Annotated in this window: 39 protein-coding genes, 1 tRNA gene and 1 pseudogene; 20 read left to right on the forward strand and 21 right to left on the reverse strand. The window is 66.8% G+C overall.

Translation table 11 applies throughout. From position 1 onward, the window contains the following. Window positions 1-1,209, reverse strand: a 1,209-nt coding sequence (locus tag FHS55_RS18015) for a UbiH/UbiF family hydroxylase (RefSeq protein WP_183191164.1), incomplete at its 3' end; no start/stop codon positions are given. Window positions 1,210-1,404: 195 nt separating this feature from the next. Between FHS55_RS18015 and FHS55_RS18020 the strand changes: the two genes are divergently transcribed. The 9 genes from FHS55_RS18020 (at window position 1,405) to FHS55_RS18060 (ending at window position 11,666) form a co-directional block, all read left to right on the forward strand. Further along, window positions 1,405-2,148, forward strand: coding sequence for a CDP-alcohol phosphatidyltransferase family protein (locus FHS55_RS18020; protein ID WP_183191165.1), 744 nt, complete (start codon window positions 1,405-1,407; stop codon window positions 2,146-2,148). Window positions 2,149-2,259: 111 nt separating this feature from the next. Then, window positions 2,260-3,237 carry a quinone oxidoreductase family protein gene (locus FHS55_RS18025; RefSeq protein ID WP_183191166.1) on the forward strand — a complete coding sequence of 326 codons (978 nt, stop codon included), beginning with the start codon at window positions 2,260-2,262 and terminating at the stop codon, window positions 3,235-3,237. Between the two features lie 204 nt (window positions 3,238-3,441). Then, window positions 3,442-4,998 carry an ABC transporter ATP-binding protein gene (locus FHS55_RS18030; protein ID WP_183191167.1) on the forward strand — a complete coding sequence of 519 codons (1,557 nt, stop codon included), beginning with the start codon at window positions 3,442-3,444 and terminating at the stop codon, window positions 4,996-4,998. Then, window positions 4,988-6,064 (forward strand): ABC transporter permease, encoded by a 1,077-nt coding sequence (locus tag FHS55_RS18035; protein ID WP_183191168.1) that lies wholly within the window; start codon window positions 4,988-4,990, stop codon window positions 6,062-6,064. Before FHS55_RS18030 ends, FHS55_RS18035 begins: the two co-directional genes overlap by 11 nt. Continuing rightward, a complete protein-coding gene (locus FHS55_RS18040; protein WP_183191169.1) occupies window positions 6,057-6,980 on the forward strand; it encodes an ABC transporter permease in 924 nt (307 codons plus the stop codon). Before FHS55_RS18035 ends, FHS55_RS18040 begins: the two co-directional genes overlap by 8 nt. Before the next feature lie 105 nt (window positions 6,981-7,085). Continuing rightward, window positions 7,086-8,171, forward strand: coding sequence for a BMP family ABC transporter substrate-binding protein (locus tag FHS55_RS18045; protein ID WP_183191170.1), 1,086 nt, complete (start codon window positions 7,086-7,088; stop codon window positions 8,169-8,171). 218 nt (window positions 8,172-8,389) lie between these two features. Beyond that, a complete protein-coding gene (locus FHS55_RS18050; RefSeq protein WP_183191171.1) occupies window positions 8,390-9,670 on the forward strand; it encodes an allantoate amidohydrolase in 1,281 nt (426 codons plus the stop codon). Continuing rightward, window positions 9,667-10,884 carry an ArgE/DapE family deacylase gene (locus FHS55_RS18055; RefSeq protein ID WP_183191172.1) on the forward strand — a complete coding sequence of 406 codons (1,218 nt, stop codon included), beginning with the start codon at window positions 9,667-9,669 and terminating at the stop codon, window positions 10,882-10,884. The genes FHS55_RS18050 and FHS55_RS18055 overlap by 4 nt, the downstream gene beginning before the upstream one ends. Window positions 10,885-10,901: 17 nt before the next feature. Next, complete coding sequence (locus tag FHS55_RS18060) at window positions 10,902-11,666, forward strand: bestrophin-like domain (RefSeq protein WP_183191173.1); 765 nt, start codon at window positions 10,902-10,904, stop codon at window positions 11,664-11,666. A 51-nt stretch (window positions 11,667-11,717) separates the two neighbouring features. Here the strand turns inward: FHS55_RS18060 and rimO are convergent, their stop codons facing one another. The 3 genes from rimO to FHS55_RS18075 all read right to left on the reverse strand — a co-directional run bounded on the left by rimO (window position 11,718) and on the right by FHS55_RS18075 (window position 14,335). Beyond that, window positions 11,718-13,076 carry a 30S ribosomal protein S12 methylthiotransferase RimO gene (rimO, locus tag FHS55_RS18065; RefSeq protein WP_183191174.1) on the reverse strand — a complete coding sequence of 453 codons (1,359 nt, stop codon included), beginning with the start codon at window positions 13,074-13,076 and terminating at the stop codon, window positions 11,718-11,720. 134 nt (window positions 13,077-13,210) lie between these two features. Next, the gene (gene hmuQ, locus FHS55_RS18070; RefSeq protein ID WP_183191175.1) at window positions 13,211-13,540 is read right to left on the reverse strand and encodes a heme-degrading protein HmuQ; all 330 of its coding nucleotides are present in this window, start codon (window positions 13,538-13,540) and stop codon (window positions 13,211-13,213) included. A 225-nt stretch (window positions 13,541-13,765) separates the two neighbouring features. After that, window positions 13,766-14,335, reverse strand: coding sequence for a hypothetical protein (locus tag FHS55_RS18075; protein WP_183191176.1), 570 nt, complete (start codon window positions 14,333-14,335; stop codon window positions 13,766-13,768). Between the two features lie 565 nt (window positions 14,336-14,900). Here FHS55_RS18075 and FHS55_RS18080 point away from each other — a divergent pair. The 3 genes from FHS55_RS18080 (at window position 14,901) to FHS55_RS18090 (ending at window position 16,241) form a co-directional block, all read left to right on the forward strand. After that, a complete protein-coding gene (locus FHS55_RS18080; protein ID WP_183191177.1) occupies window positions 14,901-15,170 on the forward strand; it encodes a hypothetical protein in 270 nt (89 codons plus the stop codon). A 198-nt stretch (window positions 15,171-15,368) separates the two neighbouring features. Then, complete coding sequence (locus FHS55_RS18085) at window positions 15,369-16,067, forward strand: hypothetical protein (protein WP_246340245.1); 699 nt, start codon at window positions 15,369-15,371, stop codon at window positions 16,065-16,067. 84 nt (window positions 16,068-16,151) lie between these two features. Then, a tRNA-Ser gene (locus tag FHS55_RS18090) sits at window positions 16,152-16,241 on the forward strand. Between the two features lie 582 nt (window positions 16,242-16,823). Here the strand turns inward: FHS55_RS18090 and FHS55_RS18095 are convergent. The 5 genes from FHS55_RS18095 to FHS55_RS18115 all read right to left on the reverse strand — a co-directional run bounded on the left by FHS55_RS18095 (window position 16,824) and on the right by FHS55_RS18115 (window position 22,190). Continuing rightward, a complete protein-coding gene (locus FHS55_RS18095; protein WP_210287046.1) occupies window positions 16,824-17,642 on the reverse strand; it encodes a porin family protein in 819 nt (272 codons plus the stop codon). Continuing rightward, complete coding sequence (locus tag FHS55_RS18100; RefSeq protein ID WP_183191179.1) at window positions 17,642-19,117, reverse strand: arylsulfatase B; 1,476 nt, start codon at window positions 19,115-19,117, stop codon at window positions 17,642-17,644. The genes FHS55_RS18095 and FHS55_RS18100 overlap by 1 nt, the downstream gene beginning before the upstream one ends. Then, window positions 19,114-20,040, reverse strand: a complete 927-nt coding sequence (locus tag FHS55_RS18105; RefSeq protein ID WP_183191180.1) for a formylglycine-generating enzyme family protein — start codon at window positions 20,038-20,040, stop codon at window positions 19,114-19,116. The genes FHS55_RS18100 and FHS55_RS18105 overlap by 4 nt, the downstream gene beginning before the upstream one ends. A 159-nt stretch (window positions 20,041-20,199) precedes the next feature. After that, window positions 20,200-21,222 carry a helix-turn-helix transcriptional regulator gene (locus FHS55_RS18110; protein WP_183191181.1) on the reverse strand — a complete coding sequence of 341 codons (1,023 nt, stop codon included), beginning with the start codon at window positions 21,220-21,222 and terminating at the stop codon, window positions 20,200-20,202. Between the two features lie 335 nt (window positions 21,223-21,557). After that, complete coding sequence (locus FHS55_RS18115; RefSeq protein WP_183191182.1) at window positions 21,558-22,190, reverse strand: tyrosine-type recombinase/integrase; 633 nt, start codon at window positions 22,188-22,190, stop codon at window positions 21,558-21,560. Window positions 22,191-22,397: 207 nt separating this feature from the next. On the opposite strand from FHS55_RS18115, the pseudogene FHS55_RS23565 reads away from it, so the two are divergent. After that, window positions 22,398-22,595: pseudogene (locus FHS55_RS23565) on the forward strand (LysR family transcriptional regulator); the annotation flags it as partial. Window positions 22,596-22,701: 106 nt separating this feature from the next. On the opposite strand, the gene FHS55_RS18120 reads toward FHS55_RS23565, so the two are convergent. The 11 genes from FHS55_RS18120 to FHS55_RS18170 all read right to left on the reverse strand — a co-directional run bounded on the left by FHS55_RS18120 (window position 22,702) and on the right by FHS55_RS18170 (window position 34,745). Further along, window positions 22,702-24,306 carry a gamma-glutamyltransferase gene (locus FHS55_RS18120; protein ID WP_183191183.1) on the reverse strand — a complete coding sequence of 535 codons (1,605 nt, stop codon included), beginning with the start codon at window positions 24,304-24,306 and terminating at the stop codon, window positions 22,702-22,704. Further along, window positions 24,303-25,184, reverse strand: a complete 882-nt coding sequence (locus tag FHS55_RS18125; RefSeq protein WP_183191184.1) for an amidohydrolase family protein — start codon at window positions 25,182-25,184, stop codon at window positions 24,303-24,305. Before FHS55_RS18125 ends, FHS55_RS18120 begins: the two co-directional genes overlap by 4 nt. Next, entirely contained in the window at window positions 25,181-26,176 is a 996-nt protein-coding gene (locus FHS55_RS18130) for an NAD(P)-dependent oxidoreductase (RefSeq protein WP_210287048.1), read from the reverse strand. The genes FHS55_RS18125 and FHS55_RS18130 overlap by 4 nt, the downstream gene beginning before the upstream one ends. Continuing rightward, complete coding sequence (locus FHS55_RS18135; RefSeq protein ID WP_183191186.1) at window positions 26,176-27,333, reverse strand: aromatic ring-hydroxylating oxygenase subunit alpha; 1,158 nt, start codon at window positions 27,331-27,333, stop codon at window positions 26,176-26,178. Before FHS55_RS18135 ends, FHS55_RS18130 begins: the two co-directional genes overlap by 1 nt. A gap of 13 nt (window positions 27,334-27,346) precedes the next feature. Beyond that, complete coding sequence (locus FHS55_RS18140; RefSeq protein WP_246340246.1) at window positions 27,347-28,294, reverse strand: arginase family protein; 948 nt, start codon at window positions 28,292-28,294, stop codon at window positions 27,347-27,349. Then, complete coding sequence (locus tag FHS55_RS18145) at window positions 28,291-28,950, reverse strand: ABC transporter ATP-binding protein (protein WP_343056263.1); 660 nt, start codon at window positions 28,948-28,950, stop codon at window positions 28,291-28,293. The genes FHS55_RS18140 and FHS55_RS18145 overlap by 4 nt, the downstream gene beginning before the upstream one ends. A gap of 122 nt (window positions 28,951-29,072) precedes the next feature. Then, the gene (locus FHS55_RS18150) at window positions 29,073-29,855 is read right to left on the reverse strand and encodes an ABC transporter ATP-binding protein (protein ID WP_183191188.1); all 783 of its coding nucleotides are present in this window, start codon (window positions 29,853-29,855) and stop codon (window positions 29,073-29,075) included. Beyond that, a complete protein-coding gene (locus FHS55_RS18155) occupies window positions 29,852-31,879 on the reverse strand; it encodes an ABC transporter permease (protein ID WP_246340248.1) in 2,028 nt (675 codons plus the stop codon). The genes FHS55_RS18150 and FHS55_RS18155 overlap by 4 nt, the downstream gene beginning before the upstream one ends. Before the next feature lie 67 nt (window positions 31,880-31,946). Next, the gene (locus FHS55_RS18160; protein WP_183191189.1) at window positions 31,947-33,068 is read right to left on the reverse strand and encodes an ABC transporter substrate-binding protein; all 1,122 of its coding nucleotides are present in this window, start codon (window positions 33,066-33,068) and stop codon (window positions 31,947-31,949) included. 78 nt (window positions 33,069-33,146) lie between these two features. After that, entirely contained in the window at window positions 33,147-33,641 is a 495-nt protein-coding gene (locus FHS55_RS18165; protein ID WP_183191190.1) for a RidA family protein, read from the reverse strand. Window positions 33,642-33,848: 207 nt separating this feature from the next. Next, complete coding sequence (locus FHS55_RS18170; RefSeq protein WP_183191191.1) at window positions 33,849-34,745, reverse strand: LysR family transcriptional regulator; 897 nt, start codon at window positions 34,743-34,745, stop codon at window positions 33,849-33,851. 376 nt (window positions 34,746-35,121) lie between these two features. On the opposite strand from FHS55_RS18170, the gene FHS55_RS18175 reads away from it, so the two are divergent. The 7 genes from FHS55_RS18175 to FHS55_RS18205 all read left to right on the forward strand — a co-directional run bounded on the left by FHS55_RS18175 (window position 35,122) and on the right by FHS55_RS18205 (window position 42,347). Further along, on the forward strand, window positions 35,122-36,060 hold the full coding sequence (locus tag FHS55_RS18175; RefSeq protein ID WP_183191192.1) for a LysR family transcriptional regulator: 939 nt from the start codon (window positions 35,122-35,124) through the stop codon (window positions 36,058-36,060). Between the two features lie 204 nt (window positions 36,061-36,264). After that, entirely contained in the window at window positions 36,265-37,248 is a 984-nt protein-coding gene (locus tag FHS55_RS18180) for a TRAP transporter substrate-binding protein (protein ID WP_183191193.1), read from the forward strand. Further along, complete coding sequence (locus FHS55_RS18185) at window positions 37,245-37,754, forward strand: TRAP transporter small permease (protein WP_343056258.1); 510 nt, start codon at window positions 37,245-37,247, stop codon at window positions 37,752-37,754. The genes FHS55_RS18180 and FHS55_RS18185 overlap by 4 nt, the downstream gene beginning before the upstream one ends. A gap of 6 nt (window positions 37,755-37,760) precedes the next feature. Next, entirely contained in the window at window positions 37,761-39,047 is a 1,287-nt protein-coding gene (locus tag FHS55_RS18190) for a TRAP transporter large permease (protein ID WP_183191194.1), read from the forward strand. Between the two features lie 33 nt (window positions 39,048-39,080). Next, on the forward strand, window positions 39,081-40,340 hold the full coding sequence (locus FHS55_RS18195) for an aspartate aminotransferase family protein (RefSeq protein WP_183191195.1): 1,260 nt from the start codon (window positions 39,081-39,083) through the stop codon (window positions 40,338-40,340). Further along, window positions 40,337-41,137, forward strand: coding sequence for a glucose 1-dehydrogenase (locus FHS55_RS18200; RefSeq protein ID WP_183191196.1), 801 nt, complete (start codon window positions 40,337-40,339; stop codon window positions 41,135-41,137). Before FHS55_RS18195 ends, FHS55_RS18200 begins: the two co-directional genes overlap by 4 nt. A gap of 28 nt (window positions 41,138-41,165) precedes the next feature. Beyond that, window positions 41,166-42,347 (forward strand): MFS transporter, encoded by a 1,182-nt coding sequence (locus FHS55_RS18205; protein ID WP_183191197.1) that lies wholly within the window; start codon window positions 41,166-41,168, stop codon window positions 42,345-42,347. 235 nt (window positions 42,348-42,582) lie between these two features. Here the strand turns inward: FHS55_RS18205 and FHS55_RS18210 are convergent. Further along, the coding region (locus FHS55_RS18210; protein WP_183191198.1) for a terminase small subunit at window positions 42,583-43,236 on the reverse strand (654 nt) is incomplete at its 5' end.

Here is a 43,236-nt window from a genome sequence, read left to right on the forward strand (position 1 = left end):
CGGCAGGTCGCGGGTCGGGCCCACGCCCTGGCGCATCACGGCGCGGCGCAGCAGCGGCGAGCGGCCGAGCAGCCACAGGCCGAGCCCACGCATGCCGGCAACCGGGAGAAAGCCGGTAAGCAGCGAGCGGTTGAACAGGTCGACCGCGAAGCTGCGGCTCTCCACATCCGCACGGCGCCGTCGCTCATAGGCTTCGCTCACCTCCGGCCCGCCAATATCCGCGCCCGCCTTCGCCGCCGCACCCGCCAGTTCGGCCAGCGTCGCCGCGTCGCGTATGCCAAGATTAAGCCCCTGCGCGCCAATCGGCGGGATGATGTGCGCGGCCTCGCCGATGAGCGCTATGCGGCCCTTGGCAAAGCGCGTCGCGGTGCGCGCGCCGAGCGGAAAGGCGCCGCGCGGCGAATCAAGCCGCATGGCGCCGAGCACCGAGCGCGCCTTGCGCTCCATGACCCGCGCGAAGCCCGCTTCGTCGAGCGCCATCAGCTCCTGCGCCTCGCGCGGCGACACCACGCAGACGATGCTGGAGCGGTTGCCCGGCAGCGGAACCAGCGTGAACGGGCCGGTTTCCGTGTGGAACTCGGTCGACACCTCGCCATGGGGGCGCGTATGGGCGAGCGTGGCGGTGACCGCCACTTGCGGGTAATCATGCGCGCGCAGCTCGATGCCCGCCGCCTGCCGGCAAGGCGAATGACGCCCGTCCGCGGCCGCCACCAGCGCCACCGCCAAGGCGCGCCCGTCGTCGAGTTCGAGCCGGACGGAATCGCCCGCATCGGTGACGCGCAGGAGGCTCGCCTGCACCCGCTCGATGGCGGGTACGTCGGCCACCGCCGCGTCGAGCGCGGCGAGAAGTGTCTCATTCTCCAGATTCCAGGCGAAGGCTTCCAGGCCCAGCTCGCCGGCGCGGAAATCGACCTCGGGCGCCCGCAACAGGCGCTGCGTCCCGTCGATCAGCCGCATCACCCGTAGCGGAGCGGCGTCCGGGCGCAGCCGGTCCCACACGCCAAGGGTGCGCAGCGCCGTCACCGAGCCGTCCATCAGCGCGGTCGCCCGCGGGTCCGGCGCGCGGCGCGGCGCCACCAGCACGACCTTCAGGCCGGCGGCCGCGAAGGCGAGGGCGGCAACGAGTCCGCTCGCCCCCGCGCCGATGACGGCGACGGTAGCGATGCCGGTATCGAGGCTGGTATCCCCGGCAGGGTTTGCTGATGTCATTGCGCCGCTCCGCATGATCGTTACGCGCTCCGCCTTCGCCGCGGACCAAAACTGGTTATAAGCATAGGCTGAAGTGTGGGATAAGCAGGGCCGCATGGTCTGGCAATGCGGATCAATGCGGGCACGTGCTATATGCAGGACGATGAACCAAGCAATGACGACCGGAGCAAGCGACCGGCCGCGGGAGGAGACGCCATGGCGGTAACGACCAAATCGCTGGTGGACAAGGCGCTGGCCGAGCGTCCGACCCGTCGGCAGACGGTCGCTTTTGCCGTGCATCTGTTCACCGCCTCGGGCGCGGTGTGCGGGCTGCTGGCGCTGATCGCGGCGGTCGAAGGCAACTGGGCGTTGATGTTCGCCTGGCTCGGCGCGGCCCTCTTCGTGGATGGCATCGACGGCAGCATGGCCCGCAAGGCGCGGGTGGGCGAAGTACTGCCGCGCTGGTCCGGCGAGACGCTCGACCTCGTCGTCGACTATCTCACCTACGTGCTGGTGCCGGCCTTCGCCGTCGCCATGGGCGGGCTGATGCCGGCCTGGATGGCGGTGCCCGCCAGCGCGGCGATCCTTCTCACCAGCGCGCTCTATTTCGCCGATACCGAGATGAAGACCGACGACCTGTATTTCCAGGGCTTTCCGGCCGTGTGGAACCTCGTCGTGTTCTATTTCTTCCTGATTCCGATGAACTCCTGGGTCATCGCCCTCATCATCGCCGGGCTGTCGGTGGCCACCTTCCTGCCGATCAAGTTCGTGCATCCCTTCCGCGTGGTGCGGCTGCGCTTCGTGACCATCGCGCTGCTGGCGCTGTGGGCGGTGCTCGGCGTCACCGCCGTGGTGGAAGGGCTGAAGCCGCCGGTCTGGGTGACGGTGGGTCTGGGCTTGTGCGCCCTCTATTTCCTGCTGTTCGGCCTCATTCCCTTCCGTCGCAAGGCGTCGACCTGACAGAGCGTGCGGCCATGCGCTCGCCTTGTCGGTGGGCGGCCGCCGTACGAGTGCCGGCTGCCGGATCCGCCGCCTTATCCCATCCCCGACCGGACCATCCGGAGAGTGACGATGCCTGCAGCCATACGTGTCCACCAGCTCGGCGGCCCCGAGGTTCTGCGCTTCGAGGACATCACCGTGGGCACGCCGGGGCCCGGCGAGGTGAAGCTGCGCCACACCGCCATCGGGCTCAATTTCGTCGATACCTATTTCCGCAGCGGCCTCTACAAGGCGCCGTACGGGCTGCCCTTCATTCCCGGCAGCGAGGCGGCGGGCGTCGTGCTGGAGGTCGGCGAGGGCGTGAGCGAGTTCGCACCGGGCGACCGCGTCGCCTATGGCACCGCCTTCGGCGCCTACAGCACCGAGCGCCTTGTCTCCGCCGCGCAGATCCTCAAGCTGCCGAAGACCATTTCCGACGAGACCGCGGCGGCAATGATGCTCAAGGGCATGACCGCCCGCTACCTGCTGCGCCAGACCCATCCGGTGAAGGCCGGCGACACCCTTCTCGTGCATGCGGCGGCCGGCGGCGTCGGGCTCATCCTCTGCCAGTGGGCGGCGCATCTGGGCGCCACGGTCATCGGCACGGTCGGATCCGCCGAGAAGGGCGAACTCGCCCGTGCCAACGGCGCCACTTACGTGATCAACTACCGCGAAGAGGATTTCGCCGCCCGCGTGAAGGAGATCACCGAGGGCGGCCTGTGCGACGTGGTCTATGACGGCGTGGGGCAGGCGACCTATCCCGCCTCGCTGGATTGCCTGCGCCCGCGCGGCCTGTTCGCCAGCTTCGGCAATGCCTCGGGAGCGATCGAGAATTTCAGCCTGCTGTCGCTGTCGCAGAAGGGCTCGCTCTATGCGACGCGGCCGACCCTCGCCACCCATGTGGCGACGCGGCAGGCGCTGCTCGCCAATGCCAACGACCTGTTCGACGCGGTGGGCTCGGGCGTGGTGAAGATCACCATCGAGCAGCGCTACAAGCTCGCCGACGCCGCGCAGGCGCATCGCGACCTCGAAGGGCGGCGCACCACCGGCTCGACGGTTCTGCTGCCCTGAGCCGGATGTGGCTTCTGGCGAAAAACGCGTCAGAAATCGGACCGGATGGACCAGACTTTAGGCTTGCTCCGGCAACGGAGCATGCCATGCTTTGCGCCTGTCCCTCCGTACCCTGAGACCGCATGAGCAGCGCGCCGCACGCCATTTCAGGCAAGTCGCCCCGGCTGAGCCCTTTGTCCTGCCGCGCTGTCCGGGGTGCTCCCCATGGCTGAGAACGTCCCGGCGAACGCGCTGCCGGCCTCGCTTCTGGAAGCGGTCGGCCTCACCAAGCGGTTCGGTGCCCTCCTTGCCAATGATCACGTCAGCCTCGCCATCCGCGCGGGGGAGACGCACGCGCTGCTCGGGGAGAACGGCGCCGGCAAGTCGACGCTGGTGAAGATGATGTGCGGGCTGCTGCAGCCCGATTCGGGCGAGCTGCTCTATGACGGTGCCCCGATCGTCTTCCCGGACCCCGCCACGTCCCGCGCCCGGGGCGTGGGCGTGGTGTTCCAGCATTTCGCGCTGTTCGACGCGCTCACCGTGGTCGAGAATGTGGCACTCGGGCTGGCCGGTCACGAACCTCTCGCGACGCTCGCGGCGCGGATCGAGGATTGCGTGCACCGCTACGGCCTGTCCGTCGAGCCCTACCGGCGGGTCGGCGAACTCTCGGTGGGCGAGCGCCAGCGGGTCGAGATCGTGCGCTGCCTGCTCGGCAACCCGCGCGTGCTGATTCTGGACGAACCGACCTCGGTGCTCACGCCCGACGAATCGGAAAGCCTGTTCCGCACCGTCGACCTTCTGACCGGCGAGGGCCGGGCGGTGCTGTTCATCAGCCACAAGCTCGACGAGGTGCGCCGCCTCTGCCACCGGGCCACGGTGCTGCGCGGCGGCAAGTTCATCGCCGAGGTGGATCCCAAGACCGAGACAGCCTCCAGCCTCGCCCGACTGATGGTTGGCGCCGAAGTGCCGCGCACGCCGCGCTCCGTGACGCACGCCCTCGGCGAGCCGCGGCTGCTGGTCAACAAGCTCAACGTGGCCGGCGACGGCTCGCGCGGCTCGGCGCTGCATGACATCCATCTGGAAATCCGCGCCGGCGAGATCGTCGGCATTGCCGGTGTCGCCGGCAACGGGCAGACCACGCTGTTCGAGGCGCTGTCCGGCGAGAAGCCGGTGGTGGACCAGGAAGCCATCATCATCGACAAGGTCGCGGCGGGCGGACTCGGGCCGACCGAACGGCGCGCGCTCAAGGCCGGCTTCGTGCCGGAGGAGCGGCTCGGCCACGCGGCCGCGCCGGACATGCGCCTGTCCGACAACGTGCTGCTGACCACCCATGGCGACGGCGAGATCGTGCGCCTGGGCATCATCCGCCGCTCGGCTCTGCTGGCCCGTTTCCAGGAAATCGTGAAGCGCTTCGACGTGCGTTTCGGCGGCAAGGACCCGAAGGCGCGGCGGCTGTCCGGCGGCAACCTGCAGAAATTCGTCATCGGCCGCGAGGTGCTGCGCGAGCCGGTGCTGATCGTCGTGGATCAACCGACCTGGGGCGTCGACGCCGCCGCGGCGGCCTTCATCCGCACCACGCTGCGGCAGAAGGCGGCGGAGGGCTGCGCGGTGCTGGTGATCAGCCAGGATCTCGATGAGCTGCTCGAATTCACCGACCGCATCGCCGTGATGAGCGAGGGCCGCCTCACCGCGCCGGTGCCGGTGGCGGAAACCTCGCGCGAGGCGATCGGCCTCGCCATGGGTGGGGCGCAGGCTGCCGGGGAGGGCACCCATGCCGCTTAGGCTCGAACGGCAGGAGAACGTCTCCGGCCTCAGGCTGGCGCTGGCGCCGCTGCTGGCGCTGGTGTTCACCCTCATCGTCGGCGCGATCATGTTCGTGGTGCTCGGCCACGACCCCATCCGCGCCTTCGGCATCTATTTCGTCGGCCCGCTGCTCGATCCCTACACGCTGCAGGAACTGGTGGTGAAGGCCGGCCCGCTGCTGATGATCGGCACCGGCCTCGCCTTCTGCTACCGCGCCAATCGCTGGAACATCGGCGCGGAGGGGCAATATGTGGCCGGCGCGGTGGTCGGCTCCTGGCTGGCGCTCGTCACCCACGGAACCGATGCCGGCCCCTGGGTGCTGCCGGCCATGCTGGTGATGGGGGCGCTGGGCGGGGCATTGTGGGGGCTCATCCCGGCTTTCCTGCGCGTACGCTTCGGCTCCAGCGAAATCCTCACCTCGCTGATGCTGGTCTATGTCGCCCAGCTCGGCCTCGACTATCTCGTGCGCGGCCCGTGGAAGGACCCGGACGGCTTCAATTTCCCCCAGAGCGTGACCTTCGACGCCAATGCCGTGATGCCGCTGCTGATGGACGAGGGGCGCCTGCATGGCGGCATCATTCTCGCGCTCGTCGCCGTTGTCGTGGCGACCTTCGTGCTCGGGCGCACGCTCGTGGGCTATTCGATCGAGATCGGCGGCTCCGCCCCGCGCGCGGCCGCCTTTGCCGGCTTCGACGAGCGGCGCGTGACCTATGGCGTGTTCGCGGTGTCCGGCGCGCTGGCGGGCCTTGCCGGCATCATCGAAGTTGCGGGGCCGATCGGCAATCTCCAGCCCTCCATCTCGCCGGGCTACGGCTTCACCGCCATCATCGCCGCCATGCTCGGCCGGCTGCACCCGGTCGGCATCGTGGTGGCGAGCCTCGTGCTGGCGCTGACCTATATTGGCGGCGAGGCGGCGCAGATTTCCATGCGCCTGCCGTTCGACGTGACCCGCGTGTTCCAGGGCACGCTGCTGATCGCCATTCTCGCCGCCGACGTGATGGTGCGCTATCGCGTGCGCCGGGTTGAGGGAACGAGCCATGCTTGATGCCGCCATCCTCGGCGCCGTGCTCGCCAGCATCGTCGCGGCGGCGACGACGCTGCTCCTCGCCTCGCTGGGCGAACTGGTGGCGGAGCGCGCCGGCACGCTCAATCTGGGCGTCGAGGGCATGATGATCGTCGGCGCGGCGGTCGGCTACGCCACCGCCTACGGCACGGGAAGCCTGCTGCTGGGCACGCTCGCCGCCATCCTGGCCGGCATGGCGCTCTCGCTGGTCTTCGCCGGCCTCGCCATCTGGCTCGCCACCAACCAGGTCGCCTCGGGCCTCGCCACCACCATACTCGGGCTCGGCGTCGCCGGCCTCATCGGCGCGCCCTTCGTCGGCACCCGGCTGGACGGCGCGCCGGCGCTGAAGGTGCCCGGCCTCACCGACCTGCCGGTGATCGGGCAGATGCTCTTCGGGCAGGATGCCTTCGTCTACGCCTCGCTGGTGCTGCTCGCCGCCGTCACCTACGGCCTCGCCCGCACGCGGGTCGGCCTCGTGCTGCGCGCGGTGGGCGAGAGCCATGCCGCGGCGCATGCGCTCGGCCACCCCGTGCGCCGAATCCGCACGCTGGCGGTGATGTTCGGCGGCGCCTGCGCCGGGCTGGCGGGTGCGCATCTCTCGCTCGCCTACACCCCGTTCTGGGCCAGCGACATGACCGCGGGGCGCGGCTGGATCGCGCTGGCGCTGGTGGTGTTCTCCGCCTGGAAGCCGCTCTGGCTGCTCGCCGGCGCCTATCTGTTCGGCGCGGTATCGATCTTGCAGCTTCATGTGCAGGGCTTCGGCCTCGGCATTCCCTCGCAACTGCTCTCGGCACTGCCCTATCTCGCGACGATCGTGGCGCTGGTCGCGATATCGGCGCTGAAGCGCGGGCAGGGGGCTCCGGCCTCGCTGGGCGTGCCCTTCGTGCCCGATCGCTGAGCGGGCTGCCATATCGGCCGCGCTGGCGGCCGCCCGGTGCGTGGTGCGGCCGCGCGCTGCCGGTGAGAAGATTTCGGCCGCGGAATGATGGGAGCGGAGACGTTCATGCGCAAGATTATCTCAATGGCGGTCGCCATCGCCGCGGGCCTCGGCCTTGCCGGTGCCGCGGCCACCGGGGCGCTGGCCGCCGAGAAGCTCAAGGTGGCGTGGGTCTATATCGGCCCGGTCGGTGATTTCGGCTGGACCTACCAGCACGACCAGGGCCGCAAGGCGGTGGAGAAGGAATTCGGCGACAAGGTCGAGACGACCTATGTCGAGAACGTGCCGGAGGGCCCGGACGCCGAGCGCGTGATCGAGCAGCTCGCCCGCGCCGGCAACAAGCTGATCTTCACCACCTCCTTCGGCTATATGGAGCCGACGCTGAAGGTGGCCAAGCGCAACCCGAAAGTGTTCTTCGAGCACGCCACCGGCTACAAGCGCGACAAGAACGTCTCGACCTATAATTCCAAGTTCCACGAGGGCCGCTACATCCTCGGCCAGATCGCGGCGAAGACGTCGAAGACCGGCACGATCGGCTACATCGCCTCCTTCCCGATCCCGGAAGTGATTTCCGGCATCAACGCGCTGATGCTCGGCGCGCAGTCGGTCAACCCGGATATCAAGGTGAAGATCGTGTGGGCGAATTCCTGGTTCGACCCGGCCAAGGAGGCGGACGCCGCCAAGGCGCTGATCGACCAGGGCGCCGACGTGATCTCCCAGCATACCGACAGCCCCGCCGCCATGCAGGCCGCCGAGCAGCGCGGCGTCAAGGCGTTCGGCCAGGCCTCGGACATGATCAATTTCGGCCCGCATGCGCAGCTGACCTCGATCGTCGACAACTGGGCGCCCTACTATATCGAGCGCGTCAAGGAGGTCATGGACGGCACCTGGAAGTCGACCGATACCTGGAGCGGCATGAAGGACGGCGAGGTCGTCATGGCGCCGTACACCAACATGCCCGACGACGTGAAGGCCTTCGCGCAGGCGACCGAAGCCAAGATCAAGTCCGGCGAGTTGAATCCGTTCAAGGGCCCGATCTACGACCAGAGCGGCAAGCTGGTGGTGAAGGAGGGCGACGTGCTGCCGGACAAGGACATCCTCTCCATGAACTGGTACGTGAAGGGCATCGACGACAAGGTCCCGGGCAAGTAGGTCAGGCAGCAGGCAGCAGGCAGCAGGCAGGGCAGGCGCGCCGGATCGCGAGGGCCTTGCCCGTATCGCCGCCCCGCGGCGCGCCCGACGGCGCGCGGCGGGGTGGTCCAGCCGGGCGATCGTTGCCAAAGCGGCGCTCATGTGCCATTGCGCAGCAAAGGTGGCGCGGGGCGACGGATGGACCGGCTTCGCAGGGCCGGAGGCGTCGACACGAAACCATGAGCGTTCCGCTGGACATCGCCGCGCTGGGAGCCCGCGCGGCGGCGATGATCGAGGAACTCGGCGCCATCTCCGAGAGCCCGGATCACCTCACCCGCTTCTTCCTCACGCCGCAGCACCGCCGCGCCGCCGACTTGGTGGCCACCTGGATGCGCGAGGCCGGCCTTGATGTCAGCGAGGATGCGCTCGGCACCGTGCGCGGCCACTGGCATCCCGCCGGGCCCGGCGCGCCGCGTCTGCTGATCGGCTCGCATATCGACACCGTGGCCGAGGCCGGAAAATATGACGGCGCCATGGGCGTCGTGCTGGGCATCCTCGCGCTCGGGATCATCAAAAAGGCCGGCCTGTCTCGGCCCTATGGCATCGACGTGCTGGCCTTCGGCGACGAGGAGGGCACGCGCTTTCCCACCACGCTTTCGGCTTCCGCCGCCGTCGCCGGCATCTTCGCGCCGGCCAGCCTCGCCATGCGCGACGCCGATGGCGTGAGCTATCGCGACGCCTTGATCGCCTATGGCAAGAACCCCGACGACATTCCCGCCGCCGCCTATGACCCGAACAAGGTCATCGCCTATGTCGAGGCGCATATCGAGCAGGGGCCGGTGCTGGAGGCCGATGGCGAGCCGCTCGGCGTCGTCACCGCCATCGCCGGGGCTTCGCGCCTGTCGATCACGGTGACGGGCGAGGCCGGCCATGCCGGCACGGTGCCGATGCGCATGCGCCACGATGCGCTGCTCGGGGCCGCCGAAATGGCGCTCGCGGCGGAGAAGATCGCCAAGGCGGACCGCCACGGCATGGTGGCGACCGTCGGGCGCATGCATATCGACCCCGGCTCGATCAACGTCATTCCCTCGCGCGTGGTGTTCACGCTCGACCTGCGCTCGGGCTCGGATGTATCCCGCCGCGAGGCGCTGGAGCGCTTCGAGCGCGAGGCGCACCGCATCGCTGACCTGCGCGGGCTCGGCGTGGTGATCTCCGCCTTTCACGAGGTGGCGACCGTGCCATGCTACCGCGACCTGCAACTGCGCCTGCGCAATGCCGTCGCCGATCTCGGCCATCCTGCGCCTTCCATGCCGTCCGGCGCCGGCCATGACGGGCAGGCCATGTCGAAGCTCTGCCCCGTCGGCATGCTGTTCGTTCGCTGTCGGGGCGGCATCAGCCATAATCCGGCGGAATATGCCTCCCCCGACGATATGGGACTTGCCGCCGCCGCGCTGGTGCGCTTCATCGAACGCTTCCAGCTTCCGCAACTCACCGACGCCACGGGCGGAGTACTGACGTGACCCTTGCTGCTGACGACAACGTGCGGCTCGCCCGCGAGGTCGAGTTCCTCAAGGCGCTGGTGCGCGTGCCGAGCGACAATCCGCCGGGCGATTGCGCCCCGCATGCCGAGGTCGCCGGTCAGCTGCTCGAGGAGCTCGGCTTCACCGTCGAGCGCCACCCGGTGCCCGAGCCCTTCGTGAAGACCTACGGCATGAAGTCGGTCGTCAATCTTGTGGTGCGCGAGCATTTCGGCACGGGCGGCCCTGTCATCGCGCTCAACGCCCATGGCGATGTCGTGCCGCCGGGCGCGGGATGGACGTTCGATCCCTATGGCGCGGAGGAGAAGGGCGGGGCGATCTATGGCCGTGGCGCCGCCGTGTCGAAATCCGACTTCGCGACCTATGCCTTCGCCCTGCTGGCCCTGAAGGAAAAGCCGGAGGGGCTCAACGGCACGGTGGAACTGCACTTCACCTATGACGAGGAGGCCGGCGGCTTTGTCGGCCCGAAATGGCTGATCGAGCAGGACCTGACCAAGCCGGATCTCGCCATCTCGGCCGGCTTCTCCTATGCCGTCGTGATCGCCCATAACGGCGCGCTGCACCTCGAAATCGTGGTGCGTGGCAAGCAGGCGCACGCGGCCATGCCGGAAACCGGCGCCGACGCGCTGGAGGCGGCCAATGCCATCCTCACCGCGATCTATGCGGAGCGCGCGCGCCTCTACGGCATCACCAGCGCGACCCCGGGAATCGGTTCGCCGAAAATCACGGTCGGCCTCATCTCCGGCGGCATCAACACCAATGTCGTGCCGGACCGCATCGTCATGCGCGTCGATCGTCGTCTCACGCCCGAAGAGGACGGCGTCCATGTCGAGGCGGAGCTGACCGCGCGGATCGAGCAGGCGGTGGCCGGCCTTCCCGGCATCGAGATCGAGTGCCGGCGCATCATTCTCGCCGAGCCGCTGCGTACCCTGCCGGGCACGGAAAAGCTGGTCGAGACCATCCAGAAGCATGCCGCCGAGGTGCTCGGCGAAGTGCCGCCGGCAACCGCCGTGCCGCTCTATACCGATGCGCGCCACTATACGGCCGCCGGCATTCCCACGGTGCTGTACGGCGCCGGGCCGCGCTCGATCCTCGAAGCCAATGCCCACGCCGCCGACGAGCATGTGCGCATCAGCGACCTCGCCGCCGCCACCCGAGTGATCGAGGCGACATTGCGCGACCTTCTCAAAGCCTGAGGGCAGGGGGCGGAGCTGTGAACTGGTCGCGCATCATCACAGGCGATTTCTTCACGGCCTTCGTCCTTTGCATCGGTATCATTCCGCTGCTGGCGGGATGGCTCTGCTACTGGGTGGCGATGCGTCCGCGTTTCGTCGCGAGCTTTCACCCGAAGGACCTGCAGACCTCCTATCTCGGGGCGCTGACGCTGCCCTTCGCGCTATTCCTCGCGTTCATGGTGACGGATATCTGGGGCCGCGAGACCCGCTATGCGCAGACGGTGTTGCAGGAAGTGCAGCGGCTGGACGCCATGCTCGACATCGCGCGCGTGTGCGGGCCGTCCTGCGCGCCGGTGGACGAGGCGGTGAACGTCTATGCGCGAGCGCTCTCGAAATATGAGTGGGATGAAGGCTGGGTCTATCCCGAACCGCAGGTATCGCGGGCGTTCGATGCCCTGATCGCTACCATTGCCGCCGCTGAAGCCGATACGACCGTCGCCAGCCACCTCCGCAGCGCGCTGCTCAGCGGGCAGATCGAGCTGCGGCGGCTGCGGACCGACCGCTACTTCATTCTCCACGCCGATCTGGCGCCGCATCGCTGGATCATCGTGCTGATCCTCGGCGTGCTGTCGCAGGTCGGCCTGGCGGCGCTGCATGTCGGCAAGCGGCCGCAACTGGTGCTGGGCATGGTGACGTTCTCGCTCGCCTTCGCGGTGACGCTCGCCTACACCGTGGCGCTTGCCTGGCCGACGGTCGACGAGAGCATCATACCCTCCGAGGAACTGCGCCGAATCCTCGAATGAGCAACGGCGTGGTCGACGCCGGTCCGTTCGCCCGCGTCGAAGCCGGCCCCCTCAGAAGCCGACCGCGGTGCCATGCAGGTCGTAGGCGTCGGCGCGCTCGATCTTGACGGTGGCGATCTCCCCGACGCGCAGCGGGCGGCGCGAGGCGACGTGCACCACGCCGTCAATCTCCGGGGCATCGGCCTTGGAGCGGCCGATCGCGACGGTCGGACCGACCGAATCGATGATCACCTGCTGGCGCGTGCCGACCTTGCGCTTGAGGCGCCGGGCGCTGATGCGCTGCTGCACTTCCATGAAGCGCTCCCACCGCGCCTGCTTCACCTCGTCTGGGATCGCCACGCCAAGGTCATTGGCCGGGGCACCGGCGACGGGCTCGTATTTGAAGCAGCCCACGCGGTCCAGTTCGGCCTCGTCGAGGAAGGAAATCAGTTCCTCGAATTCCGCATCGGTCTCACCGGGGAAGCCGACGATGAAGGTGGAACGAAGCGTCAGCTCCGGGCAGTCCTGGCGCCATTTCAGGATGCGGGCGAGGGTCTTCTCATTCGAGGCCGGGCGCTTCATGCGCTTGAGCACGGTCGGCGAGGAATGCTGGAACGGGATATCGAGATAGGGAAGGATCACCCCGTCCGACATCAGCTGGATCACCTCGTCGACATGGGGGTAGGGGTAGACATAGTGCATGCGCACCCAGGCGCCGAGCGTGCCAAGCTCGCGGGCGAGATCGAGGAAGCGCGCGCGCACTTCGCGGTCCTTCCACTGGCTGGCGGCGTATTTCACGTCGACGCCATAGGCCGAGGTGTCCTGCGAGATCACCAGCAGTTCCTTCACGCCCGCCGCCACCAGCCGTTCGGCCTCGCGCAGCACGTCGCCGGCGGGACGGCTGACGAGGTCGCCGCGCAGCTTGGGGATGATGCAGAAGGTGCAGCGATTGTTGCAGCCCTCGGAAATCTTGAGATAGGCGTAGTGGCGCGGCGTGAGCTTGATGCCCTGCGGCGGCACGAGATCGACAAACGGATCATGCGTCGGCGGCACCGCCTGGTGCACGGCGGCCAGCACGCTCTCATATTGCTGCGGCCCGGTAACGGCGAGCACGCTCGGGTAGGCCGCGCGAATCTGCTCCGGCTCGGCGCCCATGCAGCCGGTGACGATGACCTTGCCATTCTCCTTCAGCGCATCGCCGATGGCGGCGAGGCTCTCGGCCTTCGCGCTGTCGAGAAAGCCGCAGGTATTGACGATGACGACGTCGGCGCCCTCATGACGGCGCGACAGCTCATAGCCTTCCGAGCGCAGGCTGGTGATGATGCGTTCCGAATCCACCAGCGCCTTGGGGCAGCCGAGCGAGACGAACGAGATCCGCGGTGCATCGCTGCGCGCGGAAGAGAAGGCGTCGGACGCCGCAATGTCGGCCATGAGCGATCGGGACCCGGAATGTCAGGATCGCGAGCGGTTACGGCACGCGACCTCTCCCGTCAACTGCGGCGCGCGCCCGGCAGCCCTGCGTGACCTCCATGTGATCGGGCAGGGCTGCCGTATCGGCGCTCATCTCAGGCGGCCGCGTCGTCCACTGACAGGGCGATGACGCTCTCGAAAAGCTCGACCTCGGGGTGCCCGACATAGAGCGGCTTGTTGCCGCCCGCGCTGCGATGGGCGAGGCGGAACGCCTCCGAGCGCGTCCACGCTTCGAAATCCTCGCGCGCGCCCCACACGGAATGCGAGGCATAGAGCGTGTAGTCCTCCTTCGAGGGGCCGCGCAGCAGGTTGAACGCCTTGAAGCCCGGCACGGTCTTCAGATGGCTGTCGCGCTCGCGCCAGACGGTTTCGAACTCCGCCTCCGATCCCAGCTTTACCTTGAAGCGGTTCATGGCGAGAAACATATGGCTATCTCCTGTTGGCTTCCGGCCCGCGACACTTACTCCAAGCGGCCGTTCAGCCCAAGCCCAGCCCGAAAGTCCCAACCCAAACGTCCAAGCCCAGACGTCCAAGCCCAAACGTCCAAGCCCTGCGTGGCTTGCCCGCGCCCGGGCCGGTCGGCGCGCGGCAAAAAAGAAGGGCGGCTTGCGCCGCCCACCAGGATCCGGGAGAGACGACCGGAACCCGGACTATTTCAGCTTGCTCACATCGATGCCGAAAGTGGCGGCGCCGATGGCTCCATCCTTGTCGGAAACGGTAACGCTGACCTGTGCGATCTTCTTGCCGTCCTCTTCCTCGACCTTGTCGACGAAAATGGTGCCGGGACCGGCGGCATAGGTCTTCTGCCACTTGGCCTCATCCGCCTGCCACAGATCCGACGTGCCGTCGGTCTGGCCGACATTGAGCCCGCGATTGTCCATGACGAACACTTCCGTGATCACCCCGCCCGAGGCGTCCTTCTTCTTGATAAGGAATTCGGAAAGCTTGTTCTTGCGGATGGAATCGATCAGCGCGGGGTCCTTGGCAACCCAGGCCTTGTCGAGCTTGTCGATGTCCTCCTGCATCAGGCGGGCATGCTTCTTGTTCGATTCGATCACGGCGGTGACGATCACGGGATCGCCGAGCCAGGCCTCGATGTTCTGCTTCACATAGGCGGTCGCCGGCTTTACGTGCGCCGCTTCTTCCTGCGCGAAAGCCGGCGCCGCGACGGCCAGGCTCACCACCGCGGCAAGCGCCGCGGCCTTCAAACGGATAATCATGGCGTTTCCTCCACGGGCGGTCTTGGCGCCGCCCATCCGTAGCGTAACATAATGTATCTATGAATCCGCAATATGTATTCGTCGCTGCATGGCAGCATGATAAATCGTATCAACTCGCAATGGCGATAAATATGATATCGTAAATGTAGATATAAAATAATAGAACTATATAACAAGCAATTGAGTCCGCATTTTTCGATATCTCGAGCGGGGTCCGTCCGAAAATAAATGACACGAGTTCGCAACGGATGATGAATATATAACAAATACACGAGATTGCGGATTGTTCGTCATATCGTCACCTCTGAAAGCTACCAACGGTTCGCTGGCATTACAAATTACATGTACGATGCGCCATATTTTTCATGCGCCACATCATGCTTTGCAGAGAATGCCGTGGACCATCGGCACGTCCCGCTTTCATCCCGGGTCGATTCAACGTATTTATTTGACAGTGTCATTTTGGCGCCATGACATGCGCCCATGATGATCGTCATCGCCGAGCCGAACGGCGCGGTCGCGCGAGACACCCAAAACAAGCCGACACAGCAGGGAGGCTGCACGCATGCTGAACGAAAGCGTGAATTTCCAACCCGTGCCCTTGATCGTCAGGATCGGCAGCGAGGAGATCGAGGTCGCCTCGCTCGATTGCGCGATCAACCTCATACGGTCGCTGCGGCATGACCGCCTCGGCCGTTTCGCGGAAATGCTCCTCACCCAGATGGAGGCGGCCAAGGCGCCGCAGCAGAGGCGCGATGCCTGGATCGCCTTTGAAACCTGGTCGCTCGCCTGCGGACTTCAGCCGCACCACGGCGATCTGGAGCACGCGGCCTGAGCCGCGCCGCCGCCTGGCGGCACCCCTCTCCACCCTGTCAAGGGCGGGTTGCCATGCAGGTGACCCGCCCTTTGCCTTGAAAATGCCTCCCGTTTCGTTCGTGGTGGGGACGCGATCACGCGCGGTCGTGTGCAGACAGGAGGCGTCGATTTTCACGTGACGGTGGCGAGACTGGCAGTGGCCGCAATGGCGGCAACCTTGGCAATATCCACGGCGAGCGCGGCGCGCGCCCAGACATCCGTCGAGGCTCAGACCTCGGCCGCGCCACCTCTGGTGCTGCTGCTGGACGGGCTGGGAGTCTATGTCGAGAACAACTATATCGGCGTTTCTTCGCTGGCACGGCCGCTTCAGTCGCAGGGGTTCCGCACTCTCACCGATTCGCATCTGATGACGCGCACCGGCGGCGTGGTGCCGGACATCATCATCGGTCACTCCATGGGCGGGGAGACGGCGCTGCGCTATGCGCGCAAGCTCACGCGCGAGGGCAAGCCGGCCCCGATGGTCATCACCATCGACGCGGCGCCAACTCCGCCGGCCTGCAGTGTGCCGCGCTGCACGAATATTCATGGCCCGGGCTTCGCCAACGTGCGCGGCGCCGTGAACATCGACGCCTGGGCGTCCGGTGCCCGATTCTCCACCCACGCCCAGCTGCCGACCACGCCGGCCGTGCGCGGCATCATTCTTGAGCAGACCCAGGCCTTCATGAACCAGCGCCGCAAGACGGCATCGCTCACCCCGGCCGCGACGACGGCGGAAGCGGACCGGATGCGCGCGCTCAGCCCGCAATCGCCCGCCTCCGCAGCCTCGACATCGCGCTCCACCCCGCAGATGTGGAGCGTTCCCGGCTGGACCATGCCGAATTGGGGATCCGCCAATGCGTCGCCGAACGGCGGCTGAGCGATTGGTATAGCGACAGGATCAAGAGCCGCTTGCCAAACCGGCCCATTTTGGGAAACAAGAACCCGCGTCGCGACGCAGCGCGGAAGGGTGGCCGAGTGGTTTAAGGCAGCGGTCTTGAAAACCGCCGTGGGTGCAAGCCCACCGTGGGTTCGAATCCCACCTCTTCCGCCAAATGTCCATGTAATCCATTGTAAATACTCGCATTTGTCTTTGGTGCCGATTGAGGCCCCACTTTGGGCCCCATTTTGATCGTGGCATTGAGGGGGTACGCCGGAACAGGCAAGATCGCTTCGGTGAGCGCCATGTTCCAGCGAAGGAGGCGCTGCGGACACACCGAACGCCGGTGAGGAACACGCAGCGTACAAAGCTGTTGCCGCCGTTGCCGGAGATCTTTGGCGCCACAAGCAGAAGTTTGCTGCTGCGACAACGAATAGCCGGTTTGGGGCCGTATCCGGACGGTCCGCTATTGTGGGCTTCAAATGAGAAACGGACATATCGCCTATGAATATCCGGGCCGCTCTAACTCTAGACTGATTATATAATGATCGAACAGCACCACGTTATCTGCGCGGTCGGAAGGTAGCGAATGTCCGAATCTTGTAGGCAAGCCCAAATTCGCTCTTGGCAGACCACTCCTGTAAGCATTTCTTTCGTTTCGGCATTCCGGCCTACGGGGTGAGCGGCTGTCTTTCGGGCGGCCGCCATGAAAAGCCGGGCCGGCCTTGCGGGTCGGCTCCGGTGGCCTATCGCGGCCTAAAAGCGGTAGGTCGCGCCGAGCACGGGCCCCTGCATCCGCACGTCGTAAAGGAAGTTGCCGTCCTCATAGTCGACCGAGAGCGCCCGATAGCCCGCGCGCAAGGCGAGGTTCTCGTTCCACTGGTAGTTCACCGTGCCGATGGCCTGCCACGTAAATTGCGAGCCAACATCGAAGCCGCCAATGTCGCCGACCAGCGTGACGCTCCACGGTCCCCCGAGCTGTGCCGACAGGCGACCGACCAGCACCGGGTCGACCCAGCTCGTGTTCTGGCTGTACTCGATGCCCGAGGGCAGCAGGCCGGGGCCGATGGTGAGCTTGTTGTCGAGATACCAGAAGCGCAGGCCCGCGCCGGCATCGACGGAGAGCTGCGGCGTGTCATAGAGGCGGTACAGCACATTGCCCTGCAGGGTCAGGCTGCGCGAGCGCACCTCGACATCGGCCGCATAGGGGCCGGGCATGGTGCCGCCGGGCGATACCTGGGTGAACATCACGTCCGCCAGGAAGCTCCAGCGGCCGACCCGCATCTCCCCCGCGCCCATCAGCCCGCCGTCGAGATCCTTCAGCACGTCGTTGAAGCTCAGGTCGATGTCGGTCGGCGGCAGGGGCGGCAGGGTCGAGGTCGTGCCCTTGAGCGCGCTGGCCCAGAGATAGAACGAGCCGAGGAAGACCGGCGTATCGGCGGTGCCCACCGGCGCCGGCTTTGCTGGCGGCAGCGCATCGAGATCGGCGGCGGAGGCCGGGGCGGCAGCGAGCGCGGCGAGCAGGGCGGTGCCGAGGAGGCCGGGTCGGGCGGGGCGCATAGCGGCGTAAGGCATCAATCGTTCTCCAACCCCATTTCGTACAGCGCGGCGCCGGGCGTCGAAAGGGGGGCCGAAAGGGTCGCGTGGAGGGCCGCGGCGTAGAACAGGGGCGGTGCCATGCTGCGGGCGAGGTCCACGACCTTGGCCTGCAACGCGGCCACCTTGTCGGGGTGGCGTGCCGAGAGGTCCGTGGTCTCGGACGGGTCCGCGTCGAGATCGAACAGCTCGGCCTTGGGCGGCAGCACGACGTGCCAGACCAGCTTCCACTTGCCCTCGCGCACGGCGCCCTGAGTGGGCTCGACATTGTAGACCACCGCGTCGCGCCCGGACTGGCCGAGCGCCAGCGCCGGCCAGACATCCCGGCCATCGAGCGGCTTGGTCGTGGCGAGGGTGGCACCGGCGAGCCTCGCCAGTGTCGGCAGCATGTCCACGACATGCATGACGCCGGTCGCCTCGCCCGCTTCGATGTGGTCCGGCCAGTTGGCCAGCGCGACCACCCGCGTGCCGCCCTCATAGAGCGTGCCCTTGCCCTCGCGATAGGGCGTGTTGTTGGGCGGTAGATCGCCAGCGACCGCGCCCTCGCCGGCAAACATCCGGTTCCGGGTGCCGCCATTGTCGGAATGGAAAAGGGTCAACGTGTTCGCGCGCATGCCGCGCGCCTCCAGCGCTGCGATTACCAGGCCGATCTGGTCGTCCATGGCGGTGATCATGGCGGCATAGGCGCGCCGGGCCGGATCCGCGATGGAGGCGTACATGTCGAGATAGCGCGGCGGCGCCTGATAGGGCGTGTGCGGCGCGGTGAAGGCGAGGTAGAGGAAGAGCGGGACCGCCGGGTCATGCCCGCCGATCAGCCGCACCGCTTCAGCGCCGAACAGCTCGGTGTCGTAGCCATCTTCCTTCAGCAGCTCATTGTCGCGGTACCAGTCGGTGACGCCGTGCGCCTCGTGCTTGAAATGGTCGATCTCGCCGACCAGCGGCCCATAGAAGCTGTCGAAGCCGCGCTGGCGGGGCCAGTATTTGCGGTCGGCATGGCCGAGATGCCATTTGCCCACCAGCGCCGTGCGGTAGCCGGCCTGCTTCAGCGCCTGCGGCAGCAGGAATTCGTCGGTTGCCAGCCCGTAATCGGCGCCGGAGGGGATGACACCGGTCTGCAACCCGTAACGCAGCGGGTAGCGCCCCGTCATCAGCGCGGCCCGGGTCGGCGTGCACATGGGCTGAGTGTAGAACTGGCCGAACCGTGCGCCCCCCGTCGCCAGCCGGTCGAGGTTGGGGGTGCGGATGTCCGAGCCGTGAAAGCCGACATCGGCGAAACCGAGATCGTCGGCCATGATGTAGAGAATATGCGGGCGCGGGGCGTCCGCCGCCCGCGCGTCCCGTGCCAGCAGCGACAGGCCGGCGATGGCCGCGAGAAACCCGGCGCCGCCGGCGAGAACGTCGCGCCGGTTGGGCGCGGTCGCGGCCAGGGCGGAGGCATTGGGCGTGTCGGTCATGATGTCCTCATGGCGGGCGCTACCCGGCGGACACAGCGAAAGCCGATATGCACCGAAGCGGTGTCCGGGGTCTGGGGTTGACGGGCCGCCGGGCGGTAGCGGCGGCAATAGCTGGGCGCGCACAGATGCGAGCCGCCTTTCAGCACCTTGCGCGGGGCATCTGGCGCGAGCGGATCTAGGCTCTCCAGCGCACTTCCCCCGCGCGGGTTACGGGGAATGCAGCAGGGCTTGCCGGCCGGTTCGCGGTGACGCGGGCGGTACCAGTCGTCGGTCCACTCCCAGGCATTGCCGATCATGTCGAACAGGCCGAAACCATTCGGCGGGTAGGCGGTGACGGGCGAGGTGCCGGCATGGCCGTCCTCGGCGAGGTTCTCCATCGGAAAACGCCCCTGCCAGGTGTTGGCGCGGTGCACGCCGCCGGGCGCGAGTTCGTCGCCCCAGGCATAGTCGGCGCCATCGAGCCCACCGCGGGCCGCGAACTCCCACTCGGCCTCGCTGGGAAGCGCCTTGCCGCTCCACTGCGCATAGGCGAGCGCGTCGGCATGGGCGACCTGAACAACGGGATGGTCCATCCGTCCCGCAATGGAACTGCCGGGCCCCTGGGGATGGCGCCAGTCGGCGCTGGGGGTGAAGCGCCACCACCGCGTCCAGTCCTGCGCGTCGCCCTCGTCCACGGGCGAGACAAAGACCAGCGCCCCGGGCACCAGCAGGCGGGGATCGCACCCGGGGTAATCCCCCGGCCGTGGCCGGCGCTCGGCCAGGGTGACGTAGCCGGTGGCGGCAACGAAATGGGAGAAGTCCCAATTGGTGACAGGACTGCGGTCGATGAAGAAGCCGTCCACCGTGACCGGATGAGCCGGGCCTTCCTCAGGGTAATGGCGGTCGGACCCCATGAGGAAGCGGCCTCCCGCGATCCACATCATGCCGTCTACGGCGTGGGCGCTGGGATCAGCCTGAGAAGCTTCCGCACCCTTTGCGCCCATCGCTAGTGTCACTTCCACGCCTGGCTAAGCGGCTGACCGTCGGGGCGGCGCACGTCTGTGTCGATCGGGACGAGCCATAGCCAAAGGGCGAAGCGCTACTCAATTGCCATTTCGCGCCAGCATCGCCTCGCGCCATCTCGCGGGCGAGGCGCCCTCCCAGCGACGAAAGGCGCGGACGAAATGGGCCGGGTCGCGATAGCCGAGCATCCGGCCAATCGACATGACCGGGAGCGTCCGGTCGGCGAGGTAGCGCCGGGCCTGCCGATGCCGCCACGCGTCCACCTGCGCCTCGAACGTCGTCCCGAGCCGCGCCAACTGGCGCTGGAGGCTGCGCGGCGACAGGCCAAGGCACCGCGCCGTGTCGAGAAGCGACAAGTGTCCCGCCATCGCCGCGGCGGCGATGATGAGGTCGAGCGTCTCGATCAGCGCGCGGTCGTCGCAGGGATCCCACACGAGAGGTGGTGTTTCGCCCTCTTCCGGCGGCGGCGGCAGGGTGCCGAACAAGGCGTTGGGACGGTCGAGCCAGGCCGCGTCGAAGCTCACCGTAATCCCGACGCCATTGCCGAACGAGACGCTGGCAGCGAGCTTGTCCTCATAATCGCGGACCGGCATGCGCGCCCGGTGCGGCAGCTCAACGTGAAGGTCGCCACCCGCCTCCCCCGCGACCGCCCGCAGCGCGGCAACCACGAAGCCGGCGACGCCCTCATTGAGCACCCCGGCGTGGCCGGCATCGCTGTCCGCGAAGGAGTGCTGCCAGCACGCCCGTCCGTCGGTCTCGCGGACGGCGATATGGACCCCACCCTGCAAGGAGGGCATGTGGCGCGTATGGGCGTGAAGGCATTCGCGCAGCGTCCGCCCTCCGAGCAGGGCTTGCCCGCTGGGGCCAAGGCGCAGCGGGTCCGCGCCGGCCGCGAGGTCAAGCCCGATACCGGGTGCGCCTGCCCGCCGCGAGAAATCTTCCAGCAGGGTGGCGATCTGCGCCCGCGCGACGTAGCGGCCCGGCTCGAGCTCCCCGCCGATGCCCGCCCGGCCGAGCAGCGGCACCAGCGCCACGCCCTGACGATCGGCGACGTCCGGCAACATATGCAGCAGCGAGAGATTGACGGGATGTCGATCCCACATCGGCGATGACGTCCCGCACCGCAAAGACAATGATGGCAAATTCTAACGCCATATGGGCCGCGAGGCTACGTGCTTTGTTTCACTACCAGACCAAGCTTCGCGAGCTGATCGGCTACGGCGCTAGCGTTGTCGCCTCGACCATCAGAGCCCTTGAGAAGGTGCGGCGGGAATATGCTCTTTCGGCCAAGGACAGCCGGGATATGGTCAATTCCATCCGTGCCGAAGGCTTCACGTCACCTCAAGACGGAAGGTCCGATTTGCGGCCACGAGACAAGGTCCGTTTTGGCGGCGCGTTGCTGAACGCGGCCTCGCCATGTTCAGCGAGGCCGCGCGGGTCAGATTTCCGTTGTCTCGGCAAGCGTAAGCGCATCATCGATATCGACACCAAGGTATCGAACGGTGTTTTCGATTTTGGTGTGTCCAAGCAAAATCTGAATAGCTCGGAGATTGCCTGTTGCCTTGTAGATGAGGGCGGCCTTCGTATGGCGGAGCGAATGCGTTCCGTATTCCTCGGGACGCAGTCCAATCGCCGTAACCCATTCATCGACCAATCGCGCGTACTGTCGAGTACTGAGGTGCCCTTCATGGTCGACCCGGCTCGGGAACGCGTAGTCGTCAATACTGCCACCGCGGCGTTCGAGCCACGCGAGCAGACTTGCCCTCGTGTCTGCGGTGATCTCGAATTGGACGGGCCGGCCGGTTTTCTGCTGGACCACCATTGATCGGGCCCGTATTGCCGAGCCGGAAACAAGCGATCCGATCTTCATCTTGACGAGGTCGCAACCGCGAAGCTTGCTGTCGATCGAGAGGTCAAACAATGCCCGGTCCCGCATCCGCTCTTCGCGATCGAGGAAAAACCGGATCAACCAGATTTGCTTCACTTTGAGCGCTCGTTTGGCGCCGACCTGCTTGCCTGCATTCCAGGCTGGCCGACCTTTTGCGGCTGGGTCGTACTTTGAGATACCCACGTCATTTCTCCCTTTGGCCACCATGGCCAATGGAGAAATAGGAAGGGGCCGGGAGCGGACTGGCAGGTTTGACGTCGGAGATTGTCAAAGCGGACACTCGGACCGACACAAGAACGCCTCGCCGTGAACCGCCAATGCTTTGAGCTCAGACACCGGGGCTTATCCTCCGTTGGATGCGACGAATAGGGGCTTGTCGGTCCGAATCGATTCACGAATGCGAAGCCACTGCTACGGTCGAACAATCGGAACGTGCAGGGGCGGATGAGCCTCTAGGGTATCGGCATCGCCGTCCTGCCCCAAGTGGTCGGAAGTCAGATCGTGGGACTTCGCAAGCTCGACCTGCCGGTGGAGCCACCCTCACGGGATATCTGGATGGGCTACCACCGGGACATCCGCCGCCTTTAGCGGCTGCGGGCCTTCATAACCGTCGTAACCGACCACACTGCCAAGCTGTCGCTCCAATAGTGACCTGCGCATTCGTGTCCTGGCATACCGCAGACTTGGCTGCGCCTCAGAACCCGAGCGCGCAGCCATCCTTGCGGGGGTCGGAGCCGGCCATCAGGAAGCCGGTGGCGGGATCGCGGACGATGATCTGTCCGCCGCCAATGCCTTCCACCGCGAGCTTCACCGTGTGGCCGCGCGCGGCGAGGTCGGCGCGGACCTCTTCCGGCACGGTGGGCTCCACCTCGAGCGTGCCGTCAAAGCCGAAGGAGCGCGGCGCGTCGATGGCACTTTGCAGATCGAGCCCCCGGTCGAACAGGCCGGACAGCAGCGCCGCCTGCCCGGCGGACTGGTAGTGACCGCCCATCACCCCGAACACGCCGACCGCCTCGCCATTCCGCCGCAGCAGGCCGGGGATGATGGTGTGGAGCGGGCGCTTGCCCGGCGCGATGGCGTTGGGGTGCCCCTCGATCAGCCGGAACGAGGCGCCGCGCGAATGCAGCAGCACGCCGGTCTGCGGGTCGATCCGCGTCGAGCCATAGGCGTGGAAGATCGAGTTGATGAAGGACACCATATTGCCGTCGTGGTCGACCGCGCAGACATAGACCGTGTCCTTGTGCTCGGGCTCGTCCCACAGCGCCGGCGGGCGGGCGCGGGCGATGTCGATCTGCGCGGCGAGGCGCTTGGCGGTGTCCTTCGACAGCAGCTCCGCCACCGGCACGGTCATGGCGGCGGGGTCGGCCAGCAGCGCGTCGCGGTTGTGATAGGCGATCTTGGTCGCCTCGGCATGGAGATGGATGCGGTCGGCCAGCGAAACCTCGGGGCCGAGATCGAACTCGGCGAGGATGTTCATCAAGAGCAGCGCGAACAGCCCCTGCCCGTTCGGCGGGCACTCCTCGACCGTGTAGCCGCGGAACTCGGTGGAGATCGGCGTTGTGTAGAACGCCGCGTCCTTCATCGCCGCGAAATCGTCGAGCGTGTGCAGCCCGCCGAGACTCTGGAGATAGGCCACCAGCGATTCCGCCACCTTGCCCTCATAGAAGGCGCTCGCGCCATGTGCGGCGATCTCGCGCAGGCGCTGGCCGAGCAGCGGCTGCGCGTGCCGGTCGCCCGCCGCATAGGGCGCGCCATCCTTGAGGAAAGCGGCGCTGGCATTGGGATCCTGCGCCAGCAGCGCGGCTTCATCCGCCCAGTCGAAGGCGACGCGCTGGGTCACCGGGTAGCCGGTCTCGGCATAGGCGATGGCGCGGGCGAAGAGCTGGTCGAGCGGCAGCCGGCCATAATCGGCGTGCAGCTTCATCCAGGCCGAGATGGCGCCGGGCACGGTGACGGCATGGGCGCTGGTGCGGGGAATCTCGGTGGTGAGCCCAGCCGCCTTCAGCGCGGCGACACTCGCCGCCATCGGCGCGCGCCCGCTGCCATTCATCGCGACGGTCGGCTTGCCGGCGGGGGCGTAGAGCACGAAGCAGTCGCCGCCAATGCCGGTCATCGCCGGCTCGACCACGCATTGCGCCGCCACGGCCGCCAGCGCCGCATCCATGGCGGTGCCGCCCGCCTGCAGAATCTCCAGCCCCGCTGCGGTCGCGAGCGGGTGCGAGGTGGCAATCGCGGCATCGCGCGCGAACAAGGTCGGGCGCGCGGGGCCGAAAAATTCCGGGCGGCGGGTCGAGATCACGGGAGATGTCCGGTTAAGGAGACGGGGGGAAAGCCGTAAAGATCGGCGGGATTATCCACCATGATGCGCGTGGCGATCGCTTCGCTGCTGCACCAGTCGCCGAACTGGTCGATCAGTTTCGCATCGTCCGGCGGGTTACCCGGCTTGGACGGGTGCGGCCAGTTGGTCGCGAAGAGACAACGCTCCGGCGCTTGGGCGATGAGGGCACGGGCAAGCACGGCAACATCAGCATAATCCGGTGCGCCGAAGCGGGAGGTCTCATACACACCCGAGGTCTTCACATAGGTACGCCCAGCATCCAGGAGCCGGCGCAGCGCGAGAAAGCCCGGATGATCAAGCCCCACCGGCTCTAGGAACTTGCCGTTGTGATCAATCACAAGCCGACCCGGCAGGCGAGAGAGGCGGTCCACCTCATCGGCGAGCAGGCGGCCATCCATCTGCATCTGCACATGCCACCCAAAGGCGGCAGTCTTCGCCGCCAGCGTGTCGAGATCGTCCCAGCCCAGCGCCCCGCCGCCGATCATGAAGAAGCGGATGCCGCGAATGCCGAGACCGGTGAGCCGCTCCAGCTCCGCATCGTCGACATCGGGGGGCACGACCGCGACGCCGCGCGCGTCATCCCCCAGCATGGCCATGGCATCGAGCGTCGCCCGGTTGTCGAAGCCATAGACCGAGGGCTGCACGACGACCGCGCGGGTCAGGCCGAGTGCGGCGCGAACCTTGAGATAGGTCGCAATATCGCCCCCGGCGACGGGCGGGAAGGGCGAGCTCGGCGCCGGCGGGTAGAGCGCCGCCGGACCATAGATGTGCATGTGGCAATCGCAGGCGCCCGGGGGCGGCCGGAAGGCGGGCGGGCGGGACGGCAGCAGCGCGCTCATCGGTCGAGCCAGCCCGGCACGCGGTGCGGGTTCTTGGCATGGATCGGCAGGCGCCGCTCCAGCACCGCCTTCACCTGCTCCACCGTCTCCATGGCCTGGAAATCCGAGGGCTCGATCATCAGCGCCGCCGAATGCGGGGTGGCGACGACATTCGGCAGGCGCGCCAGCCGCAGCGAGGGCTGCTGGTCTCGCCCGTCGCCGACATCGAGGCCCGCTCCGGCGATGGTGCCATCGAGCAGCGCCGCCTCCAGCGCCGCCTCGTCCACCGATATGCCGCGGGAGATGTTGATAAAAAAGGCGTCGCGGCGCATCTGCGCGAAGGCATCCGCGTTCATCATCCGCTCCGTCTCCGGCGTCGCATAGGCGGCGCAGACGACGAAATCCGGCTGTGACAGCACTGAGGCGAGATCAGTGTGGATGACCGCGCCATTGTCGATCCGCGCATAGGGATCGTAGACGCTGACCTTCATCTTGAAGGCGAGCGCCAGTTCCACGATGCGCCGGCCGATCGAGCCATAACCGATGACGCCGACATGGGCGCCGGCCATCTGCCGGCCGAACACCATCGGGTGGGTGTCGTCTCCGCCATGGTAGCGCTCGGCGTCGCGGGTGATGTTGCGCGCGAGATCGAGCATGAGCGCCAGCGCGTGCTCGGCCACCGCGTCGGCATAGCCGGAGGAGCAGTTGCAGACGAGGATGCCGGCATCGGAGGCCGCGTCCACGTCGATGTTGCGCATGTCGACGGCGCAGCGGGTGAACAGCTTGACGCTGTCGAGCCGCTCCAGCACAGCGCGCGAGCCGGCGGCGAGGCGGTCGGAAATGACGACCTGGCAACCCTGCGCCGCCGCCACCAGCGCGTCGCCGGTCAGCGCCTCGTCGCTATGGTTCATTACCAGCTCGATGGGCAGCGCCTTCAGCGCCGCAACGCCGCGCTCGCCGTAGAAATGCGTGAGCAGGTCGCGGTTATGGGTGAGCAGAACGCGCATCATCATCACCACCCATCCGCCATCATGTCGTCGACCAGTGCCGGGGGCAGGCGCGCCATCACCCAGTGGTTCATGGCGAGCACCATGTCGTCGCGCCAGGAGAGCGGGCCGGGACGCGCGAGGCAGGATGACAGGCCGACCTGCTGCCTTTCGAGGATGCCCACATCCTCCAGGGCGACCGCCTCCCAGCGATTGTAATAGGGCCCGGCGCGCTCGGCGAAATCGGGTAACTCCGTGTAGGCCTTGGGGAAACAGCCGCCGACCGAGAGAACCGTGCGGTCCACCGCGATGGGCCGCACGGCGAGCCACCACATGCAGTCCTGCGCGTAGACGAACTGCACGGTGGGTTCGATCACCGTGAAGAAGGTGCCCTGCTGCGCCTGCTCCGTCAGGCCCTCGATCGCCGGGAAAGGCGGTTCCTGGCCGAGAACGGCAATGGACCGCCGGGCCTGCACCTGGATCACGTGCCAATTGCCACGTGTCGGAAAACTCACGGATCTCTGGGCGCCGACGGTCGCCGCGTGGACGATGCCGGTATGGTAGGTCTCCATGGCGTTTTCCAGCAGGAGCTTCCAGTTACAGCGCGTCTCGATCTCCATGTGCCAGGTCTTGACCATGTCGCCGAGCCGGTGGCTGCCGACCAGTTCCGGCATGTTGCCGAGATGCTCCATCAGGCCGGGGGCGCCGTCGTCATAGTTCAGGAAGATCGAGCCTTCCCACAGCTCCATGCGGATGGGGATGAGCCCGTGCGGCGGCTTCTCGAATTTCGGCACCTCGCGCATGCCGGGCGCGCCAGCGAGCGAGCCGTCGAGCCGGTAGTTCCAGGCGTGGTAGGGGCAGATGATGTTGGGTGTGTTGCCGCAGCCTTCCAGCAGGATGGAGGCCCGGTGCCGGCAGAAATTGGCGAAGGCGCGCAGCACGCCATCCTCGCCGCGCACCAGCATCACTGGGCCGCCGACGCTCTGCAAGGTCTTGTAATCACCGGGATTCGGCACTTCCTCGACGCGCCCGGCGAAGAACCAGTGCTTGAGATGGATGTGCGTCACCTCCGCCTTGAATACGGCCGGATCGGTGTAGAAGCGGGTCGGCGCGCTCTTGGCGTCGCCAAGCGGCGGCTCGGACCAGACATAGGGCTCGGGAACGAGAGTCGTGTCCATGCTCATGACGAGCCTCCCTTCAGCGATGCCCGGCATTGAGGCGGTGTTCCGCCTGGCCGAGCTGAATGAGATGTAGCGCGATCACCGCGACATGGCCGGCCAGCATCGCCGCCATGCCCTGCACGTCATGCGGCGGGCTGAGCGTGTTGATGTCCACGCCGACGAGGTCGAGCCCCTTAAGTCCATGCAATAGATCGAAAACTTCGGCGACGGGCGGCCCGCCCCAAGTGGGCGTGGCGACGCCAGGGGCGGCGGAGGGGTCGAAATAATCCATGTCGAAGGACAGATGGACCGGCCGGTTGCCGACGACGTTGCGCACCTCGGCGGCAATGGCCTCGGCGCCGCGCCGGCGCACCTCGTCGCCGGGGACCAGGCGGTAGCCGAGCGCGCGCGTGTAGTCATAGGCGCCGCCGACCAGCATGGTGCCGCGCGCGCCGATGTGGAAGGAGCGGGTGGTGTCGATCAGCCCTTCCGTGGCGGCGCGGGTGAAGGTGGTGCCGGTGTTGACGTCCTCGCCCGGATAGGCGTCGGTGTGGGCGTCGATATGGATCAGCACCAGCTCGGGATAACGCTTTGCCAAGGCTCGCAAAACCGGCAGCGTCACGGTGCCGTCGCCGCCTACGCAGAGCGGCACCGCGTCAGCCTGCACGACATCCCTGACCGCGGCTTCCATCGCCGCGAGCGAGGGGCCGAGATCGGAGGCGACGACATCCACATCGCCGAGATCGACGACGCGGTTGCCGGAGCGCGGATCGGTATCGGCCAGCGGCGGGTAGAAGGGGCGCACCTCGCTCGACATGGCGCGGAATGAGGCCGGGCCCTGGCGCGAGCCGATGCGGGTGGCGTGGGTGCCGCAATCGAAGGGAAGGCCCATGACGGCGATCTGCCCGGCGCTGGCGGCGCCGGCTTGCGGCACGCCGAGGAAGGTTCCAAGCCGCATTCGCGGCGCGCCTGCGTAATCCGTCATGCCTCGGCTCCCAGATAGAAAGATTTCACGCGCTCGGGGTCAATCGTGCTGCCGCTGCCCTGATGGACGATACGTCCCAGACGCATGATGTAGACGTGATCGGAGAGGCGGATTGCCTCCACGGCATTCTGTTCGACCAGAAGAACGGTGGTGCCTTGCTTGCGGATTTCCAGCACCGTGTCGAGAATGAGGTCGATCATCTGCGGTGCGAGGCCCATGGTCGGCTCGTCCATGACCAGCAGCGCCGGGCGCGACATCAGCCCCCGCGCAATGGCCAGCATCTGCTGCTCGCCGCCCGAGAGTGTGCCAGCGGCCTGACTTAACCTCTTGCCCAATATGGGGAAAAGCGTCGTCATCCGCTCGACGTCTCCGGCGATTTCCACCGCATCTCCGCGCGCATAGGCGCCGAGCACGAGGTTCTCGCGCACGCTCATGCCGGCGAAGACGCGCCGGCGCTCGGGCACATGGGCGATGCCGCGCGACACCCGCAGTTCCGGCGCGAGGCGGGTTATGTCCTCGCCGGCAAAGGAGATTTTGCCCTCGGTGAGCGGCAGCAGACCGGACAGCGCCATCAGCGTCGTGGTCTTGCCCGCGCCATTGGAGCCGACCAGCGAGACGATGCGGCCGGGCTCGACCGTGAGATCGACGCCGTCCACGGCGCGGATGCGGCCATAGGAGACGGCCAGATTTTCAACCTTGAGTAGTGGCGTGGTGGCCTGATCGACGTGACCAGTCAGTGCAGTGGGGTGAACAGTCAGTCCAGTGTGGCTCATGGCGCTCACCTCGCCCGCCCGAGATAGGCCGCCTGCACGGCGGGGTCGGCCAGCACCGCCTCGGGCAGCCCATCGGCGAGGCGCTTCCCATACTCCAGCACGGTCAGATGGTCGCACAGGCTGCGCACGATCTGCATGTCATGCTCGATCAGCAGGACGGCGATGCCCTGCGCCCGCACCTGCCGGACGAGATCGGCGATCTCGCTCTTTTCCACCGCGTTCATCCCGGCGAGCGGCTCGTCGAGCAGCAGCATTTTCGGCGCGGACATCAGCGCGCGGGCGATCTCGACCCGGCGCTGGTGGCCATAGGACAGCGTCGTCGCCACCCGGTCGGCGAAGGAGCTGCCGAGCCCGACGAAATCGAGCAGCTCATGGGCGCGTGCGACCATGGCGCGCTCGGCCCCGCGGCTCCGGCGGGTGCCGAACAGCAGCGCGGGAGCGGAGGCGGAGAAATGCAGGTGCCCGCCGACTAGCACGCTCTCCAGCACGGTCATGACGCCGAACAGGCGGATGTTCTGGAAGGTGCGGGCGAGCCCCCGCCGCGCCACGCCATGCACGCCCAGTCCGCCGATCTCCTCGCCGTCGAAGACGAGCTCGCCGGCGGTCGGGCGAATGAAGCCGGTCAGCACGTTGAGCACCGTCGTCTTGCCGGCGCCGTTCGGCCCGATCAGCCCGTGGATGGCGCCGCGCGCCACCGCCATGTCGAAGCCGCCGACCGCCTCCAGCCCGCCGAAGCGGACGACGATGCGGCGGGCCTCCAGCAGCGGGGCGGGGGTGGGCGCTCTCATGCCGCCCCCTTCGCCCGGCTGCCGGGCATGATGAGCGAGACGCGGGCGCTGGCGGCCAGCCCCTGCGGGCGGAACACCATCAGCACGATCAGCACCACGCCGAGCAGGGCGAAGCGCGTCTCGGGATAGGCCTGCACGAAGGGCAGGTCGAGCGCGAGCTGGAGGAAGACGATCCAGATCAGCGCGCCGATGAACGGCCCGAGGAAGGTGCCGAGCCCGCCGAGCACCACCAGCATCAGCAGCAGGATGTTCTCGAACAGGCTGAAATTCAGCGGGCTGATGTACTGCTGATAATGGGCGTAGAACACGCCGACGAAGCCGCCGACGAAGCCGCTCGCGGCATAGGCATAGAGCTTGTAGCGCGCGGTCGGCACACCCATCGCCTCCGCCGCCTCCTCATCCTCGCGGATGGCGACCCAGGCGCGCCCGACATAGGAGCGCACGATCCGTGCAATGGCGAACACCACCAGCGCCGCCAGCACCAGCGCGAAGAAGAACTGCGCGCGCGGCGAGCCGAGCGGGATGCCGAACAGGTCCGGCGCCGGGATGTCGCGAATGCCCATCGGCCCGTTGGTGAGGCCGATCCAGTTGATCGCCACCACGCGGATGATCTCGCCGAAGCCGAGCGTCATGATGGCGAGGTAGTCGCCGCGCAGCCTGAGCGTCGGCGTGCCCAGCAGCACCGCGAAGCCGGCGGCTAACAGGCCGGCGAGCGGCAGGTTGAGATAGAGCAGCCACCAGATGTCGTCCGGCGCGACGCCGAAGCTGTCCTTCAGCACCAGCACGAAAAGGATGGAGGTGAGATAGGAGCCCACCGCCCAGAAGGCGACGAAGCCGAGATCGAGCAGGCCGGCAAAACCGACGATGACGTTGAGCCCGCTCGCCAGCATTCCGTAGATGACGACCATGGTGAGGATGCGCAGCCAGTAGTCGGACGGCATCAGCGCGCCCAGCACGGCGGCGATGGCGAGGAAGGCGAGCGCGGCGCCCGGTCCGGCGGCGGCGAGGCGCGCCAGCCCCCCGTCGAGCCGGCCGAACAGGGTATGCAGCCAGCCGCCGGCGAATTCCGAGGCGCCGCCCAAGAGGCTGCCGCGCCCGGCGGAGTTCAGCTCCGGCTTACCGAGCAGGCCCTGCGGGCGCAGATAGAGCAGGCCGACCAGCAGCACGAAGCTGATCGCGTCCTTCCAGGCGGTGCCGTTGGGCAGATATCCCGAGCCCAGCGCCTCGACGAGGCCGAGAATGAGTCCGCCCAGCGCCGCACCGGGAATGGAGCCGATGCCCCCGAGCACGGCGGCGGTGAGCGCCTTCAGGCCGGGCAGGAAGCCCATGCTGGAATGGGCGAAACCATAGGTCTGCGCGTAGAGCAACCCGGCCAGCGCGGCAAAGCCCGAGCCGATGGCGAAGGCGGCGGCGACCACGCGGTTGACGGGAATGCCCACCAGCAGCGCCGCCGTCTGGTCCTCCGCGCTCGCCCGCATCGCCCGGCCGAGCGAGGAGCGGGCGATGAACAGCGACAGCCCGGCCATGGCGATGACCGCGCTCGCCATCACCACGAGGTCCATCACCGAGAGATAGATGGAATCGAACAGCACCACCGGCGGCAGCGTGGCGAGATAGAATTCGGGAAAGCGCAGCTCCTCCGCGCCCCACAGGGTCTGCGCGAGGCTCTGCAGCACCACCGAGACGGCGATGGAGGTGATGAGCGGGGCAAGGCGCGGGGCGTTGCGCAGCGGGCGGTAGGCGATGCGGTCGACGAGGACGCCGATCAGCGCGGTGAGGACGATGGCCCCGAGCGCGGCGACCGGCAGCGGGAAGCCCGGCATGGGCACGATGACGCCGGCAAGGCGGACCTCCGGCAGCATGAGCGACGTGGTGAGGAAGGCGCCCAGCATGAACAGCTCGCCAAAGGCGAAGTTCACCAGCCGCACCACGCCATAGACCAGCGTGAAGGCCACGGCGGTGAGGGCGTAGACCGCCCCCAGCACCAGGCCGTTCGCCAGCAACTGTCCGAGATAATCCATCATGCCTCACGCGCGAGAGCCGGGCCCGGCCGCCGCCGGGCCGGGCCTTTCAGATCCTCACGGCTGCGGCTCACGGCTGCTTGGGCGCGAGGCCGAACTTGCCGTCCTTCACCGCCAGGAAGTACAGCGCGCCGGCGCGGTCGCCCGAAGGATCGAAGGTGGTCGGGCCGGTGACGCCCGGCACGCCCTTGAGCTTGCCGAAGGCGGCGTTGAGGCTGTCGCGGGTGACGGGGCCGTCCTTCGCCGCGAGATCGACCGCCGCGCCGAGCGCGAGGCCGGCATCATAGCCGAGCGCGGCCCAGGCGCTCGGATCTTCCTTGTACGCGGCCTTGTAGGCGCCGAGGAAGGTTTCGGTCGCGGGGGTGGCGACCGCCGGGTCGAACATGCCGTAGACGATCATGCCTTCCACCGCGCCGCGGCCGAGCTTCATCAGCTCCACATTGAGCGCGCCGTCGGTCGAGAGCAACTGCGCCTGAATGCCGAGCGCGCGGGCCTGTTCGGCGATCTTGGCCGCCTCGGTGTAGAAACCGCCGATGAAGATGGCGTCGGGCTTGGCCGCGCGCACCTTGGTCAGCAGCGTGCGGAAATCCTTGGTGCCGAGCAGATAGGATTCGGTGCCGAGGATCTTGGCGCCGTCCTTGGCCGCCGCATCGGAGAACGCCTTGGCGACGCCGATGCCGTAATCATCCTGCTGGTTCAGCACATAGATCGACTTCAGCCCCAGCGTCTTGGCGGCATAGGCGCCCATCATCGAGCCCTGCACCGCGTCGGTGAGCACGTTGCGGCGGAAATAGGGGCTGACATTGGAGAGCGCCGGGCTGGTGACGGCCGAGGCGAGCACCGGCAGCTTGCACTGGGTGTAGACCGGCATGGCGGCCAGCGCGATGGAGGAGAAGGAATAGCCCATCACCACATCGACCGTGGCATCGGAGCAGAAGCGCTGGGCGATCAGCACGCCCTCGCGCGCCTCGCCGCGATCATCCACCGCGTCGATCTTGTAGGTAGTGCCGCCCTTCTTGTTCAGCTCCGCCACGGCAAGGTTGAGGCCCTTGCGCATGTTGAGTCCGAAAGCGGCGAAGTCGCCGGAGAGCGCGGCGGTGAAGCCGATGGTGATCTCGTCCGCCCGCGACAGCGTGGGGGAGGCGAGAAGGCCGATGCCGAGCACGGCGGCGGCAAGGCGGTTGATGGTCATGCGAGGTTCCTCTGGAAGGAGATCGCGCGTTTGCCGCGCTCAGGCTTTGCAAGGCACGAACGTGACCGGAGGGGCGGTTCAGTGAAGCTCCACCGTCACCCAGGTCTCGAAGCAATAATCATCCGCCAGCGACATGACGCCGATGGAGGCGCGCCCGCCGACCCCGATCTCCGCGCCGAACACCTGCTCGAACAGGTCCGACAGGCCGCTGGCGACGAGGTGGGGCTGGGTGAAGGCGGGATCGCAGGCGATGAAGTTGAGGGAGCGCACGAGGCCCTTCACCCGGTCGAGATCGCCCACCGCGTCCTTGATGCAGCCGAGGCAGTTGAGGGCGGTCAGCCGCGCCGCCTCATAGCCCTGCTCGATGGTGACGTCGCGCCCGAGCCGGCCAGGATAGAGCACCCGGCCATCGGCACCGACGCCCGCCGTCTGGCCGGACAGGAACAGCAGCTTGTCGCTGAGGTAGTGCGGCTTCATCTTGCCGTAGAGCTTGCCGTAATAGGCATCGCCGCCGCCGGCGCCGGGCAGCACGAGCCCGAGTTCGGCCACCCGCCGCTCCACCGATGATGCCATGTGACGCTCCCCAGGCTCACTGTCTCCGGGGGTGATTTCCCGCCGGTTTTGCCTCAGCGTCAAACCGGAAATCGGTGTGAGTCCATAAAGCAAAGTTATAGGGTGGGGCGCGCCACGCTCGCGCGCTGGGCTTTCCGCGGGTTTGCCGACGCGCGCCGTTGCCCGGATTGCGGGCGGCGGCGGATGGTGCCCGAACTTTGGGCCCCGTCAGCGCGGGCTGACGAGATCGGGCGCCAGCGTAGCGCGGAACCGCTCCATGAAGGTCACCGCGATCCGCGAGGGCGGGCGCGTGCGCGGCCGGAACATGCCGAAGCGATAGGGCACGACTGGGCGGAACGGCACGGCGACGAGGCCCATCGCCGCGAAGAAGCGCGCCGTGGCGGGATCGACCAGCGTCACCGCGCCGAGTTGCTGCACCAGCACGCAGGCCGTGCCGAAGAACTCGACCTCCGCCACCACATTCCAGTGCGCGTGCGCCTCGAAGAACGCCTCGGCGGCGGCAATGTGGGTGATGTGCTCGGGGAACAGCGTGACGAATGGCAACGAATCGAGCTGCTCGGGCCCCACCACAGCTTCGCCCGCCAGCGGATGGTCGGCGCGCATGACGCACATGCAGGCGACCTCGAACAGCTCCAGCGAGGCGACATGGATGTCGATCGGCAGTTCCGCGAAGCCGACATCGAAGGCGCCGATGGTGCCGAGATCGCGCACCGCATAGGAGGAGCGGGTGATGAAGCGCGCAGTGGCGCCGGCATTCTCTTTCAGCACATCGGCGATGATGGGGGGCAGCAAATAGGTGGCGAGCCCCGGCGGGCTGGCGATGAGCAGCGTCGCGGAGGATAAGCCCTTGAGATTGCGCGAGACGGCGAGCGTGCGCTCCATCGCGTCGAGCGTGCGGGTGATGGCGGTGAAGAAGGTTTCCGCCTCGGGCGTCGCCTCCAGCCGGCCATGGGCGCGGTGGAACAGCTTGAGCCCGATCTCGTCTTCGAGCCGCGCGATGAGGTTGCTGACGGCTGGCTGCGACTTGCCCAGCAGCACGGCGGCCGCGCTCATCGACCCGTTCTCATAGACGGCGCGAAAGGCTTCGAGGTGGCGGGTGTCCATCGGGCAACGCACTCGGTGGGGAACACGGCAGGCACCGTCGGCCACGCCGCTACATACCACTATGAGCGATCCAAACCGCCGTGAAAACATCGCTTGCCGCGATCAGTAATCGAATTGCACGTACGGACATGACGCCGGCCCAATGTCGTTTGCGGGTTTGAAGCCATTGATACAGCGTGTTTGGTTACCTGCCCGGACCGAGGGCGCCATATCAGGAGGATTCAATGCTGATCGTTCCTCCGCGCTTTCGCCGCACATCCGCATGTGACTGCACATTATTTGGGCAACTATGCCACCTGCCAGTATACTATTCAGTCTTAGAAGGTGGCACGCGCCGCGTTAATTTTCCGGATCGGAAATGAGCCGGGGAGAGGACATGCGCCATCTCGACAGCGATGCGCTGGCAGCCTTGGTGGCCGTCGCGGATTTTGGAAGCTTTACCGCGGCGGCGGAACACCTCGGCAAGACCCAGGCAGCCGTCAGTATGTCGGTCGCGCGGCTGGAGGAGCGGCTCGGCAAGAAGCTGTTCGAGCGCGGTCATCGGCGCATTACGCCCACCATGACCGGAGACTGCCTGATCGCCTATGCCCGCAAAATCCAGTCGATCGAGGCCGAGGCGCTGGAGGCGGTGGCCGACCGCGTGACGGAAAGCCGGGTCCGGCTCGGCATGCCCGACGATTTCCTCAGTTCCTTCGGCGAGGCACTGCTTCATCGCTTCAGCCCGCAGAACCGGTCGCTCTACATCGATCTGACCTGCGACTTCTCCCGCAAGCTGCGCGGCATGATGGACAGCGGCGAACTCGACGTCGCGGTGGTGACGCAGAATTCCGACGACCCGCCAAAATCGGTATTTCGCTACGAGAAACAGGTGTGGTGCACCGGGCCCACCGGCGCGCCCGAACGCGAGGATGTGCTGCGCCTCGCCCTGTTCTCCGATTGGTGCTCGGCGCGCCCGCGCGTCTTCGCCTCGCTCGATCGCGCCGGGCGCGCCTGGCGGCTGGCGCATTCCTCCTCGCATCTCGTCGGCATCCACATGGCGGTCGCCTCCGGCAACATGCTCACCGTATTGCCGGAATCCGCGGTTCCGCATGGCTGGCGCCGCCTTGGCGCGCAAGAGGGACTGCCGGACCTGCCGGACCTGCCGCTGGTCCTGCTGGTCAGCCGCAGCGAACGTCTCGCGGCACGACGGGTCGCGGCCTTCCTGCAGCGCGAGTTCGCCCGCCCGCGCGACGCGGCGAGCGGTGGCGACGACTGGATACCGCAGGCGGATGAGGCGCTGCCGCCGCGCGCCGCGCGCAATAAGGCGGTGTTATGAAGCCATAAGAACTTGTTGCCCGGCTGCAATGTGGCGGTGATTGACGTCGCACGGCGGCGTGGAACACAGTGACGTCAATTCGTCACAGAGCCCGCCGCGCGAGATCAAGTATCTGGTCTTGGCGCGCGCTCCTGTAGAGCGACGTTAGGGAAGAAACTCCAAGATATAGCCTCGTATTGGCGAGATGTAAATCTGGAGACGACTATGCGTATTGACCGCAGGACTTTTATCGCGGGCGTTGCTGCCGCTTCCACTTTCGCGATTACGGGGCGCGCTCTGGCCGCGACTACGCTGAAGGTGGCGCATTCCTCGCCCGAAGACAGCCTCATCCAGCAGGGCCTGCTGAAGTTCAAGGCCGACGTCGAGAAGGCGACCGGCGGCAGCGTCAAGATCTCGATCTTCGCCAACGGCCTTCTCGGTGACGAAGGCCCGGTGAACGAGGCGGTCGGCGACGGCTCCATCGACATGGGACTGGGCGGTGTGGTCGATGCGATCGACCCGCGCCTCAATGTCGTGTCGCTGCCCTTCCTGTTCGACAGTTTCACCAAAGTGCATACCGTGCTCGATGGTCCGATCGGCACCCAGCTCAAGGCGATGGCGCCGGCGAAGGGCTACGAGATCATCGGCGTGCTGGATTCGGGCTTCCGCAGCTTCACCAACAGCAAGCATCCGATCCAGAAGCCGGCGGACATGGCGGGCCTCAAGATGCGCACCCCGCCGATTCCGGTCGCCATCGAGACCATCAAGGTGCTCGGCGCGCTGCCGCAGGCCATTCCCTATGGCGAGGTCTATACCTCGCTGCAGAGCGGCGTGGTGGACGGCGCGGAGCCGGAACTGCGCGATTTCTACGACGCCAAATGGTATGAAGGGCAGAAATATCTGTCGCTGTCCAACTACATGTGGATGGCAAACTGGTGGTACGCCAACAAGGCCAAGCTCGACAGCCTGACCCCCGAGGAGCGCAAGGCCGTGCTCGACGCGGCCGCCGCGACGCAGGCCTGGTATCGCACCGCCATCATGGATTCCTATGCGGGCGTGATTGCCAAGCTGAAGGAAAAGGGCCTGGAGGTGAACGCGGTCGACACCGCGCCGTTCGCGGCGAAGGTCGGCCCGGTCTATGAGACCTTTTCCAAAGAGTACGGCGCCGATCTTGTGAAGGCGGTGCGCGACGCGGCAGCCAAGTCGTGAACCGAGGCGGCGTGAGCGAGGGCGGGGCACGCGAGGGCGCTGCGGCGCCCGGCACCCCGGCGGCGCGGCTCGGCCGCGCCGCGCATCTCGCCCTGCAATGGGCCGGCATGGCGGCGCTCATCGTGCTGCTCGTGGCCACGGGTCTCGGCGTCGTTGGCCGCTATTTCCATCTCAGCGGCGTGACCTGGTCGTTCGAATTGCTGGCGATCATGTTCCTCTGGATCACCGCCATCGGGACCGTGATATCGGAAATCCTCGGCGAGAACGTTTCGATCGACGGCGTCTCGCGCGATCGCGGAACGTTCTTCCGCATCTACCATGCCCTGGTCTTGAGCGTGGTGTCGGGCGTCATGGTGTGGAGCGGCTACGCCATGCTCGCCCGCACCGGCTACATGCCGACGCCCGTCATGCGGCTGCCGTCCTGGACCATGCAGGCGATCATCGTCTTTATGGGCTGCTGCCTCGGCACGATCGCCGTTCTGCGACTGTTTCGCATCATCCGGTAACGCGTCATGACATTGCTTGTGCTTTTCGGCGTCTTTGCCCTGACGCTCTACACGGGCGTGCCCGTCGCCTGGTCGATCGCCGCCGCGACGCTGGCGGTCATCTTCGCCGGCCTCGTGCCGTTGCCGCCGGCCTGGTTCGCCCAGCAGGTATTCAACGGAGCCAATTCGATCGCGCTCGCTGCGATCCCGCTGTTCCTGGTCGCCGGCGGCATCATGAACGAGGGCGGCCTGACGCGGCGGATCATCAACGTGGCGGACGACCTGTTCGGCTGGATCCGCGGCGGGCTCGGCCTCGTCAATGTGGCGACCTGCATGGTCTATGGCGGCATCACCGGCTCGGCGACCGCCGATACCGGCGCCGTCGGTTCGATCATGATCCCGGCCATGGCCGAACGCGGCTATCCCAAGGATTTCGCCGCCGCCGTGACCGCGGCTGCCGGCACGCTCGGCATCATCATCCCGCCCAGCGTAGTGATGATCATGTATGGCGTCATTACCAACACCTCGATCGGCGGCCTGTTCGCCGCGGGGATCATTCCTGGCCTGATGCTGACCGCCACCTTCATGCTCACCGCCTATTATGTCGGCGTGCGTGAGAACTTCCCTAAATCGGCGACGCGGCCGACCCTTGGTGGCTTCTCGCGCCATGTCGTCAAGGCGAGCCCGGCGATGCTCATGCCGATCGTCGTGCTCGGCTCGATGCTGACCGGCTTCGCGACCACCACGGAGGCGGCATTCGTTGCGGTGGTCTGGGCGATCGTCGTCGGCATGATGATCTATCGCGAGATGAGCTGGCGCGCTCTGTGGAAGGTCGGTGACGAGACGGTGCGGATGACCGGCGCCATCATGATCATCATGGCCGTGTCGGTACCGTTCTCGTGGATCCTCACCGTCGAGGAAGTGCCGGCCTGGACCGCCGGCCTGCTGCAAGGGCTCGGCGCAGGTCCCACTGTTACCGTCCTGCTGATCATCCTGCTGCTGACTTTCGTCGGAACCTGGGCCGATCTCGGGCCGACCATCATCATACTGGCGCCGATCCTCCACCCGATCGGCCTGGAAGCCGGCCTCGCGCCCTACCAGCTCGGCCTCATCTTCGTCATCTCCGGCGGCATCGGCCTGTTCACCCCGCCGGTCGGGACCAACATCTTCGTGGTCTGCAATATCGCGAAGATCGGGGTGAACCCCGTTACGCGTCGCCTGCTGCCCTTCTTCATTAGCAGCAACATCTGCCTTCTGATCATCGCCTTCGTGCCGGCGACCACCGAGTGGTTGCCGAAACATCTTGGTTTCTGACCAAGCCGCATCTGCAGGACTGGAGTAACTGAAATGGCCGCATTGACGGTGCCATTCGGCGTGTCGAGCCGCGCCCGTGCCTTGCCCGAGCTCGACGGCAAGCGCTTTACGGTCGCCAGCAGCAAGGGAGCCCGGCTCATCGACACGGAAGGACGCAGCTACGTCGATTACGGCATGGCGATGGGTGCGACGCTGCTTGGCCACGCGCATCCCGCCGTGGTGGAAGCCTGCACTCGCGCTCTGGCCAATGGTCCGATGCCGGGCTTTCCGAACGACATCGAGGAGCCGGCCGGTACCGCTTTGGCCCGCATCGGCGGCGCGCGCCTGACGCGCGCGACTTTCGCGACCACCGGCACCGAGGCGGTCCATCTCGCCTGCCGCATCGCCCGCGGCGCTACCGGACGCCGTCTGATCGCCAAGCCGGTCGGCGGCTATGATGGCTGGTTCGATCCGCTGCGCTTCGGACTGGTGGAATCCCCCGAAGCCGAGCGGACCAATAACCGCCCGGTTAAGGAAGACACGACACTGTTCCGGGTTAATGAGATCGACGATGTCGACCAGCTGTTCGACGAGCTGGGTTCGGACCTTGCCGCGATCCTTGTCGAGCCGATGCTCGGCAACACCGGCTGCCTGGTGCCGGATCGCAGCTTCTTCGAGCATCTGACGAAGCGTGCGCAGGAGAATGGCACGCTGATCATCGCCGACGAGGTGATGGTGGGCCTGCGGCGTGGCGTGAAGCTGGTGTCTGAGGATCTCGGCCTGACGCCCGACCTCGCCACCTTCGGCAAGGCCATCGGCAGCGGCGTGCCGGTCGCTGCCGTGCTTGGCACACCGAAGGCGTTCGAGGTCGTCGATAACGGGCAGGTGTCTACCTACGGCACCTATCACGGCAACCCGCTGGTGGCATCCGCCGTGCTGGCGACCATGAAGGTACTGGAAGACGAGAGCGCCTATAGCCCATTGTTCGACTGGGGCGCGAAGCTGCGCGCCGAGATCACGGCGGCCTTCGCGAGCGAGGGTATTGCTGCCACAACCACGGGTTTTGACAGCGTGTTCTCGCTGTGGTTCACCAATCAGCGCCCGCGTACCTATGACGAAGCCCAAGCCAAGGTGAACCCCGAGGCGATGAAGCTGGTCAGCGATACGCTGCGCCGCAACGGCGTCATCGGCCTTCCCACCGTCTGGGGGCGCTTTTTTGTCTCGCTGTCGCATGGCGACGCGGAGATGGACATCACCATCCGCGCCTTCCGCGAAGCGGCGCACGAACTCGCGCGGTCGGGAATCAAGCTGTGACCGAGACCGAATCCCCCTTCCGGGCTCTGGTCACGGGCGCGAGCCGTGGCATCGGCGCGGCCATCGCGCTCAAGCTCGCCCGGCAGCACGGCGAACGACTGCGCATCGCCATCGCTGGTCGCGCGTCAAGTACGGCTCTCGATGACGTCGCCACGCAGGTTCGCGGGCTTGGTGCCGAGGTGCTGCCGCTGTTCGGCGATCTCGGCGACGAGGCAGCACCTGAAAATCTGGTGGCGGCCAGCGCGGAGGCCTTTGGTGGGCTCGATGGCGTCGTTGCCAATGCCGGCATTACCGCGCCGGCACCGTTGGAGCAACTCGATCCCGCGAACTGGGATCGGCTGTTCAACGTGAATGTACGCTCGGTCTGGCTGCTGGCCAAGGCGGCCTATCCCGCTCTCGTCGAAGCGCGCGGCGCCTTCGTCGCGGTCGCCTCCGCCTCGGGTATGGCGCCGCATCCCGGTATGGGAGCCTATTCGTCGAGCAAGGCGGCGCTGATCATGCTTTGCCGCCAGCTCGGGCAGGAGTGGGCGCCCAGGGGCGTCCGAGTGAACAGCGTGTCGCCGGGCATGATCCGGACGCCACTGACCGAATCCATCTACCAGAACCCGGAAGTTGCCGCCGAGCGTAACCATATCGTCCCCATCGGACGGGTCGGCATGGCGGAGGACGTTGCCAGCGCCGTTGCTTTCCTGCTCGGACCGGAAGCCGGCTTCATCGTCGGCCAGAGCCTGTGTGTGGACGGCGGCTATACCGAATCCGCGCTCGGCCGCATTCCGGGCCTGCCGCGTTCGGACTGAACCGGCATTCTCGCCAAGGACCGTTGCCGTGACATCGCAACCGATCGCGCAGGGAACTCCGGTTCTCCTGCGCATCCTGCCGATTTCCTTCGTCAATTTCTGCACCTATCTCGGTGTCGGCCTGCCGCTCGCGGTGCTGCCGGCCTATGTGGTGTATGAACTGAAGCTTGGCGTCGTGCTGGGCGGGTTTTCCGTCAGCAGCCAGTTCCTGTCCACCATGGTGACGCGTTCGCTCGCCGGGCGCATGTCGGATGCCATAGGCGCACGTCGAACCGTCATATATGGACTCGTGGCGGCTCTGCTCGCGGGGCTCATGCTCACCGCGGTGCCGATGGCGCGCGACATGCCGCTGTTCGCCTATGGGCTGATCGTCGCCAGCCGGCTGCTGCTCGGCTTCGGCGAAAGCTGTTCCGGCACCGGCACCATTACCTGGAACATCGGCCGCGTCGGGCCCCTCCATACGGCTCAGGTAATGTCCTGGGGCGGCGTGGCCGCCTACGGTGCGATCGCGGCTGGTGGTCCGATCGGTGGCTATGCGTTCGACCTCGACGGCTTATGGGCGGTAGGCTTGCTTTCCACCCTGGCGCCGGCGATCGGCCTTGCGGTGGCGCTCGCACATGCCGAAACACCTATCGTCCCCGGGGACCGGACGACGGCCGGCCGGACGCTGGTCTTGGTTCTACCTTTCGGGCTCGCACTGATGCTTGGTGCGATCGGCTTTGGCGGCGTAGCGAGCTTTGGCGGCCTGATGTTCGTCGCAGCAGGTTGGAGCGGTGCCTCGCTGCTGGTCGCCGTCTTCGGCCTGAGTTTTGCCGGCACGCGCGTTGTATTCGCGGGGCAGATCGAGCGTTTCGGCGGCTACGCCGTCGCGGTCGCGGCACTGGCGCTGGAGACAGTCGGTCTGACGATGATCTGGCTTGCCACCTCGCCTCTGCCCGCGCTGATAGGTGCCGCCTTTGCGGGATTGGGCTTCGGCCTGGTCTTTCCGGCACTCGGCGTCGAATTGATGAAGCGTGTCCCAGCATCAAGCCGCGGTGGAGCACTCGGCATCTATACCGTATTTCTCGATCTTGCTCTGGCGCTTGCAGGCCCCGCCGCCGGACTGATCATCGGCCATGTCGGCTACCCCGGCATCTTCGCCGCCGCAGCCTTGTGTTCGATTGCTGGCATTGGCCTCGTCGCGTTTTGTTACATGAACCGAAAGGCCTGAGGCCGCTATTCCAGCGCGAAGCCTTCATGGACGGCTGACTGGAGCGATCCGCCGAGAAAGACGCCACCGCTTCGCTGATGTCCGCTTTTGGGCCGCGGCCGTCGCCAGACCGACGACCGAGAGGGCGGCGCAAAGCGGACGTCGCTGAAAGGGCAGTCGAGGGGCAGGTATGGGGTCAGAAGAAGGTGATCGATATGTCCGTCAGAAGATCGGTGTGCCCCGTCCTCCAAGCATCTCAGTCATCATCAATGGGAATGGCAATGGGCTGCAGCGAACTGCCCTGTATTTCCCGCAGCAGGACGGTGAGCGGGTTCTCGGCATCCCCTTGTAGCTTGAGCTTGTCGTTGAACATGCCGAGGTGGCGAGCGACCATCTCCAGCGCCTTGGCCCGGTCGGCGAGGTGAAGCTCAATGCCGTCCTTGGTCTTCTTCAACCCGTCGTAGAGCGGTGTGGCGAGAGGTGAGTTGGTATCGAGAGCGACGAACATGCTCTCGCCGATACCATCGCATCGCGGACACTCCGGATGAGGCTCGGCAAGAGCGTTGTAGCCGCAGCCTCCTTCCTCGCTCGGTAGGAGGTCGTCGGGTTCCATCTTCGCTCTCGCTTGGGCAAGGGCTGTGCGGAACTCCCGGCGATCCCGCCATTGATAGGCGTGGTCTGCACCGTGACAATAGCGGCAGGCACCTCGGATGTGCTGGATGACATCGTTTGGATTTGCGGTCGCCGTCGCCCACCAGCGGTGGAGCACGGCATCGGCATCGATCTGCGTGCGTCGGGCGCGCTCCGCCATGGCGATGCGGATGGCAGCGGCGACATCGGGATTGCGCAGGATCCGAGATGCCATGAAACGGGCCGTATGCTCGGCATAACCGGCACGCCGGGCGGCTTC

The sequence above is a fragment of the Ancylobacter tetraedralis genome (assembly GCF_014195655.1).
GTDB lineage: Bacteria > Pseudomonadota > Alphaproteobacteria > Rhizobiales > Xanthobacteraceae > Ancylobacter > Ancylobacter tetraedralis.

Bases quoted from the DNA above. Each gene is read 5' to 3' on its own strand.
- FHS55_RS18020 (WP_183191165.1), top strand. From the start codon at position 1,405: ATGGCGGTAACGACCAAATCGCTGGTGGACAAGGCGCTGGCCGAGCGT.
- FHS55_RS18025 (WP_183191166.1), top strand. From the start codon at position 2,260: ATGCCTGCAGCCATACGTGTCCACCAGCTCGGCGGCCCCGAGGTTCTG.
- FHS55_RS18030 (WP_183191167.1), top strand. From the start codon at position 3,442: ATGGCTGAGAACGTCCCGGCGAACGCGCTGCCGGCCTCGCTTCTGGAA.
- FHS55_RS18035 (WP_183191168.1), top strand. From the start codon at position 4,988: ATGCCGCTTAGGCTCGAACGGCAGGAGAACGTCTCCGGCCTCAGGCTG.
- FHS55_RS18040 (WP_183191169.1), top strand. From the start codon at position 6,057: ATGCTTGATGCCGCCATCCTCGGCGCCGTGCTCGCCAGCATCGTCGCG.
- FHS55_RS18045 (WP_183191170.1), top strand. From the start codon at position 7,086: ATGCGCAAGATTATCTCAATGGCGGTCGCCATCGCCGCGGGCCTCGGC.
- FHS55_RS18050 (WP_183191171.1), top strand. From the start codon at position 8,390: ATGAGCGTTCCGCTGGACATCGCCGCGCTGGGAGCCCGCGCGGCGGCG.
- rimO (WP_183191174.1), bottom strand. From the start codon at position 13,076: ATGGCCGACATTGCGGCGTCCGACGCCTTCTCTTCCGCGCGCAGCGAT.
- hmuQ (WP_183191175.1), bottom strand. From the start codon at position 13,540: ATGTTTCTCGCCATGAACCGCTTCAAGGTAAAGCTGGGATCGGAGGCG.
- FHS55_RS18075 (WP_183191176.1), bottom strand. From the start codon at position 14,335: ATGATTATCCGTTTGAAGGCCGCGGCGCTTGCCGCGGTGGTGAGCCTG.
- FHS55_RS18080 (WP_183191177.1), top strand. From the start codon at position 14,901: ATGCTGAACGAAAGCGTGAATTTCCAACCCGTGCCCTTGATCGTCAGG.
- FHS55_RS18095 (WP_210287046.1), bottom strand. From the start codon at position 17,642: ATGCCTTACGCCGCTATGCGCCCCGCCCGACCCGGCCTCCTCGGCACC.
- FHS55_RS18100 (WP_183191179.1), bottom strand. From the start codon at position 19,117: ATGACCGACACGCCCAATGCCTCCGCCCTGGCCGCGACCGCGCCCAAC.
- FHS55_RS18105 (WP_183191180.1), bottom strand. From the start codon at position 20,040: ATGATGTGGATCGCGGGAGGCCGCTTCCTCATGGGGTCCGACCGCCAT.
- FHS55_RS18110 (WP_183191181.1), bottom strand. From the start codon at position 21,222: ATGTGGGATCGACATCCCGTCAATCTCTCGCTGCTGCATATGTTGCCG.
- FHS55_RS18125 (WP_183191184.1), bottom strand. From the start codon at position 25,184: ATGAGCGCGCTGCTGCCGTCCCGCCCGCCCGCCTTCCGGCCGCCCCCG.
- FHS55_RS18130 (WP_210287048.1), bottom strand. From the start codon at position 26,176: ATGATGATGCGCGTTCTGCTCACCCATAACCGCGACCTGCTCACGCAT.
- FHS55_RS18135 (WP_183191186.1), bottom strand. From the start codon at position 27,333: ATGAGCATGGACACGACTCTCGTTCCCGAGCCCTATGTCTGGTCCGAG.
- FHS55_RS18140 (WP_246340246.1), bottom strand. From the start codon at position 28,294: ATGACGGATTACGCAGGCGCGCCGCGAATGCGGCTTGGAACCTTCCTC.
- FHS55_RS18150 (WP_183191188.1), bottom strand. From the start codon at position 29,855: ATGAGAGCGCCCACCCCCGCCCCGCTGCTGGAGGCCCGCCGCATCGTC.
- FHS55_RS18155 (WP_246340248.1), bottom strand. From the start codon at position 31,879: ATGATGGATTATCTCGGACAGTTGCTGGCGAACGGCCTGGTGCTGGGG.
- FHS55_RS18160 (WP_183191189.1), bottom strand. From the start codon at position 33,068: ATGACCATCAACCGCCTTGCCGCCGCCGTGCTCGGCATCGGCCTTCTC.
- FHS55_RS18165 (WP_183191190.1), bottom strand. From the start codon at position 33,641: ATGGCATCATCGGTGGAGCGGCGGGTGGCCGAACTCGGGCTCGTGCTG.
- FHS55_RS18170 (WP_183191191.1), bottom strand. From the start codon at position 34,745: ATGGACACCCGCCACCTCGAAGCCTTTCGCGCCGTCTATGAGAACGGG.
- FHS55_RS18175 (WP_183191192.1), top strand. From the start codon at position 35,122: ATGCGCCATCTCGACAGCGATGCGCTGGCAGCCTTGGTGGCCGTCGCG.
- FHS55_RS18180 (WP_183191193.1), top strand. From the start codon at position 36,265: ATGCGTATTGACCGCAGGACTTTTATCGCGGGCGTTGCTGCCGCTTCC.
- FHS55_RS18190 (WP_183191194.1), top strand. From the start codon at position 37,761: ATGACATTGCTTGTGCTTTTCGGCGTCTTTGCCCTGACGCTCTACACG.
- FHS55_RS18195 (WP_183191195.1), top strand. From the start codon at position 39,081: ATGGCCGCATTGACGGTGCCATTCGGCGTGTCGAGCCGCGCCCGTGCC.